The organism is Luteimonas colneyensis (assembly GCF_014836665.1).
Taxonomy (GTDB): domain Bacteria; phylum Pseudomonadota; class Gammaproteobacteria; order Xanthomonadales; family Xanthomonadaceae; genus Luteimonas; species Luteimonas colneyensis.
In genome coordinates, this window is record NZ_JACSQJ010000002.1 from 512030 (window position 1) to 567416 (window position 55387).

The window sequence follows — 55387 nt, forward strand, 5'->3', positions numbered from 1 at the left end:
ACTTCGTCGTCGCCGGGCGCCAGCGTCGCGGCCATGTCGCAGACCAGCTCGACGTGCACGCCGGTGTCGACCTCGGGGTGGTACTCCGCGCGCTGCGGCACGCCGTAGAGCGCATCGACTTCGGGCAGCACCGCGGCCAGCGCGCCGCAGTCATGCAGGGTGCGCAGGAAGGCCGAGGGCCGCGGCGAGCGCAGCGCACGCACCAGCTCCTGCCAGACGCGCTCGGGCACCAGTTCGGCGAGCTCGCCGCCCTCGACCATGCCGCGCATCAGCGCGCGGGTCTCGTCGGCGACGGTGAAGCCGAGCGGGGCGAAGCGCGCCATGAAGCGCGCCGCGCGCAGCACGCGCAGCGGATCCTCGGCGAAGGCCGGGCCGACGTGGCGCAGCACGCGCGCCTCGAGATCGCGTTCGCCGCCATGGGGGTCGACCAGGCTGCCGTCCTCGCGCTGCGCGATGGCGTTGATGGTGAAGTCGCGGCGGCCGAGGTCCTCTTCCAGCGTCACCGTGGGCGCGGCGTCGACCACGAAGCCGCGATGCCCGCGCGCCGACTTGCGCTCGGTGCGCGCCAGCGCGTGCTCCTCGCCGGTGTCGGGATGCAGGAACACCGGGAAGTCGCGGCCGACCGCGCGGAAGCCCGCGGCCAGCATCGCGTCGGGCGTCGAACCGACCACCACCCAGTCGCGATCCCCCGCCGGCAGCCCGAGCAGCCGGTCACGCACCGCGCCGCCAACGAGGTACACCTCACCCATCACCTCACGCTCCCCCTGTAGGAGCGGCTATAGCCGCGACCGGTGTTCGGCCAGCCCGGGTCGCAGCTGTAGCTGCTCCTACAGGGGCCGGACACGCGAACGTGGTGCGCACGGCCGCCGTGCGCCCCAGCATGCGATCGCTCACCGGTACCGGCCTGTCGCGCAGGCGCCAGTCGTAGATCACGCTGAAGGCCAGCACGCGCGCCACGTAGTCGCGGGTTTCCTTGTAGGTGATGGTCTCGATCCAGAAGTCGGCGTCCATGCCGGGGCGCTGCGACTGCCAGCGCGCGGTCGGCGTGGGGCCGGCGTTGTAGGCGGCGATGGCGACGTAGGGCAGGGTGTATTTCTCTTTCATCTCGCGCAGGTAGGCGGTGCCGATGCGGACGTTGGTGGCCGGGTCGAACAGCGCCTCGGCGCCGGACCACGGAATGCCCAGGCGCCGCGCCACGCCGGCGCCGGTTTCCGGCAGCACCTGCATCAGCCCGCGGGCGTTGGCAGGCGAGCGTGCGCGCGGATTGAACGTGCTCTCGGCGCGGATCTCCGCCGCCACCCAGGCGGCGTCGAGGCCGTTGCGGGCCGACTCCGCGCGGATCAGCTGCTCGTGGTGCAGCGGGAAGCGCAGGGTGTAGAGCCGCAACTCCTCGGGCTTGCGCTCGCCGCCGACGTTGACCAGGCCGAAGACGCCGCGGTCGAACCAGCCGTTGTCCTGCGCGATCTCCACCGCGATGTGGCGCTGGCGGTCGCTGAAGCGCGTGAGCGCGTCCTGCCACTCGCGCGTGGCCCAGCCGGCGCGGTTGATGCGGAACAGCGCCATCGCGCGCTGCATCGCCGGGTCTGCGGCCACCGCCGCCCTGTCCGCCGCGCTGCCACCGTGCTCCAGCGGGCACAGCGCATAGGGCTGGTCGATGCGATCGGCGGCGAGGAAGCCGTGGAAGTCGGCGTCGCGCGCGGCGGCGGCGTACAGCGGCCGGGCCGCCGCGCGGTCGCCGGTCAGCTCGCGCAGACGGGCCTCGAAATAGGTCCAGCGCGACTGCGACCGCTGCGCGCGGCCCATGCGCTCGATGCCGGCCAGCGCCGCGCGCCAGTCGGATCGCGCCATCGCCTCGCGCACGCGCCACTCGTGCAGGCGTTCGTCGTAGGCGGCCTCGGGCACGGCCGCGAGCCGGCGCGCGCCGCCGTCGTGGTAGGACGCCACGGTCCACAGCGCGACCTGGTACAGCACGCGGTTGCGATCGGCGTCGGTGAACTGCAGCGCCTGCGCCACCTGCGGCAGCAGCGACTCGGCGGCGTCGGGATTGGAGCGCGCCAGCGCCGCCAGCCCGTGTGACGCGGCCAGGCGGCTGCGCGCGGTCTTCGGCCAGGACACGGCGCTCGCGTCGGCCGCGGACAGGTAGGCGGCATAGGCCTCGGCCTGGCGCCGCTGGGCGTCGGGGAGCCCGCGCGCCGCACTGCGCACCACGCCCGCTTCGCCCTCGGCGATCGCGGCCTCGATCCGCGCCCAGCGCTCGGCCTCGCCGAGGCCGCCACGCTCGGCGAGTGCGGCGAACACCGGATCGCACGCGTCGGGCTGCGAGCGCCCCGCGCCGCGCCAGCGCTCCTGCACCTCGCTGGTCCACGCCGCATCCGCCGCGCCCGTGCGCAGCCGCGCCTCGAGTTCGTGGCAGGCCAGCGTCGCCGTGCCGGTGCCGGGCACCCACGCGGCGCGGAACGTCACCCAGTCCTTGCGCTTCGCCAACTCCGCCAGCCAGGCGGCGCGGAAGGTGGCGGCCACGGCCTGGCCACGGTGGCGGTCGAGGAAGTCCTGCGCCTGCGCCGGCGTGACGGTCCCGATGTCGCGGTTGAGTCGCGCGTGGCCGATCCAGCCCTGCAACGGGTGGTCGGCGCGCAGCGGCGGAATCGGCTGGCCGATCTCCGCGGCGGTGAGCGCGCGTCGCGCGAGATCGTCGTCGGGCCGGACCTGCGCGAGCGCGGCGGCGGAGGCGGACAGGTACAGCGCGAGCGCCGCGGACAGCAGGAAGCGGGGGGGCGGTAGCATGCAGGGACTATATCGAATGGGTCCTGCACCCATGCTGCAGGAGCACGCGTGATCGAAGGGTTCTGGATGTTTCCGCTGCTGGGCGTGGTGGCCGGGGTGCTGGCCGGCCTGCTCGGCATCGGCGGTGGCCTGGTGCTGGTGGCCGCGCTGGCCTGGCTGCTGCCGCTGCAGGGGGTGCCCGCCGACCTGGCGATGCACGCCGCGCTCGCGACCTCGATGGCGAGCATCGTGTTCACCGCGCTGTCGTCGGCGTGGTCGCACCACCGGCGCGGCAGCGTGCTGTGGCCGACGGTGCGCTGGATGCTGCCCGGGCTGCTGGCCGGCGGCTGGCTCGGCAGCCAGGTGGCGGTGGGGCTGGAGGGCATGGTGCTGCGCTGGATCGTCGCGGGCTACTGCCTGCTCGCAGGCGCGCAGATGGCCTTCGGCGGCGCGCGCACCGACAGCGGCCGCGACGTCGTGCCCACCGGCCTGCCGATGACCACCGCCGGCACCGGCATCGGCGCGCTGTCGGCCGTGGTCGGCATCGGCGGCGGCAGCATGACCGTGCCGCTGCTGGTCTGGCGCGGCGTGCGCCCGGTGCGCGCGGTCGGCACATCGTCGGCCTGCGGCGTGGCGATCGCGATCGGCAGCGCGCTGGGCTATGCGCTCAACGCCCCGCCTGGCGGATTGCCGGGCGGCGCGATCGGCTACGTCTACCTGCCGGCCGCGATCGGCGTCGCGGTGACCTCGGTGCTGGCCGCGCCATGGGGCACGCGGCTGGCGCACGCCATCAGTGGGCCGGCGCTGCGGCGGGTGTTCGCGCTGTTCCTGGTGGGCGTCGGGCTGAGCCTGGTGCTGCAGGGCTGAGCCGCCGCCAGGCCGAGGGGACTTGCCCGCGCTTTACCGTTTGTTTACAACTGGGCCGCCGACGGCACGGGGGCAACGGGCCGGCACCAGTTCACCAGGAGAGCCCCATGGCCTTGCCCCCGCCTTGCCTGCTTGCGGCCGCCGTCTGCGCGGCGCTGTCCCTGACCGCCCCCGCAATCGCGTCGGCGCAGTCCACCGATCCCACCACGCTGGACTCGGTCACCGTCACCGGCTCCCGCATCAAGCAGTCCGAGCTCGAGACCCACGTCCCCGTGCAGGTGCTCACGCGCGAGGACATCGACCGCACCGGCTTCAAGTCGGTGGCCGACATCGTGCAGAACCTCACCGCCAGCGGCGCCGGGCTCAACACCAAGTTCAACTCCAGCGGCAACTTCGGCTTCCCGCCCGACGGCGGCGGCGTGGGCGCGGGCGCGGCCACGGTCGACCTGCGCCACCTGGGCCCCAAGCGCGTGCTGGTGCTGGTGGACGGCATCCGCTGGGTCAACGAATCCTCGGGCTCGGGCGTCGGCTCGGCGGTCGACCTCAACACCATCCCGCTGGCGCTGGTCGACCGCATCGAAGTGCTGGAAGACGGCGCGTCGTCGATCTACGGCTCCGACGCCATCGCCGGCGTGGTCAACATCATCACCCGCAAGGACGTGCAGGGTGGCGACATCGAGCTGCACTACGGCACCTACGACGACCTCGGCGGCGACACCTGGGGCGCGGACATGGGCTACGGCGGCGGCAACGACCGTCTGCAGTGGTTCGTCGGCGCGTCGTACTTCAAGCAGGAGGAGGTGTCGTCGCTGGAATACGGTCCCGCCTCCGTGCCGGTGCCGGGCACCGGGCTGGCCAACGGCAGTTCGGCGACGCCGCAGGGCCGCTTCGTGTTCATGGACCCGAACACCGGGCTGGTGCACGACATCACGCCGAACACCGGCGCCAACGCGCCGGGCTTCACGCCGGGGCAGGGCTGCGCGCGCACCGACGATTTCCACTGCTTCGCCACCGCCGACCGCTTCAACTTCGCGCCCTACAACCTGCTGCTGACGCCGTCCGAGCGCAAGACCGTGTTCGGCCAGGTGCGCTTCGCGTTCAACGACAACCTGGGCGGTTACGTGCGCGCGCTGTACAACGACCGCGAGTCGGCCAACCAGGCCGCGCCGGAGCCGTTCTTCCTCGGCACCGACGCCGGTATCTACAACCCCTACGGTGAAAGCACGCTGGTGATCTCGGCGCTGAATCCGTACAACCCCTTCGGCTTCGACCTCACCACCGTCGGCCCCGACGCCAACCTGTTCCTGCTCGGCCGCCGGCCGGTGGAAGGCGGACCGCGCCGCTACCAGCAGGACGTCGAGACCTGGTACGTGGCCGCGGGCCTGGACGGCACCTTCAACGTCGGCGCCCGTCCCTGGGACTGGGACATCAACGTGGTGCGCAGCGAAAGCCAGGCCGAACAGACCAACACCGGCAGCTACAACCTGCGCCGCATCAACGAGGCCCTGGGCGATCCCGCGGCCTGCGCCGCGATCGCCGGCTGCGTGCCGCTGAACGTGTTCGGCGGCGCCGGCACCATCACCCCGGAGATGCTGGCCTTCATCCAGCCGGTGGTGCGCGACGAGAGCGAGAACTCGCTGACGCTGGCTTCGGCCAACCTCACCGGTACGCTGGCGCAGCTGCCAGCCGGCCCGCTCGGCTTCGCCGCCGGCTACGAGTACCGCAAGTACGAAGGCGCCTACCGGCCGGATCCGATCACCGTGGCCGGCGAGTACAACGGCGTCCCCTCGGGCCCGACCTCGGGCGAGTACGACGTCAACGAGGTGTACGCCGAGCTCGCCGTGCCGCTGTACGCAAACGCCGAGCGCGGCAGCGCGCTCGACATGAGCATCGCCGGTCGCTATTCGGACTACTCCACCTTCGGCGGCGAAAGCACCGGCAAGTTCGGCCTGCGCTGGCAGGTGGCGGAGGAACTGGTGCTGCGCGGCACCTGGGCGCAGGGCTTCCGCGCGCCTTCGATCGGCGAACTGTACGGCACGCTGTCGCGCTTCGACGCCACCCTGGTCGATCCCTGCTCCGGCCCCGCCAACGCCGTGCGCCCCGAGTGCGTGGCGCAGGGCGTGCCGGCGGACTACGTGCAGACCAACTCGCAGATCTCGGTGGTCACCTCGGGCAACGCCGACCTGCAGCCGGAGACCAGCCGCAGCCTGACGCTGGGCGCGGTCTTCAGTCCGTCATTCGCCAGCGATACCGCCTGGTCGCAGCGCCTGGACCTGGGGCTGACGTTCTACAAGCACACCATCGACGACGCCATCCAGGCGCCCGACGCCCAGGCCATCCTCGAACGCTGCGTGTTCGAGGCCGATCCGTTCTCCTGCGCCTCGTACGACCGGAGCGAACGCGGCCAGATCATCCGGTTCGACGACATCCTCGACAACCTCGGCACCATCCGCACCGCCGGCTGGGACGCGAGCCTGTCCTGGCTGCTGCCGATGCAGGACTGGGGCCAGCTGCGCTTCGACGCCAAGACCACCTTCGTATCGAGCTTCGAACTGGTCAACGAGTCCGGCCAGGCCGAGCCCCGTGGCCCGGGCGTGGAGGTCAACGACAGCGCGATCCCGGAGTGGACGTCCAGCCTGACCACGCAGTGGAGCCAGGGCCCGTGGTCGCTGGCCTGGAGCCTGCGCTACATCGGCGAACTGCGCGAATCCTGCGGCGGCGCCAACGGCTTCGACATCTGCGGCGACAGCGCCAACGACCTCAACGTGCTCGACGCCACCACGTTCCACGACCTGCAGGCCTCCTGGAACAGCGACGCCTGGATGCGCGGCCTGCGGGTGACGCTGGGCGTGAACAACGTCACCGGCGAGGACCCGCCGATCTGCCTGAGCTGCTCGCTCAACGGCTACGACGCGTCCACCTACGACCTGCCGGGGAGGTTCTTCTACGCGCGCGTGGGGCTGAAGTTCTGAGTCGACGGGTTTCGCCGTCGGGGCTCAATCCCGGCGGCGGAGCCACTCGTCGCGCAGGATCCCGTACCAGGCTTCGTCGATCGACTCGCCGCGCACCACGCGGTTGTGGCGCAGCACGCCTTCGCGCCGCAGACCGGCCTTCTCCATCACGCGCTGCGAGGCCAGGTTGCGCAGGTCGGCCATGGCGCGGACGCGGTCCAGCCACGGCAGGGCGGTGAAGGCGGCATCCAGCACGGCGCGCACGGACTCGGTCGCGATGCCGGATCCCCACGCCGGCCGCGCCACCGAGTAGCCCAGTTCGCCCAGCCGGTTGGCTGGGTCGATGCGGATGTTGATGCCGCCGACCAGGACGCCGTCTCGCGTGACCGCCCAGGACACGTGGCGCGCCGGGTCCAGTCCGCGCTGCACTGCGATGAAGGCCTCGGCATCGCCGCGTGCGTAGGGCATCGGCACGGGCAGGTAGCGCGACCACTCCGGATCGGCCGCGTGGGCGAAGACCGCTTCGACGTCGTCGTCGTGCCATGGACGCAGGTGCAGGCGTGGAGTCGAGAGCGTTCCGGAAAGCAGGGGATCTGCCATGGCCGTGGGTCAGTGCGCAGGAAGGGACTCGTGGGCCGACATGCACCGGTAGTGGCGCTCGTGCGCGATCGCGAGCAGCGCGTGGTCTTCGGCCGTGTCGCCATAGGCGTGAATGCGGTCGAACCCTGCGGACGGGTCAGAACGTGATCTGCACTGACGGTGCGCTGCGCCGGGCCTCGCCGTGGTAAACGGCCTCGATGTTGTTGCCGTCCGGATCGATCACGAAGGCCGCGTAGTAGCCCGGGTGGTAGGCGCGTTCGCCCGGCGCGCCGTTGTCGCGCCCGCCGCTGGCCAGCGCCGCGCGGTGGAAGGCCTCGACCATCGCCCGGTCGCGCGCCTGGAACGCGAGATGGTGGCGGCCGGTCAGCGCGCCCTGTGCGGCCTCGCTGTCGCGCGAGGAGACGAACAGCTCGTCGGCCCAGAACCAGTCGTCGCCACTGCCGCCCATCGGCACCTCCAGCGCGTCCAGCACCGCGGAGTAGAACGCCTTCGATGCGGCCAGGTCGGCCACCACCAGCTGCAGGTGGTCGATCAGGCGGCCGCGGTGCAGTTCCTGCGTTTCCATGGGTTTCTCCTCGGGTTTCAGCCCAGCACTGACGGATTCATCTGCCACAGCCGCAGGTTCAGCATCGCCGCGAAGCTGATCCACGCGAGGTACGGCACCAGCAGCAGCGCCGCCAGGCGATTGTGGCGCCAGAACGCGACCACCGTCGCCACCACCAGCATCCACATCAGCGCGATGTCCAGCAGTGCCGCCGCGCCCATCTGCCAGGCGAAGAACAGCCAGCTCCACAGCGCATTGACCACCAGCTGCACCAGATACAGCGAGAGCGCCGTGCGCGCGTGGGCGAAGCCGCCGTGGCGCCACACCAGCCACGCCGCCAGCGCCATCAGGATGTAGAGCACCGTCCACACCGGCCCGAACACCTCCGGCGGCGGCGCCCAGGACGGCTGCACCAGCTGCCCGTAGACCTCTTCCGACCGGCGCGAGGCCATGCTGCCGGCGAAGGCGGCGATGCCGGTGACCACCAGCCAGCCGACCAGGCCGATGAACTGCTGTTTCCCGGTGATCCTGTGCATTGCGGCGTCCTGTCGAAGGCGAAGCCGCCACGCTAAGCGGCCTTTGCGTGAACAGGGCGGCAAGGTGCACGCCGCCCGGCGCGCTCAGCCGTGGCGCTTCCGCACCTGCGCGATGGAATCGCGGACCAGCTGCTCCAGCAGCGTCGCGTCGCTGTCGAAGCCATGCTCGGTGACCAAGCGGAGGTACTCGCCCAGCCGGTAGCGGACCGAGAAGGTGATGGGGGCGGCGTTGTCCATGAGGCTGGTCAGCCGCCACCCGCGCCGCGCAGCGCGCCCGCGATGCCGCCGATCACCAGGGCCAGGATCGGCATCATCGACAGCGCGAAGCCCAGCCCGCGGCTGGCCGGCGCCGCCGTGTAGCTGCGCCAGTAGACCAGCCGGCCCACCAGGTACACCGCGCCGGCCACCGCCACCCAGGCGGGCGGCCAGTACTTCGCCGCGATGAACAACGCCGGCAGGAAGGCGACCATCAGCTCCAGCGTGTTCATCTGCACGCGGTAGGCGCGCTCGAAGCCCTCGTGGCCCGCGGTCGCCGGCGCCTTCACCCCGTACCGGCCCCGCGCCCGCCCCACCAGCACCCCGAAGAACACCAGCTGCGCCACCGCCAGCAGCGCGACCAGATCGACATGGTTCATGGCACATCCCCCTTTGCCGCGGCCTCGCCCCATACCGCCAGTTCGTTCCCGCCGGGCTCGAGGAAGTGGAAGCGCCGGCCGCCGGGGAAGTCGAAGATCGGCTTCACCACCTCGCCGCCCGCGGCCTCGACCTTGGACAGCGTGGCCTCGAGCGCATCGCTGTACAGCACGACCAGCGCGCTGCCGCGCTCCGTGCGGCCCGCCGCCTCCGCGCGGAAGAAGCCGCCGTCCAGGCCCTCGTCGGAGAACGCGGCGTAGTCCGGGCCGTAGTCCTCGAAGCTCCAGCCGAAGGCCGAAGCGAAGAAGCGCTTGCTGGCCGCGAGGTCCAGCGAGGCGAACTCGACGTAATTGATCTTCTCGTGGCGTGGCATGGGGGCTCCGTGCGCGTCGCGGCGAATGTCCGCATCGAAGATCATACGGAGCCGTTCCAGCTCCCGGTGCCCCAGTGCGGCGCGGACCAGCGCCCAGGATGCGCGGTGCTTTGCAGGCCATTCCGCGGCCGGCACCTCGGCCGCGTAGTGGAAATAATCCCAGGCGATGGCCGCCCAGCTGTTGCAGCGCAGGCGCATGCCCGCGAGCTCGCCTTCCGGCGCGTCCGGGCAGGCGTCCCCGGGCGCGCCGTCGATCACGTAGGCACGCCCGTTCCAGCGCGCCGGCTCGCAGTCCAGCAGGATGCCGTCCACGTCGAACAGGAATCCATAGTCCGTGTCCTGCCTGTCGCGCGCGCCGAGGCCGGACAGCAGCGCGAGGAATGCGGCCTCCCGTTCGGCGGGAAACGTCAGGTCGATGTCGTCGTGCTCGCGGCTGACGCAGCCCCGGCGCGCGTCGATCGCCCAGCCGCCGCCGAGCCAGATCGGCAAGCCCTGTCGGGCGGCCGCATCGAACAGGCGGCGCATGAGCTCCAGGTGTCGGCGGATCATGCGGTGCGGCTGTCAACGGGCCCGTTGCAGGGCGCGACGGACATGCCGGCGCGGCCTCGTGAATTCCCGAAAGTGGCCGAGCATTCCATCGCGTCGCGCGCCTCCCGCGTGTCACCCGCCCATCAAAGCGGCCAACCCCGTCGCCCGGCCTGCGCGGACCAGCCAGCCCAGCGCCACGAGGTTCAGCGCCACCGTCATCCAGAACACCGCCTGGAACGGCTGCTTCACCGTCTTGTGCCGGAACAGCTGCTGCGCCAGCAGCGCGCCCGGCCAGCCGCCCACCAGTCCGGCCATGTGCAGCGTCGCTTCCGGCGTACGCCGGCCCCCGCCCTGCGCCGCCGACTTGTCGATGCGGTACATCACCAGCGTCACCAGGCTTGCGGCCGCGTACCAGCCCACCACAGCCAACGGCAGCCAGCCCATTGCACCGGCCACCGCCGCCGCCAGAAGTGCCCCGCAACCCAGCGCCACGCGCGGCACCCGCGACGGCTGGCGCGGCACCGCGATCTTCTGCCCCGCGTGCCGGACCTCCTTCGCATTGGTGCGTCCGCGCCCGTCCACGTCCGGCAGGTAGGACACCAGGTCGCCACCCACCGGCCGGCGCGAGCCGCGCTGGAAGGCGTTGATATGCACGAAGGCCCGCGTACCGCCGCCAGTTGGCGTCACGAAGCCAAAGCCCTTGTCGTCGTTCCAGTCGTAAATACGGCCAGCCAGTCTCATCGCGATTCCCTTCGTCGTCCCCCCGCCCCGGGCGGCGTGTCCGGATGGTAGGGCCGCGGCCGCGCCATGCACAGCGCGCGGGCTTCATGCGCCCGACACGGCGGCTGTGCGATCCAGAGCGCCCATTCACGCAGGAATTCCCCATGTCCCGTCCCGGCAGCCTCGTCGCCATCCTTGCGCTGCTTGCAGCGCCGGGCGTCGCCCTCACCCAGCCCGAGGAGCCGCCCGCCGCGCGCAGCCAGGAGGTGCAGGCGGTCGCCAGCGTGGATCTCGAGCGCTATGCCGGCACCTGGTACGAGCAGGCGCACCTGCCGCTGTTCTTCCAGCGCAACTGCGTGGCCAATACCACGGCCGAGTACGCCCTGCGCGACGACGGCCGCATCGACGTGGTCAACCAGTGCGACACCGACGAGGGCGAGCGCATCGAATCGCGCGGCATCGCACGCAAGGTCGATGGGAGCACCTCGAAGCTGGAAGTGCGCTTCGCCCCGGCCTTCCTCTCGTTTCTTCCGGCGGTCTGGGGCGATTACTGGGTGATCGACCTCGATCCGGACTACCGGTGGGCGGTGGTGGGCACGCCGGACCGCAAGTACCTGTGGTTCCTGACCCGCGACAAGCGCGTGACGCCGGAGCAGTACGAAGCGCTGGTGGGCAAGGCGCGTGCGCAGGGGTACGACACGTCGGAACTGATCCGCACGGAACAGGGCGGGGGCTGACCAACGCCCGGAAACAGCATCGATGCCGCGCCTCCTCGCCGCGGGTTGCGGGGAACGGGCATTCTTGACGTCCCGATTCGAACCGGGATCGAGGCAACGACACCACTCTCACTCCGGCCTGCCGTCGACGCAGAGCGCGCGCTCTGCAAATCGATGAGCCGCCGCAACATGGCGAGTTCTCGAGACCCCCAGGGCAGAGGGCGCGGGAAGCGGAGGGTATTCCGTGGGACCGGGGCTGTCGCGCTCGGCGGTTGGATCCACCAGTACCTACCACCCCCAACCTGACATGCTGCAGGACTGCATGATCCAGCTGCGGAGCTCGGAAGACTCCAACTCTTCAACGCTCCGGATCTTTACGTAGCGCGTTTCATCGCCAAGCTCTGGCGGTGGATCAAGCTGGCTGCCGTTGAGAAAAACCACATTGACAGAAACATCGTAGGCAACGACTTCCATGCACCAGCCATGATCTTCTGCCCCGTAATACGCCTTCCCCCACTTCACGGCGTAACGCGGCCTGGCCAGTTGCCTGCGAATCAGCTGGTCCAGCTTCTTCACAATGGGAGTCAGTGCTGGCCTGGTATCCGACATCCAGTCAGCTATGGTCCGGTGGCTCTCGTCGGGCTCCGGCGGCTTCTTTGTGGAGAGAGGTTTCTGCTTTTTCATGCCACACCTACCTGTCGCTCCAACGCCCAGGTCAAGCCGCGCCGCACGCGGCGGCTTCAGTGATCAGTCAGATCCAGCCGGCGCAAGTCCGAAGCCGGGCACCGGCGAATTCTCGATGTAGTTGGGGTGATACAGGTCCATGTAAATGAGCGAAATCCGCTTGCCGCAGAGGACCTCGAATCCGTCCACATGAAAGCCATAGATCCCGTCCCGGCTACCAACGCGCCTGTATCCAGGACGCTCCCCGTTGGGGCAGGTCAGTTTCGCAAGATACCTCTTCTGACCAGTCGGGCCGTGGGTCCGAACCGGATTCTCCCAGCTTCCCAGAGGGTGCTTTGCTACGTCCTCCGCCGAGACGTCGGGTGGCTCCCAACTCGGGTCGAAGCGCTTCATCCTTGCAACGGGATCGAACTCGGGTGAGTCCGGATGGCTCTTGTCCACTGCCAAGACCTGCGGAGCCGTCAGGAACATTGCCACGGATAGTAGAGCGCCGGGAATATTCGTCATGGATCCAGCACCAGGGTTATGCCGCGCCGCGGAGCGGTGTTCGGCCTGAGTGACGCGCTAGGCATCATGCCTATGCTCTGCGGCAGACTGTCGAGCGAATGCGCGATTGCCTGCGACGATGCCAGCGGCAGTCCCAATTGCGATGCCCGGACCCATGCCGAGAGCCAGATTGCCGAAGACCACGCCGAGAGCCGCTCCTACGGCTACGCCGACGACCATACCGCTGCCGATGTACTTACGCCGCGTCTGCTCAGGTTTAGTGCGCATGTGCCTCCGTGTGACACCTAACACTCAAGTTAAGCCGAATTGCAGCGCGTAGCTGGCCATAGGGCAAGCTGTACCTGCCATATGGACGGCGTAGCGATGCAATTTCGGCTTGAACGCAATGTTAGACCCATCCCTTTGCTCGATTCGGGTGTGACTCGATCCGGTTAGCCAATTCCAACGCAAGTAGACGGTAACCATGTGAGAGATCCGAATCCGGAATCGCAAGCGGCAGATTGCGATCACAGCATTGGAGCGCATCAAGAACGTCATCCCAAGCCAAGTTGGCAAAACTGCTTAATGCGCGAGGTGTAGGCACCAAGGTGACGAGGACGTTGGGCGTATCCGTTAGCAGTGAGGCCATGGCTGCTTGCTGCTGCTTTAGTTGCGCCTCCAAATCCGATGCCTTGAACCTGGCAGTCTTGGCCTCGATCCAAATGTTTGGCCGTCCGGCCAATCCGAGTCCAATGTCAGATTTGCAGTTTCGTTTGCTCCCGGGAAGCTCAAGACTAGGGTATGGCGTGACTTTGACTCTACCCTCTCCGAGTTGGCGAACCGCAGCAGCCGCTTGACTGCTACTTGCCGCGATGCGATCCAAGAGTGGACGCAAGAACAGACGTTGGGGAAGAACATCCAGAGCACGCAGCAACTCCCAAGTAAGAACCTCTTCCTGTTTCCAAGACGCTTTGAGCCTATTCTGGCGATAGTGAAACCAGTGGAGAATCTCTACTACATACGACTTCTGGCGCGGATCAGCCTCCGCCCAAAGCTTGAACTCTGTGTCTGATGTCGGATTATTCATTGATGGGACTAACACCAGAGTTAAGCCGTGCCGCGAAGCGGCATCGGCTTGAACGACTCGTTAGGCCGCCGTTCCCTGGCACCTGCGCCCGACGTGCGACAGCCCAACCCCTGAGGCGAACAGTACAACAAGCGCCGTGTTTGGTGCTGCCGAAGCGCACCACGCGCGCGGCCAAGAACTCTCACCGCGCACTGACCGAAGCCGATTCGGAAGGTCGAATCTTGCGAAGGGTCGCGCCTGTCCGAAGCCGAGGTGCTGCAGGGCTGACTGCCGATGCCTGCACCGCGCGTGCAAGGTGCAAAAGCTGCGGGCAAGCGAGGCGTTACCGATTGCCTAGAACCAGGCAACAACAGTGCGGGAAACAAGGCCTGACACTTGAGTTAAGCCGAGCCGCGAAGCGGCTTCGGCTTGAACGAATTGTTATACCCCATGCGCGAGTATTAGTTGGGTTACTGCATATACAATCAAGCCAAGAACACAAAGCGGAATTAGTGCTGCGCATGCGTATCCGATATGTGGGTGGCGTTGAAGCAATGCACAGTGATTCAGGGCGGCGATTGTTCCTCTAGCGCAGTGCAGGACGGCCTTAGAAGCCACAATCACGTAGCTGATCGTTCCGAGCACGAACAACGTCCAGAAGGAAAAGCTATTCGGCGCCTTTACGGCAAGGAGATAGAGACCTGCGGTCAAACCCAACCACTCAATCCAAGAGAACCACGTGCTGGGGCCGGAGCCAGCAACAAACGTTTCAACAACGCCATCAATTTTGGTCATGGGGTATAACACCTGAATTAAGCCGCGCCGCGAAGCGGCGTCGGCTTGAATGAACTGTTAGGCGGCGCACCAGAGTGCAATGCCGCCGATGACGAACAGTACCAGCCACGACAAGTGCTTGCCCCTGGTGAGAAGCAACGGCAGGACCCCGGACACAACGAAGGTTAGCCCGATGATCTGGAGCATGCCGGACATCGTGAGGTCACCGCGACCCGCATGCACTAAGAGTGCAGCAAAGCCGAACCATGCGGCCGTGGTGATGTGCCAGGCAAAGCGCAACGTTCGCGTCGTGAACTCCGAGCTGCCGAATAGCTTGGGCAAATCATTGCGGCGAAACAGACGGCTGAGAATGTACCGTTCCCCGAGGAACGAATGGGCCGCGCCCAAAGCCACGGCGAGAACTGCTGCGAAGTAGAGAATTCCTTCCATAGCCGCCTAACGCCTAAGTTAAGCCGAGACGCGTAGTGGAGCAAAGCACATGGCAAGCTGTATCTGCCATGTGCTTTGCGGAACGAAGCGGCTTCGGCTTGAACGCATTGTTAGGCGCGCCCGCCGCCAACGTTGTAAGGCTTAAGCAAGAGCTTGCCGTCCGCTACGTCTTGAGCGAATTGCTCTGCAATCTGTTCCGCTCTGGCCTCCAGTTGAGCAGCCATCGCCGCTAAGTACTTGACATGCCCCTCGAGCTTCTTCAGCTCTTCACGAACGTTAGATACGGGCATGAGTCCGTACTGCATGTTCGCCTCATCGTTCTCCTCAAACTTCACTGCGTCCATCGGAATCTTTTGATTGCTTAGGCTCGCCGTGAAAAAAATCAAGGCGTCATGACCAAGAACCCGCCGGCCAGCCCAGTGCGCGAACATATGGCGGAGGTGGCGATGCTGCACGAGGATCTCTGCAGCCTTCCGGATCCCCTCCGCCAAATCAAGATTCCAAGTGCAGGTCTCAGCGCAGGCCATGAGGTGATCCAGCGCGTCTTTGTCATTAAGCTTTAGCGCGAACTCGGTCGGAACGCCCTTCCTGATGTGAGTGAGGTGGTTGATCACTCGCCGCGACTCAAGGTCGGCGAAGCAGTACGTCTGAACAAATCTCCCGATCAACTCGTACTCTTGAGCTGAGAGTGGGTGAGAGTCATTTATGACATGACCTAGAGACATTCTCGCTTTGAGCAAACCGTCTGTCTCAAGGTCAGCCCGAGTCAGCGCCATTGTGTCCGGTCCCATTTCAAGCTCGCCATGACAGTTTCCAGCGCCTAACACCTAAGTTAAGCCGACCCGCGCAGTGGAGTGGACCAGGTGGCAAGCTTTACCTGCCGCCTGGGCCGCGTAACGAAGCGGGTTCGGCTTGAACGCATTGTTAGGCCGCGACACCGAAAAAGGTACCGAGCAGTAGGAGGCCTTGTACGGCGAGGGCCCCCGTGACGAAGTGCCACACTGGTCTCCGCGGATAGACCCGGTGCACAAAGAATCTGAGCGCCTTGGAATAGATGAACGTGTAGAGGAAGAACGCTGCGGAGAGGATGACAAGTGTGGCGCCAGGAAACCACGAGGCCGCCATGAGTCCTACGAAAACTGCCCAGAGATAGAAAGGGATGCCCAGCACTAGCATGATATTCGTGCCGAGCTTGGGCATCTGCGTGTAGATGAGCATCGAAGCCTCCGAGCGGCCTAACACCAGAGTTAAGCCGAGCAGCGTAGTGAAGCGAAACACATGGCAAGCTTTACCTGCCATGTGTTTTGCGTAACGAAGCGGATTCGGCTTGAACGACTTGTTAGGCCGCCGCTGCCCGGCACTTATGCCCGACCCGCGACGGCCCAACCCATGAGCAGAACAGTACAACAAGTCTTGCTGGAGAGCTCGACCTGGCGCGTGGCGCGAGCGAAGCCTAGAAGATCAAGTCGCGCGGCCAAGAACCCTCACCGCGCACTGCCCGAAGCCGACGCGGCGGGTCGAATCTTGCCGAGAGTCGCGCCTGGCCGAAGCCGAGTTGTTGCAGGGCTGACTGCCGACGCCCGCACCGCGCGTGCGAGGTGCAAACGCTGCGGATCAGCGCGGCGCTACAGATCGCCTGGAACCTGGCAGCAACAGTGCGGGAAACAAGGCCTAACACCTAAGTTAAGCCGCGCCGCAGCGGGGCGTGAAGCACATGGCAAGCTTTCTTTGCCATGTGGTTTGCGCCCCGATGCGGTGTCGGCTTGAACGCATTGTTAGGCCGCGCTACCGCGACTGCCACAGCACGACCGGATCCATTGTCCCGCCAGGTAGCAGCAAAATGTCTTTGCCACCGTCCACTGTCCGAGGCTGAACAAGGAGAGTGACCTTATCGTCCCCACAGCCTGCAAGATGTATCCGCCCCCGGCCTCCGTCCAGAACGATGCCCATTGGCCGAAGATCCGAGAAGGCCGCTGATTGGTCAGCACCGTCGAGGAACTTCATATCCGGACTACCGAGTCCAAGGTCCTCCATGTCTTGGTAAACCTGCGTAAGTCTCTCTTGCGACAAACCCTTGGCAAGAGCTAACGCTTCCTCTTTGCACCCGCATGATCCACAGGCACTCAGTAGCAGAGCCAGAAGAGCAGTTGCAAATGTTCGAGAGCGCATGATGAGCGGCCTAACACTAAGTAAGCCTCAAAAATGAGGCGGTAAAAGAGATGTTGTCGGACAAAAGCCCGGAAATGAAGCGGTAACGCTTACCGCCCCGAAACTGCCGGTATGCACCTGGCACGCCAGCAGGCCCCGAATCCCGCAGCCCCTGGTCCCGCCGCTTACCGACGAATATCCAACAACTCCACCTCGAACACCAGCGAGGCCCCCGGCGGGATCACGCCGCCCGCGCCTTTTTTGCCATAGCCCAGATCCGCCGGGATCAGCAGTTCGCGCTTGCCGCCCACCCGCATCCCGGCCACGCCTTCGTCCCATCCCCGGATCACCCTGCCCGCGCCCAGCATGAAGACGAACGGCTGTCCGCGGTCCACGGAGCTGTCGAATTTAGCGCCGCGCCTGTCGGCGGCCTTCGCGTCGTACAGCCAGCCCGTGTAGTGCACGCTGACTTCATCGCCGGCTTTGGCGGGGTCACCGCGGCCTTCGACGACGTCGATGCGCTGGAATTCGCCGACGTCACCGCCGGTGTAGGGCGGCGGGGCCTTGCCGCAGGCAGCGAGTGCGAACAGGCAGGCAAGCGCCGCGGCGGCGCGGCTCAGGCGGTGGGTCATGCGGGGCGGCTCCTTCGGATCGAGCCGTGAGGGTAGCCCGGCTCAGGCGGCGATGCGTACGTCCGGCCGCACCGCCAGGCTGCCGCGGTCGCCCATCAGCTGTAGCTCGCCGTCCTGCACCAGCACGTTCAGGCGCATGCCGCGCTCGCCCAGGGCGGCCAGCTGCTCCGGCACGTCGGCCGGCAGCGCCAGCACGGTGAGGTTCTTCAGCCGCGACAGGGTTGCGGCGTTCTTCTCCCACCAGATGTCCGAGGCGCGGCCGCCATAGTTCAGCACCACCACCTGGCGGGCACGCGCGCTGGCCTTGCGGATGCGGGATTCATCGGGGTGCCCGAGCTCGATCCACAGTTCGACGTCGCCGGTGTAGTCGCGCTTCCACAGCGCCGGCTCGTCCTCGTCGCTCAGGCCGCGGCCGAACTCCAGGCGTTCGTCGGCGTACAGGGCGAAGGCCAGCAGCCGCACCATCAGGCGCTCGTCGGTTTCCGACGGGTGCTGGGCCAGCACCAGGTTGTGGGTGGCGTAGTAGTGCCGATCCATGTCGCTGATCTGCAGTTCGGCCTTGACGACGGTGGACTTGGGCATGGGCTCAGCGTTTGAGGGCGGCGGGCGGCACGTCGAGCTCCACCGACAGCGCCAGGTGGTCCGAGAACGCGGCCGGAAAGGCCTGCATGTCGCGGCAGCCGAGGCCGTCGCTCACCAGGATGTGGTCGATTGCCTTTTGCGGCTTCCAGCTCGGGAAGGTGTGCACCATGCACGCCGGCGGCTGCAGGCGGGTCTGGCGGAACAGGCTGGCCATCTCGGGGCGGTCGACGGTGCAGTTGAAGTCGCCCATCAGCACGGCGTGCGGGGTGTCGGCCAGCAGTTCGGCGATGAACGACAGCTGCGAAGCCCGCGACTGCGCGCCCAGCGACAGGTGGGCCACGGCGATGGTCAGGCCGTCGTCGCCCTCGCCGAACCTCGCCACCAGCACGCCGCGGCCGGAGATGCGGCCGGGCAGGGAGTGCACGGCGATGTCCAGCGGCTCGAACTTGCTCAGCAGGCCGTTGGCGCTGGAGGCGAACTGGCCCACGCGGCGGTTGGGCTGGTGGGTCCAGTAGTCGAAGCCGCCGCGTTCGGCCAGATAGTGGGTCTGGTTGGTGAAGCCGGAGCGCCAGCTGCCGGGATCGGCCTCCTGCAGGCCGACGATGTCGTGGCGGCCGGCCAGCTTGGCAATGGCGTCCAGCATGCCGCGCTTGTTGCCCATCGGCAGCACGTGCGACCAGCTGCGGGTGGCGTAGTCGCTGTAGCGGCGGGTGCTCGAGCCGGCCTGGATGTTGGCGCTGAGCAGCTTCAGCCGCTGCGCGACGCCGTCGGCGCCGGCAGCGGGGTCGGGCGCGGCCGCGTCGGCCCGCGCCCGGATGCCGGGGTCAGAGGCTGCCACCGGCCTGGGTCGCGGCGCGCTCGCGCACGATCAGCTGGTCGGTGATGCGCAGGATATCCTCGAGGGTGCGGCCGCGCACGCGGTACTTGCCGTTGACGATCACGGTCGGGGTGGCGTCGATGCCGCTGCGCGCCATGAACTGCCGGGTGCGCGCGATCTGGGCCTTCACCGCGAAGCTGTCGATGGTGCCCTTGAGCTGGGCGGCGTTGGCGCCGTGCTTGGCCATGACGGCGATGATCTCGTCGGCGCTGGCGTTCGGGCGCAGGCTGCGCTCGATGTGCATGGCGTTGAACAGGGGGGTGTGCACGCGGTCGATCACGCCGTTGGCCTCGGCGGCGAAGAAGGCCGGGCCGAAGTTGTCCTGGTCGCTGAAGGCGGCCGGCAGCATGGTGAAGCGGACGTCGGACGGCAGGCGCTTCTTCCAGGCGCCGACCAGCGGGTCGAACGCCGCGCAGTGGCCGCAGGAATAGGCGAACACCTCGACCACTTCCACCTGGCCGTTGAGCGGGGCGAAGGGCTGGCCGCCGGGGATCTCGACGTAGTCGGTGCCGGGCACCAGGGCCGGGCCCTGGGCGGCGGCCTGCGTGGCGGCGGCGATCGCGGCTTCGTCGGCGGCGGGGTCGGCCGCGGCCGGAGCCGGGGCGCCCTCGGTGGCTTCGGCGGCCGGGGCCTCGCTGCCGTCGACGGCGGGCGCGGCGGTGTCGGCGGGCTCGTCGGCCACCGGGGCGGTGGCTTCGGCGGGGGCCGCCGGGGCCGGCGCGGCGTCGGGCGTCGCGGGCGTTTCGCCGCCGCCGCAGGCGACGAGCATCAGGCTCAGGAGCAGGGGGGCGAGGAGGCGCTTGGTCATGGTGTGCACTCGTTGTGTTGCGGATGCGGGAATCAGCGGGTGCCGGCAGCGCGCTCGCGCGCGACCAGCAGGTCGGTAATGCGGAGCAGGTCGCCGTAGCTGCGGCCGATGACGCGGTAGCGGCCGTTCACGATCATCGTCGGCGTGGCCTCCACGCCCGACGCCATCATGAAGTCGCGCGCGGCTTCCATGCGTGCGTCGGTCTCCGGCGAACGCATCGCCGCGAGCACCTGCGCGCGGTCGAGGCCGAAGCCGGCGTACAGCGCGGCGTATTCGTCCACCGAGGCGCCGCGCGCCGGCAGCGACTGCTCGACGTGGATGGCGCGGAAGGTGGGTTCATGCGTCTTCGACAGCGCGCCCAGCGATTCCGCGGCGAAGTATGCGCGCGCGCCGACGTCGTTCTGCGTGAACGCGCCGGGCAGGTAGCGGAAGGCGACGTCGGCGGGCAGGTCGCGCTGCCAGCGGCCGACCATCGGCTGGAAGTCGTTGCAGGCGTGGCACCAGTAGGCGAACACCTCCACCACTTCGACCTTGCCGGGTTCGAACTTCAGCGGCTGTCCGCCGGGAATCACCACGTAGTCGTGGCCCTCGACCAGGCCGTCGCCGGCGCGCGCGGCCGCGGGCAGCCACGCCAGGGCGGCGAAGGCGAGGACGAGCAGGGCGGTGGACAGTCGCTGGATCATCGGCAGGGAGCCTCGACGGAAACAAAAGCGCCGGCAGGGGAGCCTGGCCGGCGCTGCGGATCACGCATTGTGCAGGGCGCCGGTGGACGGCCGCCGGACCTGGGTCACGGGGCCTGCTGGACGTCCGTCGCCGGGGCGGTGGCGTCTTCGGCCGGGGCCGGCGCGGCGCCCTCGGTGCCTTCGGTGCCTTCCACGGCGTCCGTCCCTTCGGCCGGCGCGGTGCCTTCGGCGGCGGCGTCGGCCGGCGCGGCCTCGGCGGCCGGCGCGGGGGCAGCCGCCGGCATCGCGGCGATCGCGGCCAGGGTGGCGGCGTCGGGACGCTGGTGCAGGCCCTGCATGTAGCTCGACAGGGCGCCGATCTCTTCGTCGGTCAGCTGGCTGGCGATCGAGGCCATGATGTCGAACATGCCGGTGTCGCGCTCGGTGGTGGTGCCGGCGCGGTACTCCTGCAGGCGCCGCGCGGTGTACCAGGACTGCTGGCCGCCGACGAGCGGGTAGGCCGGGCCCGGGTTGCCACCGCCGCTGGGGCCGTGGCAGGCCATGCAGGCCGGGATGCCGCGTTCGAAATCGCCCTGGCGGAACAGCTGCTGGCCGATCTCGTAGAACTTCATGCCTTCGTAGCGGCCTTCGGCGACCAGGGTGTCGTCGGCGATGCCGGCCGACTTCGCCTGGGTGGCGAAGTGGGCGCCGACGTCGCGCATGTCCTGCGCCGACAGCATCGAGGCGAAGGGCTGCATGATCGCGTTCGCGCGCTCGCCGCTCTTGAACAGCGCCAGCTGGCGGGCCAGGTAGGCCTCGCTCTGGCCGCCGATGTTCGGATAGATCTCGGGGATGGTGCTCTTGCCGTCCAGGCCGTGGCAGGCGGCGCAGGTGCCGGCCAGGGTGGCGCCGTTCTGGGCGTTGCCGGGCTTGGTCTTCGCCAGCTCGGCCAGCGCGTCGACGGACTCCAGCGGCAGGGTCTCGACCGGCTCGGCTTCCTCCAGCGGCGCGACCGTGGTCTGGGCGAAGGCGACGGCGCCGACCGCGAAGGCGGCGAAACCGGCGAGGAGGTAGCTGCGGGCGTGACGCATCTGGCTGGACTCCGGGGATCGGGATACCGGGCAGACCCGGTCGCAAGGCCCGTCATTATCCGGCCCGGGCCTCGGGACGGTCAAACCCGCCTGCGGGAGCTTCCGTGCGATCCTGTGCGTCATGGCCAATCCCCTTGCCCGCGCCCAGTACATGCTGGCGGCGCACACTCCCCGCCAGCTGCCGCCCGACGGCGGCTTCGAAGTCGCGTTCGCGGGTCGCTCCAACGCCGGAAAATCCAGCGCGCTCAACGCCCTGTGCCAGCAGAACGCCCTGGCGCGGGTGTCGAAGACGCCCGGCCGGACCCAGCAGCTGGTGTACTTCGAGCTGCCGCAGCACGAGAACCGGTTCCTGGTCGACCTGCCCGGCTACGGCTACGCCAAGGTGCCGCTGGACCTCAAGGCGCACTGGCAGGCCTTCCTCGACAAGTACTTCCAGAACCGACAGGCCCTGCGCGGGCTGGTGGTGGTGATGGACATCCGCCATCCGCTGAAGGACTACGACCGCCACATGCTGGGCTATGCGGTGACGCGCGGCCTGCCGGCGCACGCGCTGCTGACCAAGGCCGACAAGCTGTCGCGCGGCGCCACCGCCGCTGCGGTGCAGGCGGTGAAGCGCGACCTGGCCAAGGACTATGGCGACACCGTGAGCGTGCAGGCGTTCTCGGGCGAGTCGAAGCTGGGCGTCGACCAGGCGCGCGGCGTGATCTGCAGCTGGCTGGAGATCGCGCCGGACTGAGTCCGCCGCGCCGCGCTCAGGCGGCGATGTCGAACATGCGGCCGATCAGGCCCGAGGCGAGCATGGCCGCCGCGCCCCAGAACACCACGCGCATCGCGCCGCGCCAGACCGGTGCACCGCCCAGGCGCGCCGCGGTGGCACCGGTGAGCGACAGTCCCACCAGCGTCGCCACCGTGGTCACCGCCACCACCTGCGCGTGCGGCGCCACCACCGCGCTGACGATCGGCAGCGCGGCCCCGGCCATGAACGCCAGCGCCGAGGCCCACGCCGCCTGCAGCGGTCGCGGCCGGCCGGCCTCGTGGAAGCCGAGTTCGTCGCGCGCGTGCGCGGCCAGCGCGTCGTGGGCGGTGAGCTGGCGGGCGACCTCCATCGCGAGCGCGGCGTCCAGCCCGCGCGCCTGGTAGATGCCGGCCAGCTCGGCGAGCTCCTCGGCGGGCTGCTCGGCCAGGGCCTTGCGTTCCTGGGCGAGGTCGGCGCGCTCGGTGTCGGCCTGCGATTGCACCGACACGTATTCGCCGGCGGCCATCGAGAACGCCCCGGCCACGGTGCCGGCCACGCCGCTGGCCAGGATCACGGTCGCGGAGGCGCCGGAGGCGGCCACGCCGACCACGAGGCCGGCGATCGAGACCACGCCGTCGTTGGCACCCAGCACGGCCGCGCGCAGCCAGCCGGTGCGCGCGCTGCGATGGTGTTCGGGATGCTGCATGGCGTGCTCCCCTGGGCGTCGGCCGGGCCATTGTATGGAAAGCCGCGACGCTGCAACCCGGCGGCGTCGCCGGCCGCGGAGGACGCGCGGGATATAGTGGCGGCCTGCAGCGCCGGGACGCGACCGGTCGCCTTGCCCACACGCGTCGACGAGGCCCACGTGTCCAGCCCCAGTACCAGTCCCGCCACCCCGATCCGCTCGCGCGACGAACTCGTCGCCCACATCGCGTCCGGCGCCAAGCCGCGCGCCGACTGGCGCATCGGCACCGAGCACGAGAAGTTCGGCTTCCGGCTCGACGACCTGCGTCCGCCGGAGTACGACGGCGAGCGCGGCATCGGCGTGCTGCTCGAAGGGCTCACCCGCTACGGCTGGGAGCCGGTGTCCGAGCATGGCCGCGTGGTCGCGCTCACCAAGGACGGGGCCTCGGTCACGCTCGAGCCGGCCGGCCAGCTCGAACTCTCCGGCGCGCCGCTGGAGACCATCCACGACACCTGCCGCGAAGTCGGCAGCCACCTGTTCGAGCTCAAGACCATCGCCGACGACCTGCGCCTGGGCTTCCTGGGCATGGGCTTCCAGCCGAAGTGGGCGCGCGTGGACATGCCGTGGATGCCGAAGGACCGCTACCGGATCATGCGCGCCTACATGCCGAAGGTCGGCGGTCTCGGCCTCGACATGATGACCCGCACCTGCACGGTGCAGGTCAACCTGGACTACGCCGACGAAGCCGACATGGCGAAGAAGTTCCGCGTGTCGCTGGCGCTGCAGCCGATCGCGACCGCGCTGTTCGCTGACTCGCCGTTCACCGAAGGCCGGCCCAACGGCTACCTCAGCTACCGCTCGCACATCTGGACCGACACCGATCGCGACCGCACCGGCATGCTCGACTTCGTGTTCGAGGATGGCTTCGGCTACGAGCGCTACGTCGACTACCTGCTCGACGTGCCGATGTACTTCAGCTACCGCGACGGCGTGTACCACGACGCCAGCGGCCAGAGCTTCCGCGACTTCATGGACGGCCGCCTGCCGGCGCTGCCCGGCGCGCTGCCCACCATGACGGACTGGGCCGACCACATGACCACCGCCTTCCCCGAAGTGCGGATGAAGAAGTTCCTCGAGATGCGCGGCGCCGACGGCGGGCCCTGGAACCGCATCTGCGCGCTGCCGGCGTTCTGGGTCGGCCTGCTGTACGACGACGCCTCGCTGGATGCCGCCTGGGACCTGGTGAAGGACTTCACGCTCGCCGAGCGCCACGCGCTGCGCGACGGCGTGCCGAAGCAGGCGCTGAAGCTGCCCTTCCGCGGAGGCACAGTGCGCGACCTGGCGCTGCGCGCACTGGAGATCTCGGCCGCGGGCCTCGCCCGCCGCGACCGCCGCAACGAGCAGGACCAGGACGAGCGCCACTTCCTCGACCCGCTGATCGAGTTCGCGCAGTCCAACGAAACTCCCGCGGAGCGCAAGCTCGCGCTGTACCACGGCGAGTGGGGCGGGGACATCGACCGGGTGTTCCGCGAGTTCGCGTACTGATACCGGGCGCGGGACACCTGCGGGCGCGCGTAGGCTGAACAGCAGGACGCCCCCGTCCAGGGGGCGCCGCGGTGGGGGCGGATCGATCCGTCAGCGGCGATCGTCGCGCGGGTTCCTGTCCTGGCGATGGCCTTCCTGGTCCTGCCGCTGCTGACCCTGCTGGCCTTGCTGGCCTTGCTGGCGACCCTGCTGGTCCTGCTGGCCGGGCGCCTGCTTGCCCTGCTGCTGCTTGTCGTTCTGCTGGTTGGTGGGCATGTCGCTGTCTCCACGTGTGTGCCGGGATCCGGCGCGCCCATCAGGCGCCTTCGGCCCGAAGCCAACCGTGAATTTTTCGGCAGGATTTTGCGCAGCCTTGCGCGGTTATTTCGGTGAATGCACGTTGTAGGCTGTCGCCATGACGACCATCGACGCCGACACCACTCCGCTGCGCGAACAACTCGACTTCGCCGATACCGATGCGCTGCTGCGCGACGACGTGCGCCGCCTCGGTGCGATGGTGGGCGACATGCTCGCCGAACAGGTGTCGCCGGCCCTGCTGCAGCAGGTGGAAGCGGTGCGACGCGCCGCGATCGCGCGGCGGGAGAACGCGGAACCGGTCGATGCGCTTGCGGCGGAGCTGGCCACGGTCACGCCGGAGAACGCCGACGCGCTGGTGCGCGCGTTCTCGGCCTGGTTCGGCGCGATCAACCTGGCCGAACGCGTGCACCGCATCCGCCGCCGCCGCGACCACCAGCGCAGCGACGAAGGTCCGCAGCCCGGTGGGCTCGAGGCGGTGCTCGCCGCGCTGCATGCCGATGGCGTATCGCTCGACGAGCTGCAGGCGCTGCTGCCGCGGCTGTGGGTGGAGCCGGTGTTCACCGCGCATCCGACCGAGGCCGTGCGCCGCGCGCTGCTGGCCAAGGAGCGCGTGATCGTCGAACGCCTGGTGGCCGACATCGACCGCACGCGCACGCCCGACGAGCGCCTCAGCGACGAGTCGCGCATCCGCCAGGCGCTGGCCACCACCTGGCAGACCTCGGAAGCGCCGCCGCTCAAGCCCACCGTCACCGACGAGGTCGACCACATCGGCCACTACCTGGGCGTGCTGTTCCGCGTGCTGCCGGCCTTCTACGAAGTGTTCGCCGATGCGGTCGAGCAGGCCTGGGGCGAGCGCATCGCGCTGCCCGACGTGCTGCGTTTCGGCACCTGGGTCGGCGGCGACATGGACGGCAATCCCAACGTCGGCGCGGCCACCATCGAAGCGGCGCTGGCCGCGCAGCGCGCGCAGGTGCTCGGGCAGTACCGCGACGAGCTGCGCGCGCTGGGCCAGGTGCTGACGCAGACGCGCGACCGCGCCGGCATCGACGCCGACGTGGAGGCGCGCCTGGCGCACTACCGCGACGCGATGCCCGGGGTCGCGGCACGGCTGCGCGCGCGCCAGGCGGACATGCCCTACCGGCAGCTGCTGGAGCTGATGTCGGCGCGCCTGGAGGCGACGGCGGCGGATCGGCGGCGGCCGGGCGCCGGCGACGGGTCCGGCAGCGCCACCGCCACCGCGGAAGCCTACGCCGGCGTGGAGGACTTCCTCGCCGACCTCGACCTCATCGACGCCAGCCTCGCGGCCCACCGCGGCGAGCACGCCGGCCGCTTCGCGCTGCGCCGGCTGCGGCGGCGGGTGACGAGCTTCGGCTTCCATCTCGCCGCGCTCGACCTGCGCCAGGACTCGGCCGCGCACGACGCCGCCCTGGGCGCGCTGCAGGGCGTGGACGACTGGGCCGCGCAGCCGCTGGCGCAGCGGCTCGACGTGCTGCATGCCCTGATCGCCGATCCGGCGCCCATGGACCCCGATGCACGGGCCGCGGCATCCGTGCTCGACGTGTTCCGCAAGGTCGCCTCGGCGCGCTTGCGCTACGGCGCCGCCGCCTTCGGTCCCTACATCGTCAGCATGAGCCGCAGCGCCGCCGATGCGCTGGCGGTGCTGGCGCTGGCGCGCATCGCCGGCTGCGTGGAGGGCGGTGCGGACGACGCGACGGGCGAGGTCCCGCTCGACGTCGCCCCGCTGTTCGAGACCGTCGACGACCTCGACGCGGCCGCCGGCGTGATGCGCGCGCTGTTCGACGACCCGGTCTACCGCCGCCACGTGGCGGCGCGCGGCGACCGCCAGATCGTCATGCTCGGCTACTCCGACAGCGCCAAGGACAGCGGGCTCATGGCCTCGCGCTGGGCGCTGCAGCGTGCGCAGGTCGACCTGATGCGGCTGGCGCGCGAGGCCGGCGTGCGCCTGGTGTTCTTCCACGGTCGCGGCGGCTCGGTCAGCCGCGGCGGCGGCAAGACCGGACGCGCGATCATCGCCGCGCCGCGCGGCAGCGTCGACGGGCGCATGCGCGTGACCGAGCAGGGCGAGGTGATCCACCGGAAGTACGGCATCCGCGCGCTGGCGCTGCGCAACCTCGAGCAGATGACCGGTGCGGTGCTGCGCGCCAGCCTGCGGCCGCGCCCTGCCGAGCCCCGGGTGCGCGCATGGCGCGCGATCGCCGACGGCCTGGCCGCGGAGTCGCGCGCCTGCTACCGCGCGCTGGTGCACGACGATCCCGGCTTCGACGCCTACTTCCGCGCCGCCACGCCGGTCGACGTGATCGAACGCCTGCAGATCGGTTCGCGGCCCTCGCGCCGGCGCGACGGCGGCATCGCCAACCTGCGCGCGATCCCGTGGGTGTTCTCGTGGTCGCAAAACCGCTCCGGCCTGACCGGCTGGTACGGCGTCGGGCACGCGCTGGAGCGCGGCATCCAGGCGCATGGCCTCGACGCCATGGCGGAGATGGCGCGCGACTGGCCCTTCTTCGCGGCGATGCTCGACGACGTCGAGATGCTGCTGGCCAAGTCCGACCTCGCCATCTTCGAGCGCTACTCGCAGCTGGCCGGCGACGCGCACGCCGCGTTCTTCCCGCGCATCGCCGCCGAGTTCGCGCGCACGCGCGACGCCATCCTCGCGATCAAGGGCGAGGACGGGCTGCTGGCCAATGACTACCGCCTGCGCCTGTCGATCCGGCTGCGCAACCCCTACGTCGACCCGATCAGCCTGCTGCAGGTGGAGTTGCTGCGGCGCTGGCGCGAGGGCGGGCGCGAGGACGAGGGCCTGCTGCGGGCGCTGTTCGCCACGGTCAACGGGATCGCCGCGGGGATCCAGAACACCGGCTGAGGCGGGCGGCGTGGCGGGTGCGTGCCGGGCGGGGGCGAACGGCCCCGGCTATCGCGCGACGCCGGCGCGCGGGAGTACCGTGTCGGTCCCACACCACGCCGGGATGCCCGCCATGGCCGACAGCGAACTCGTCTTCCACACCAACCCGATGTCGCGCGGCCGTATCGTGCGCTGGATGCTCGAGGAGCTCGGCGTCCCGTACCGAACGGTGGTCCAGGGCTACGGCGCGTCGATGAAGTCCGCCGACTACCTGGCGGTCAACCCGATGGGCAAGGTGCCGGCCCTGCAGCATCGCGGCGTGGTCGTGACCGAGACGGCCGCCATCTGCGCCTACCTCGCCGACGCGTTCCCGGAGGCCGGCCTGGCGCCGGCGCTCGACGATCCGCTGCGCGGGCCCTACCTGCGCTGGATGTTCTTCGCCGCCGGTCCGGTCGAGGCGGCGGTGACCGCCAAGGCCCTGGGCCAGCTGCCGCCTCCGGAAAAGGCCGGCTTCGTCGGCTACGGCAGCTACGAGCAGGCGATGGACACGCTGGAGCAGGCGGCGGCCTCGGCCTCGCCCTGGCTGCTGGGCGAGCGTTTCAGCGCCGCCGACGTCTACGTCGGCAGCCAGGTCGATTTCGGCCTGGCGTTCAAGTCGATCCCCGAGCGGCCGGCGTTCACCGCCTGGGCTGGGCGCCTGCGTGGACGCGAGGCCTACCGGCGCGCCCGCGAACTCGACGACGCGCTGCTGCCGCAGGCCTCGGGCCAGGGCTGAACCGGAGGACTTGCGCGCCCGCCTCCGGCCCATCGGCGCCGCGGCCACGCTGTGCGTCAGGCCCCGCGCGGCAGCACCGTCTGCACGCGCGCGATGAACTCGTGGAACTCCTTCATGTAGCCGGTGAGGAATTTCGCGGTGCCGGCGTCGGCGATCTCGCCGGCGTCGTTGATCATCCCGTCCTTGAACTGGATGTAGGCCTCGGGCGAGTTCATCTGCGGCGAGTTGAGGAAGCCGAGGATGCTGCGCAGGTGCTGCTGGCCCACCGCGGTGCCGATGGCGCCGGGCGAGGTGCCGATCACGCCCGACGGGATGTGCGCGAACGAGTTCTTGCCCCAGGGCCGGCTGGCCCAGTCCAGCGCGTTCTTCAGCGCGCCCGGGATCGAACGGTTGTACTCGGGCGTCACGATCAGGATCGCGTCCGAGGCTTCGATCGCCTGCTTGAAGTCGCGTCCGACCTGCGGGAAGTCGGCGTCGTAGTCGTAGCTGTAGAGCGGCAGGTCCGCGAACGGGATCTCCTTGAACTTCAGCTGCTCCGGCGCGAGCTTGAACAGCGCGTTGGCGAGCTTGCGGTTGATCGACTCCCTGGCGAGGCTGCCGATCAGATAGCCGACGTTGTAGGTCTTCATGGCGTGCTCCTGCTGGTGTGCTGGGCGGGTGGCCGGACGATGCCGGGTGCGCGACGACCGAGTATGGAACCGGGTTTGTTACGGCCGTGGCAGCGTGCGTGCCGCGCCTCGCGGGGTTCAGCGCAGCCTGCGATGGAGGCTCCGCGCCTCGGCATCCACCGCCTCAGCCGCCTGCGCCTGGATCCTGCGGTAGCGCTCGATGACCTCCTCGCCCATGGCGGTGAGCTTCGCGCCTCCGCCGCCCGCGCCGCCCTTGGAGGTTTCGACCACCGGCGTGGCGAAGTGCCGGTTCATGGCGTCGATCAGGTCCCAGGCCCGCTTGTAGCTCATCTTCATCCGGCGCCCGGCGGCCGAGATCGAGCCGGTGTCGCGCACGTGCTCGAGCAGGTCCACCTTGCCCGGCCCGACCACCAGGCCGGAGTCGAAGGCGATGCGGATCTGCAGGCGGGCGACCGGTTTTCTCGCGGGCATGGAACGATCCGGGGCGAAGACGGCCACGATGATAGCCGGCCACCGAATGGGCGATGCCCGCCGGCGGCGCAGTGCGCGCCCGCGCCTAGGGCCGGGGCGTGATGTCGTCCCGGAACAGCCACAGCATGGCGCGGCGGTAGGCCTCGCCGATGCTGGCGGCGTGCGTGCCTTCCGGCAGCACCGCCAGCTCGACGTCCCACGGCGCATCGGGCCGCTGCTGCCAGGTCGCCGACCATTCGGCGGCGTGCCGGACGCGCGCCTCGGTGTCGCGCGCGCCGCTGGCGACGACGAGTTGCAGGTCGTCGCGCCGGTGCGTGGCAGGCGCGCCGAACAGCTGTTCGCGCGCGGGTCCGTGCGAGGGGTTGCTGGCGATCCGCCCCCAGAACAGGTCGGGGTCGTGGACCGCGGACCAGAGCACGAAGTAGCCGGCGCGCGACTGGCCGACGAGGACGCGACGCGCGGGATCGGCGCGGTAGCGGCGCTCCACTTCCGGCAGCAGCTGTTCGCGCAGGAAGCGGTGGTGGGCTTCGGCGCCGCCCTGGTCGGGTGCGCTGTCCGCGCCGGCGGCGGTGAAGTCGAGGTTGCGCCTGTTGATGGCGGGATCGAAGCCGCCGTAGGCCAGGCCGACGATGATCGCCTCGGGCAGGCCTTCGTCGTAGCCCAGGAACAGGTGGGTCGGCGCGAGCAGCGGGAACAGGCTGTCGCCGTCGAGCAGGTAGACCACGGGATACGTCCGCCCGGAAGAGGCGTCGTAGCCTTCCGGCAGGCGCACGTAGACGTGGTGGGTGCGGCCGTCGGCCCGTGATGCCAGCGGGAAGTAGTCGCCAGCCAGCGCCGGCAGGTGGTCCAGCGGCACCGGATCGGCTGGGCCCGGCTGGCCGCGTGGCGTCGGGGCGGCCGCGGGCAGGCCTGCGCTCGCGGATGCGGACGGTGGGGCCTGCACGCTCGCGCAGCCGTGCAGGCAGGCCGTGAGCAGCAGGGTCGCGGACAGGATCCGGGCGGGCGTCATGGTCGGAGTCTAGCGCCGGGCCGCGCTGGAGTCGCACGCGCGGCGGATGTCCCATATACTATCCCCCACTATAGTTCCCGGTCACCGCCATGCCGCACTCGCCGGAGGAAAAGAAGAAGGTCCTCGCCCGCGTCCGCCGCATCCGCGGCCAGTGCGATGCGCTCGACCGCGCGCTGGAATCCGGCGCCGACTGCGCGCCGGTGCTGCAGCAGATCGCCGCCATCCGCGGTGCGGTCAACGGGCTGATGAGCGAGGTGCTGGAAGCGCACCTGCGCGAGCAGTTCGGGCAGGCCGCGCACAGCGACGCGGAGCGCGCGGAGCGCGTCGCCGAAATGACCGGACTGATCCGTTCCTATCTCAAGTGATTCATCGCATTCCAGGAGTCGTGACCATGAAGACCCGTGCCGCCGTCGCCTTCGAAGCCGGCAAGCCGCTGCAGATCGTCGAGCTCGACCTCGAGGGCCCGAAGAAGGGCGAGGTGCTGGTGAAGATCACCCACACCGCGCTGTGCCACACCGACGCGTTCACCCTCTCGGGCGAGGATCCGGAGGGCGTGTTCCCGGCCGTGCTCGGCCACGAGGGCGCGGGCATCGTGGTGGAAGTGGGCGAGGGCGTGACCAGCGTGAAGCCGGGTGACCACGTGATCCCGCTCTACACCGCCGAATGCGGCGAGTGCCTGTTCTGCAAGAGCGGCAAGACCAACCTGTGCGTGGCCGTGCGCGCCACCCAGGGCAAGGGCGTGATGCCCGACGGCACCACGCGCTTCAGCTACAACGGCCAGCCGGTCTACCACTACATGGGCTGCTCGACCTTCGCCGAGCACACCGTGGTCGCCGAGGTCTCGCTGGCCAAGGTCAACCCCGAGGCCAACCCGGAGCACACCTGCCTGCTCGGCTGCGGCGTGACCACCGGCATCGGCGCGGTGCACAACACCGCCAAGGTCCAGGAAGGCGACAGCGTGGCCGTGTTCGGCCTCGGCGCGATCGGCCTGGCGGTGATCCAGGGCGCGAAGCAGGCGAAGGCGGGCCGCATCATCGCCATCGACACCAACCCGTCGAAGTTCGAGCTCGCGCAGCAGATGGGCGCGACCGAGTGCGTGAACCCGAAGGACCATGACAGGCCCATCCAGCAGGTGATCGTGGAGATGACCGGCTGGGGCGTCGACCACAGCTTCGAGTGCATCGGCAACGTCGAGGTGATGCGCGCCGCGCTGGAGTGCGCGCACCGTGGCTGGGGCCAGAGCGTGATCATCGGCGTGGCCGGCGCGGGCAAGGAGATCTCGACGCGCCCGTTCCAGCTGGTCACCGGCCGCAAGTGGCTGGGCACCGCGTTCGGCGGGGTGAAGGGCCGCAGCGAGCTGCCGGGCATGGTGGAGGACGCGATGAAGGGCGACATCCAGCTCGCGCCGTTCGTGACCCACACCCTGCCGCTGGAGCGCATCAACGAAGCCTTCGACCTGATGCACGAAGGCAAGTCGATCCGGACGGTGATCCATTACTGAGCCTGCGGCCGTGCGCACCGGCGACGACAACGACGGCCAGGCCCCGCGCGGCCGCCACGTCGCCGTGGCCGGCGCCAGCGGCCTGGTCGGTCGCGCGCTGGTCGCGCGCCTGTGCGCGGATCCCGGCGTTGCGCGGGTGCACGCGCTGGTGCGCCGTCCGCTCGCGATGGAGGCGCGCGGCCTGCAGCTGCACGTGGTCGACTTCGAACGGCTGCCGGACCTGCCGCCGCTGGACGAGGCCTACCTCGCGCTCGGCACGACCATCGGGGTCGCGGGCAGCCGCGCGGCGTTCCGCGCGGTGGACTTCGATGCCAGCCTGGCCGTGGCGCGTGCAGCGGTGGCCGCCGGCGCACGACGCATCGGGCTGGTCAGCGCCACCGGCGCGGACGCGCGCTCGCACCTGTTCTACAACCGGGTGAAGGGCGAGCTGGAGAACGCGCTGCTGGCGCTGCCGATCGATGCGCTGGTGATCGCGCGCCCCTCGCTGCTGCTGGGCGACCGCGCCGCGCTCGGGCAGCCCGCGCGCCGCGTCGAGCGCCTGGCCGCGGCCGCGGACCGCTGGCTGCGCCCGCTGGTGCCCGCGCGCGTCCGCGCGATCGCCGCGGACGACGTGGCCGCGGCGCTGGTGGCCGTCGTCCCGCATGCGCGTGGACGGCAGCTGCTCGAATCCGAACGCATGCAGGGCGGCCGCGTCGCCGCACCCGCATGCGCGCCTTCCCCCCCGAACCACTGATCGTCCGGAGAATTCGCCATGGAACGCCTTGAACACCGCGCCTGCTTCGGCGGCTGGCAGGATGTCTACCGCCACCGCTCCGAGATCCTCGACTGCGACATGACCGTCGGCGTGTACTTCCCGCCGCAGGCGGAGCAGGGACCGTGCCCGGTGCTGTACTGGCTCTCGGGCCTGACCTGCACCGAGCAGAATTTCATCACCAAGGCCGGCGCGCAGCGCTACGCCGCCGAGCACGGCATCATCATCGTTTCGCCCGACACCAGCCCGCGCGGCGACGACGTCGCCGACGCGCCGGGCTACGACCTGGGCAAGGGCGCCGGCTTCTACGTCAACGCCACGCAGGATCCCTGGGCGGCGCACTACCGCATGTACGACTACATCGTCGACGAACTGCCGGCCTGGGTCGAAGCCGATCCCTCCGCCAGCGACCGCCGCGCGATCAGCGGCCACTCCATGGGCGGCCACGGCGCGCTGGTCGTCGCGCTGAACAATCCCGGCCGCTACCGCAGCGTGTCGGCGTTCTCGCCGATCGTGGCGCCGAGCCAGGTGCCCTGGGGCGAGAAGGCGCTGGGCGCCTACCTGGGCGATGACCGCGACGCCTGGTCGCGGTACGACGCCGTCGAACTGGTGAAGTCGGCGAAGGAAAGGCTGCCGCTGCTGGTCGACCAGGGCGACGCCGACGAGTTCCTCGAGACCCAGCTCCGTCCGGAGCTGCTGCAGGCCGCCTGCGAAGCGGCCGGGCATCCGCTGACCCTGCGCCTGCAGCCCGGCTACGACCACAGCTACTACTTCATCGCCAGCTTCATCGGCGAGCACATCGCGCACCATGCGGCGGCGCTGAAGGACTGAGCGATTCCTGCCACGGATTCCCGGCGTGGCTCAGCCCGCCAGCCGGAAATCCGTATACGCGAAGCGGCCGTCCCGCAGCAGCGTATCGCCACGTTCGAGCCTGAGCGGCGCGGCGAACATCGGCCCGTCGGCCACGCAGGTGTGGAACTCGCCGCGCTCGCCGCAGGGATCGACGCCCTCGGGTAGCGACGCGAGCAGGCCGGCGTCGAAGTCGCGGCCGGCAAAGGCCGCGTCGAGCTGGCGCGTATCCACGCAGCACAGCGAGGCCCGCAGTCCCCCGGCGAGCATGTCCCGGGCCAGCGCCGCGGTGTCCGCGCCGAACAGCGGGAACAGGGCGGTCCAGCCCAGCCGCGCGCACAGCGCTTCGCGCCAGGCGCGGATGTCGGCCAGCAGCAGGTCGCCGAAGGCGATGCGGTCGATGCCGGGCCAGCGCGCGCGGGCCTCGCGCAGCGTGGCGGCGAACGCGGCCTCGTAGCGCGCGTTGTCGCAGTCCTGCGGGATCCGGGATTCGAGCAGCGGCAGTCCGGCGGCCGCCGCCTGCGCGCGCAGCACCTCGACGCGGAGGCCCTGCATCGAGGCGCGCTCGTGTCCTTCGGTGATCGTGGTCAACAGCCCGGCGACATCGACGTCGCTGCGCAGGCGCAGTCCATGCAGTGCCCAGGCCGCGTCCTTGCCACCGCTCCAGGCCAGCAGCGCGCGCGGTCGCGCGCCGCCGGGCTCAGGCGGCACGGACGTCGCGGAGTTCCCAGGCGTTCCCGGCAAGCAGGCGCATGCGGTGCTTGAAGACGTCGCCGCGCAGGGTGGTGGTGGCGACCAGCTCGATGCGCTGCTCGCGCTGGGTCGCGTCCACCTCCGCCGAGGGATCGGTGGCGCCCAGCAGCGGATCGACCTCGTCCGGCTCGTCCTGGGTGGCGCGCCAGCGCTCGAACAGCTGGTCGCCGCGCAGGGCCTCCTGCAGCTCCTGCGCGAAGGCGTCGGCGCCGTGCGCCCTGAACGCGAAGTCGCCTGCGCCGCGGGCCGCGGCAGGATCGGGGATGGCGATGAAGTAGCGCGTCGGCATGCGGTAGTCCGGGGTTTGGCGTCGATCCAAGCTTAGCGGGGGGCCGTTAAACACGCGTTGCGGGCTCAGTCGAAGCGGTGTTCGGGCGCGGCGAAGCCCACCACCACGGCACCGCGGCCGACGTTGACCATGCCGGTGGTGCTCATCACGCTCTCGAACACTTCGACGTTCTGCTCGGTGCACGCGTCGAGCAGGCGCGTGTAGCCGGGCAGGGCACGCATCCCGTCGAGATGGCCGCCGTAGCAGAGCGTGACCGTCGGCGTCAGCAGCCCGGCCCGGACGCGGCGCGCGGCGAAGTCGAACATCTTCTCCACCGCCGGCTCGAAGCCCTTGATCTTGGCCACCGGGCCGGTGTCGCCGCGATGGCCGCGCAGCACCGGCTTGATGTCCAGCGCGGTGCCGAGCGCGGCGCTGAACAGGCTGACGCTGCGGTCGCCCTTGGCGCGTGCGCGGTTGCGGATGTAGTACAGGTCGCGCGGCACCAGGTAGCCGTAGGTGTGGTTGGCCAGCTCTTCCAGCCGGGTGCGGATGCGCAGCGCCGGCTCGCCCGCCGCGCGCAGCCGCGCGGCCTCCACGGGCAGGATCCCCTGGGCGCAGAACAGGTTCTGGGTGTCGATCACGCGCAGCGCGAACGGCGTGGTGTTGCCGGCGGCGGCGCGCGGCTGCTTGTAGTCGTTGAGGATCATGTAGCTCGCCTTCTGCGCGTTGGCGAAGATCGGGCTGCGCGATCCGGTGATGGTCATGCAGAAGACGTAGTCGTACTCGACCACCAGGCGCTCGAGGAACAGGTCGCGGATCTGCTCGGGCGTGTAGGGGATGGTCTCGGCGTTGGCGCCGCGCTCGGCGATGTGCGACTCGAGGAAGGCCAGCGTCTGCGCTTCGTCGCGGTGGTCGACCTGGACCGCATCGCCGATGCGCACGGTGATCGGCAGCACCTCGACCTGCTCGCGCTCGAGGAAATCCCGCGGCAGGTCGCAGGCCGAATCGACGACGAGACCGATACGCATCGCATGTCCTCCTGGCAGTCCAGGGCCTGATCCTCGCATGCGACGTGTCCGGGGTCACGCTGGTGGCGTGACCTGGCGCCCGTTCCCGGGCGCGGGGACGTGCGGGGGGGGGGAGCCGACCGGACGGCTCAGCGCTTCGGCGCGCGCTCCGCTGCGGCCCGTTCCACGCGCTCGCGATAGCGGATGAAAAGGGGGACGCCGATGCCGATGCCGACCATGATCAGGGTGCCCCCGATCAACAGCCAGCCGACGGGGCGTGCGAACAGCTCGACGAAGACGGGATGCATGGCGGGATCTCCCCAGGTGACCTGGGGACATCATTGGCCGACGCCCGCCGCCCGGTATTGACCGGGATCAATGGCGGGAAAGGCCAGGCCCGCGGCCGGGGCCGCGGGCGCATCGCCGAGGCTCAGCGCGCGCCGGCGGCCGGATAGGCCCGCGGCAGCTCGCCGCGGGCGCCATCGGGCTCGGCGCGCAGGTAGCGGTCGCGCAGCTCGGTCTGGCGCGAGCGCATCCCGATCGCGCGGCCGTCGAACCACACCTGGCTGGCGAGGCTGGCGACGTCGAGCGGGTCGCCGTCCCACAGCACCAGGTCGGCGCGCAGGCCCGGGGCGATCGCGCCGGTTTCGCCGTCGACGCCGAAGGCCTGCGCGGGGACCCGCGTCAGGCCGGCCAGGGCGGCGTCCCAGGGCAGGCCGTGGGCGACCGCGTTGCCGGCCAGCTGGCGCAGCTTGCGGGCGTTGTGCGAGGCGTCGCCGGCCTGGGTGAAGCCGACCTCCACCCCGGCCGCGCGCAGCAGGGCGGCATTGCGCTCGCTGGCGTGGACGCGGTCGAAGTTCGCCGGCAGGTTGTCCAGCGGATCGACGAACACCGGCACCCGGGCCTCGGCCAGCTCGCGCGCCACGCGCCAGGCCTCGCCGCCGCCGCGGATCGCGACGCGAACGCCGTGCTTCTTCGACCAGCGCAGGAGCTGGCGGATGTCGGCGGCGCGATCCACGCCGACCACCAGCGGGCGCTCGCCGCCGAGGTGGCGCTGCAGGGTCGCGCGGCCCGCCGGCGTCAGCAGGGCCGACGGCGAGTCCGGCGCGATGCGGCCGCGGGCCTCGTCGACCAGCTGGTCGAGCAGCATCCACTGCGCCGCGCGCGAGCCGCCGGTGAGGTTGGCGGCGCGGCCGCCGAGGTCGATGAAGAGCAGCCTCGGCCCCGCCGGCTCGTCGCTGCCGTCCAGGCGCATGACCGCGCCCTGGCCGCCGATGATCGAGCCGCCGCTGCCGGTGCCGGCCGCGAGCAGGGTGAAGCCGATGCCCTCGACGCGCGCCACCGGGACCAGCAGCGAGTCCGGGTTGTAGGCCAGGGTGACGTCGAACTCGGGGCGCACGCGCATGTCGTGGGCGTTCTCGCCCAGCGCGAGGCGGCCGTCGGTGGTCGCGGATTCGCCCGACACCTCCTCGATGCCGATGCCGGTGATGCCGCCGAACAGGGTCGGCGTGAGCGGTTTCCCCGCGGCATCGACCACCGTCGCGCCGCCGCCATCCAAGCCACTGCCGACGGCGGCGATGCGCCCGTTGCGCACCAGCACGTCGGTGTCCTGCAGCGTGCCGCGTGCGGTGGCGGTGTGCACGGTGGCGTTGCGGATCAGGAGGTCCTGGGCGAAGGCACCGCCGGCCGCGAGCAGCGCCGCGGCCAGCACGGCAGCCTGCCGAAGCGGGAGCCGGCGCTTCATCGGGCACCTCCGGCGACGTCGCGGCCAAGCATGAAGTCCGAGCGCGGTTGCCGCGCCGGATCGTGGCGGTCGTACAGCTTCGCGCCGTCGATCCACACCTGTTCGGCGAGCGCGTACGAGCTGAAGGGATTGCCGTTCCATAGCACTACGTCGGCCATCTTGCCCACCTCCAGCGTGCCGGTGCGCGCGGCGATGCCCATGGCCTTCGCCGGGTTGGCGGTCAGCCAGGTGATGGCGTGTTCGGGCGCGATGTCGATGCCCACCCGGCGGGCGTTGGCCATCACCTTCGCGGCCTCCTGGTTGAGGCGCTGGATGCCTTCGTCGGAATCGGAATGCACGATGGCGCAGCCGCCGGGCGCGCGGTCGACGATGGCGATGTTCTCCTGGATGCCGTCGAAGGCCTCCATCTTGAAGCCCCACCAGTCGGCCCACAGCGCGCCGCAGACGCCGTCGCGGCCGAGGCGGTCGGCGATCTTGTAGGCCTCCACGGCGTGGTGGAAGGCGGCCACCCTGAAGCCGAACTCGTCGGCCAGGTCGAGCATGGTCACCATCTCGTCGGCGCGGTAGCAGTGGATGTGGACGAGGATCTCGCCGTCCATCGCACCGGCCAGGGTCTCGAGCTTGAGGTCGCGCTTGCCGCCGCCTTCGCCGCCCTGGCGCTTGTCGCGGTATTCGGCGGCCTCGATGAAGGCCGCGCGGTAGCCGGCGACGTTGCCCATGCGCGTCGCCGGGCCGCCCTTCTGGCCGTAGACGCGCTTGGGGTTCTCGCCGCAGGCCATCTTCAGGCCGTGCGGGGCGGCCGGGAACTTCATGCCCTGGTAGCTCGTGGCCGGCACGTTCTTCAGGGTCACGCCGCGGCCGCCGACCAGGTTGGCCGAGCCGGGCAGGATCTGCAGGCTGGTGACGCCGCCGGCGAGCGCGGCGTGGAAGCCTGGGTCCTGCGGCCAGACCGAATGTTCGGCCCAGACCGCGGCGGTGACCGGCGAAGTCATCTCGTTGCCGTCGCTGTGCGAGGACGTCCCCGGGCTGGGATACACGCCGAGGTGCGAATGGATGTCGATGATGCCGGGAGTGACCCACTTGCCGCGGCCGTCCACGCGCACCGCGTCGGCGGGGGCGTCCAGGCCGGTGCCCACGGCGGCGACCACGCCGTCGCGCATCAGCACGTCGGCGCCCTCCAGGCGCCTGCCGGTGCCGTCGAGCACGGTGGCGCCGGTGACCAGCACCGGGGCGCTGGCGATGCGCCGGTAGGTGCTGGGGTAGGCGTCGCCGGGCGAGCCGCTGGCCGTGGTCGAAGCGTCGCGCGGGCCGTCGTCGCGCGAGGCCGCGCTGGTGGACGCGCAGCCGGCGGCCAGCGCAAGGGTGAGCGCCGCGGCGAGCGCGGCCGGTGTCTTCAGGTGCATCGGTGGTCCCCGTGGTTGCCGCCACACCCTAGCCGCCGTTCCGACCGGCCGGCAATGGCCGGAAAGTCGTGGTTGGCCGCACGGGGCTCCCCCTCCGGTCCCGCCGACCCGGTGCAGGAGCGGCGATGGCCGCGGCCCGCCGTGCCAGAATCCCCCGGCAAACACGGAGGAACGAATGAAGGAAAAAGACCAGATCGTCGAAAACTGGCTGCCGCGCTACACCGGCGTGCCGCTGGACGGCTTCGGCCAGCACATCCTGCTCACCAACTTCGGCGGCTATCTCGGCCACTTCGCGCGCCTGACCGGCGCGGAGATCGTCGGCACCGACCGCCCGATGCCCAGCGCCACCGCCGACGGCATCACCATGATCAACTTCGGCATGGGCAGCCCGAACGCGGCCACGCTCATGGATCTGCTGTCGGCGATCAGCCCGAAGGCGGTGCTGTTCCTCGGCAAGTGCGGCGGGCTGAAGAAGAAGAACCAGCTCGGCGACCTGGTGCTGCCGATCGCGGCCATCCGCGGCGAGGGCACCAGCGACGACTACCTGCCGCCGCAGGTGCCCGCGCTGCCGGCGTTCGCGCTGCAGCGCGCGGTGTCGACCTCGATCCGTGACGCCGGCCTCGACTACTGGACCGGCACCGTCTACACCACCAACCGCCGCGTCTGGGAGCACGACGCCGCGTTCAAGGAGCGTCTGCGCGCGATGCGCTGCATGGCCATCGACATGGAGACCGCGACCGTCTTCGCCGCCGGCTTCGCCAACCGCATCCCGTCGGGCGCGCTGCTGCTGGTGAGCGACCAGCCGATGATCCCGGAAGGGGTCAAGACCGAGGCCTCCGACGCGCAGGTCAGCACGCGCTTCGTCGAGGGCCACATCCAGACCGGCATCGAGGCCCTGCGCCTGATCCGCCGCCACGGCAAGTCCGTGCGCCACCTGAGGTTCGACGAATGAACGGAGCGAATGCACTGCCGACGCCCCGCGAGGTCGTGGACTTCTGGCGCGACGCCGGTGCACCGAAGTGGTTCAACGGCGGCGACGCCTTCGATGCCGAGGTGCGCGAGCGCCTCGAGGCGGCGCACTTCGCCGCCGCGCGGCGCGAGCTCGAAGGCTGGATGGACGCCGCCGACGGCGCGCTGGCGCTGCTGCTGCTGCTCGACCAGGTGCCGCGCAACATCTTCCGTGGCAGCGCGCATTCCTACGCCACCGATCCGCTGGCCCTGCACTACGCCATGCGCATGCTGGAGGCAGGGCAGGACCGCGAGGTCGACCCGGACCTGCGGGTGTTCTGCTACATGCCCTTCGAGCATTCGGAGGACCTGCTGGAGCAGGAGCGCGCCGTGGCCCTGATGGCCGACCTCGGCGGCACCTACGCCGACTATGCCGTGCAGCATCACGACGTGATCGAACGCTTCGGCCGCTTCCCGCACCGCAACCACGCCCTGGGCCGCACCAACACCGCCGACGAACAGGCCTGGCTCGACGCGGGCGGCGGCTTCTGACCTGGCGCCGGGCTCCGGGCGAGGCTTTCTTTTTTGCCACGGATGACGCGGATGGACGCGGATTTACGCGGATCAAGCCAAAGCAGCTCTTGCAGGAGCAGGTGAAGCTGCGACCGACCGGAGCAGGCAGGGGCAATCACGCGCGCCTGTATTCGGCAGGATCGAAGCGCGCAGCCTCGCGCCAAGGTGCGATGGCGCGATGTCGGGATGTCGGGATGTCGGGATGTCGGATCGCAGCTATAGCTGCTCTTACAGGAAAGAGAACGCTTTTGCTCTATCCGTGTAAATCCGCGTCCATCCGCGTCATCCGTGGCAAGCGCTCTTTCCCAAGCCCCGCCCGAAGCGCGAAACCTCAGTACCGCGGAATCGTCCCGTTCGCCAACTCCGCCCAGGCATCGATACCACCCTCGACGCTGTAGACCTCGCGGAAGCCCAGCTGGCGGAAGTGCTCCGCCGCCTGCTGGCTGCGGCCGCCGTGATGGCAGAGGAACGCCAGAGGCGTGTGCTTCGGCAGGGCTTCGAGCGCGGCCGGGCCGTCATCGAGGGTGGAGTGCGGCACCGGGGCTTCGGCCAGCGCGCGCTCCTCGGGCGGGCGCACGTCGACCAGGCGCACCTGGCCGGCGGCGGCGCGCGACTGCGCGTCGGTCGGAGACAGCGCGCGCACGGGCGGCGGCGCGTTCGGATTCTCCACCACCAGGCCCTTGCCGCGGGCGTCGTCGGCGAAGTCGATCACCAGGCCGTCGGCGCGGCGCGCGGCGGCGACCGCCACCTGCACCGGGATGCCGTCGCAGTCGACCGTGATCGCGTTGCCGTCGCGCGTGGCGAGCGCCAGGCGGGTGCGGAAGTTCGGGTCGATGTCGATCTGCACGGCGAGGTCGCCGCCGGCATCGTCGATCGCCTTGCGCAGCGTCGGCCGGGCGGCCGCGGTGATGGTGATCGCCGGCGGCGTGCGGTCCGGCGGCGCCACGCCGAGCGCGGCGTGCAGTTCGCCGGAGCTGGCCATCTGCTCGATGATGTCGCTGCCGCCGACCAGTTCGCCCTCGATGTAGAGCTGCGGGATGGTGGGCCAGTTGCCGTAGGCCTTGATGCCCTCGCGGATCTCGCCGTCGGCCAGCACGTTGACGTGCGCGTAGGGCAGCTCCAGCGTCGACAGCGCCGCCACCGCCTTGGCCGAGAAGCCGCACTGCGGCGCCCGCGGCTCGCCCTTCATGAACAGCACGATGCGGTTGGCCTGCAGCAGCTCGTCGATGCGCTGGCGGAGTTCGGGGGTGAGGGACATGGCGGGCACCGCGGTGACTGTGTGGGCCGCATAGGGTACTCCCCACGCCCGCGCGCGGCCTTGACCCGCGTCATCGACAGGCGGGAGCGGCGACCGCCACGACCGATACGACACCACTCACTGTAGGAGCAGCTAAAGCTGCGACCCGGTGTGCCACCATCCCCCCGATGCCTGCGCAACCTTCCCTCCACACCATCCCCCGCAATCCCCACGCCTGGGCCTGGATTACCCTGGCCCTGCACCTGGCCGTCGCGCTCGCCTGGTGGCAGCTTGGCTGGCGCTGGGGCCTGCCGCTGTTGCTGGTGCTGCACCTGGCCTTCGTCTGGGGCACGCTGCGGCCGGGTTCGCGGCTGTTCGGGCCGGTGCGCTGCCGTGTCCCGACCGCCGCCCGCGAGGTCTGGCTGACCATCGACGACGGCCCCTCCGACGACACCGCGGCCATCCTCGACCTGCTCGATGCGCACGGCGCGAAGGCCACGTTCTTCCTTGTCGGCGAACGCGCCCTGGCGCGGCCGGGGCTGGTGCGCGACATCGCCGCACGCGGCCACGGCATCGGCAACCACAGCCACACGCACCCGCAGGCGCGCTTCTGGGCGCTGGGCCCGCGCGCGATGCGCCGCGAGATCCTCGACTGCCAGCGCGCGCTCACCGGCATCACCGGCGTGGAGCCGCGCTGGTTCCGCGCCGTGGTCGGCCACGCCAATCCCTTCGTGCACGCCCCGCTGCGCGACGCCGGCCTCGCGCGCCTGGCCTGGAGCGCCCGCGGCTACGACGCCGTCGAACCCGACGCCTCGCGGGTCAGCGCCCGCATCGCCCGCGACCTCGCGCCCGGCGCCATCGTGCTGCTGCATGAAGGCGCGCCGCATGGGCGTAGCGTCGAGGCCATCGCCGCGGTGCTGGGGGAGCTGGAGCGCCTCGGCTATCGGGCGGTCGTGCCGCGGGGTTGAAGGGCTTTTTTGCCACGGATTACGCGGATGGACGCGGATTTACACGGATAGAGCAAAAGCCCTCTCTGGTTTGTAGGAGCAGCTATAGCTGCGACCCGGCGCTCCCGTGCACGCGACACTCCGCTGCATCCGACGCTCCGCTGCGGATCTACGCTCCAGTGCACCGCTGTGTCCGACCCGCCCAACGCCTCGGACAGTGGGGACTTGCTGGTGCCTCGGTCAGGCCGGGACTGCCGGTCGCAGCTATAGCTGCTCCTACAAAGAAGTTTTTGCTTTATCCGTGTAAATCCGCGTCCATCCGCGTAATCCGTGGCAAAGGCTTTTCCCGGCCGCCCCAACAGACCCTCAGTCCCGCGTCCCGACGATCAGCCAGTTGTTGAACGGGGTGTTGCCATACAGCGGCCGGAAGTCGAGGGACAGGCCGGCGGCGCCCAGGCGGGACTCGAGTTCCGCGCGGGTGGGGTAGCGCTTGGGCACTTCCTGCATCCAGCCCGCCAGGTGGGCGAGGCGGTCGGTGATGCGGGTGGTGCGGCCGCGGCGGGTGTCGTCGCCCAGGCCGCTGCGGATCACCAGCTTCGCGCCGGGCACCAGCATGGCCGCGGTGTCGTCCAGCAGGCGGCCCTGGGCCTCGGCATCCAGGTACTGCAGCACGTCGAGGATGGCGACGCTGCCGCGGTGCGGCGGCCAGCCCTCGGCCAGGTCCACGACCTCGAAGCGGGCGCCGGCGGCCAGCCCGGTGCGCTCGGCGATCGCGCGTCCGCGGCGGATCTTGTCGGCGTCGATGTCCACGCCGTGCCAGGGCATCGACTGCCCGTCCAGGCGCAGCGCGTGCAGCAGCAGGCCCAGGCCGCAGCCGAGGTCGAGGACCGGCGCGGTGGTGCCACGCAGCGCCTCGAGCACGCCCGGGTACAGCGGGTCGGTGCGCAGCTTGGTGAGCGTGTAGTAGTAGTCGTAGCGGTTGCCGTAGAAGCGCGGCGGCAGGAAGGCGCGCGCGATGCTGCGCGCCTCGTGGGGCGGGAAGGGGGCGTCGGCGGCGCGGCTGGTCATGGGGTCGTCCGTGGCGGCTGCAGCAGGCGGCGTGCGACCGGCAGGGCCAGGCGCGTCCACTCGGCATACATGGTGGCGGAAGGATGCAGGCCATCGTCGGCCAGCATCCCGGGTTCGGCACCGCGCGCGCGACTGGCGGCGGTGATGTCGACGAAGGCGACGCCGGGCGTTTCGCAGATCCGCCGCGCGGCGTCGTTGTACGCGTCAAGTTCGTCGGCGATGGCTGCGGCGTCGCGACCCGACGCGGCCGCGAACGGAGTCACGCCCCAGTCCGGGATCGACAGCACCAGCACGCGGTCGGCGCGGCCGCCGGCAAAGCCGGTCGCGCGCGCCAGCAGGTCCGCGAACTGCCCGGCGTAGTCGGCGACGCTGCGCCCGCGGTACTGGTTGTTCACGCCGATCAGCAGGCTCACCAGGTCGAACGGGCCGGCCGGTGCGGCGGCGTCGATCGCGGCGTCGAGTTCGTCGGTGGTCCAGCCGGTCTGGGCGATGGTCCGGGGGGCGTCGAGTGCGATGCCTTCGGCGCGCAGCGCGCAGGCGAGCTGGTGCGTCCAGCGGCCCGCGGCCTCGACGCCTTCGCCGATGGTGTAGGAATCGCCGAGGGCGAGGAAGGACAGCGACATCGCGTCAGGACGTGGATGCGGCAGCGATGGGGGTTGGAGCGGAGCGGCCTGGATCCGTGCCGGCCGCGGCAGCGCGGCGGGCCAGCACGCGGTCGATGCGGCGGAAGACTTCGCGCAGCTGCTCCGGCTCCGGCAGCAGGGTGACGCGGAAGTGGTTGCGGAAGGGTACGTTGAAGCTCGAGCCCGGCACCACCAGCACGTGCTCGGTTTCCATCAGCTCCAGCGCGAAGCCGTGGTCGTCGAAGCCGCGGGCGGCGTCGCCGACCACGCCCGGGAAGGCGTACAGCGCGCCGTTGGGCACGCGGAGCTCGAGGTGCGGGCTGGCGGCGCAGGCCTCGGCCACCACGCGCCGCGCCTCGTGCAGGCGGCCGCCCGGCGCGACCAGCGGGCCGATGGTGTCCAGGCCCGACAGCGCCGCCGGCACCGCGAACTGGCCGGGCACGTTCGCGCACAGGCGCAGCGCGCCCAGCAGGTCGATGGCGTGGCGGTAGTCGCGGGTGGCGGCGGCATCGCCCGACAGCACCGCCCAGCCCACGCGCCAGCCGCAGGCGCGGTGCACCTTGCTCAGGCCGCCGAAGGACAGGCAGGGCACGTCGCCGGCGATCGGGGCCAGCGGCTCGAAGCGCGCGCCGTCGTAGGTGATGCCGTCGTAGATCTCGTCCGACATCAGCAGCAGGCCGTGGCGCGCGGCGACCGCGACGATGCGCTCCAGCAGCGCGCGCGGATAGCTGGCGCCGGTCGGGTTGTTCGGATTGATCAGCACGATCGCGCGTGTGCGCGGCGACACCAGCGCCTCGATCTCGTCGGGGTCGGGCAGGAAGCCGCCTTCCGCGCGGCAGCGGTAGTACACCGGGCGGCCGTCGTTGAGGATGGTGGCCGCCGACCACAGCGGGTAGTCCGGCGAGGGCAGCAGCACCTCGTCGCCCGGGTCGAGCAGGGCGCGCAGGCTGATGTCGATCAGCTCGCTGACGCCGTTGCCGATGAAGACGTCGTCGGCCGACATGCCGTGCATGCCGCGCGCGGCGTGGTGCGCGGCGATCGCCTCGCGCGCCGCCGGCAGGCCCTGCTGGTGCGCGTAGGGATCGGTGTCGTGGATGTGGTCGGCGATCGCGCGCTGCATGTGTTCCGGCGCGCGGAAGCCGAAGGCGCCGGGATTGCCGATGTTGAGCTTGATCAGCGCATGTCCCTGCGCCTCGAGTTCGCGGGCGCGCCGGGCGAGTTCGCCGCGGATCTCGTAGCGCACCTCGGACAGGCGTTCCCGGGTGGCGACGTGGGGCGTGGGCATGCGGGTGGTTCGTTGGAGGGGGACGGCAGAGACTAGCGGAATTCCCGGCCGGAAGCCCCGCCGGCGCGGCGCTCCGCGAGGCTCAGCCGGCGTCGAAGCGCGGGCAGGCCGGGGCCGCCGAAGGCGGCGCCGCGGCGGGCAGCAGGTCCATCAGGCTGCGCGCGGCGTGGCGGGCCACGGATTCCAGCTCGGCGGCGGGCGTGGTGTCGCCCACCTCGTAGGTCACCGCGGGCGCGCCGAGACGGCAGAACGCCCAGTTCTTGAACACGGGCGTGCGCGCGGCCGAGGGCTTTTCCTCGATGTCGAAGCCGGCCTGCATCGCCGCCATCCACGCGTGCAGCACGCCGTCCGGCGCCCGCGAGGGGTCTTCGGCCACCGTGTAGAAGACGTCGCGGAAGGTGGAGTGGAAGTCGATCGCGAAGGCGACGCGGCCGGCGCCGACCCCGCGCGCCTCCAGCAGGTCGCGCAAGGCACGCGTCTCCGGCTGCGCGAACGGGCCCCAGTCGCGGTTGATGTCGACGCCGCGGGCGTTGCCGCGCCAGTGGCCCTCGACCACGCCGTCGGGATTGAGCAGCGGCACCACCAGCACGTGGACCCGCGCGCGGAACTCACGCGCCTGCGGCGTATCGGCGGCGAGCGCCTCAACGAAGCCCATCAGCGCCTGGGTGCCGGTGTCCTCGGGCGGATGCTGGCGCCCGAGCACCAGCAGCACCGGCGCATCCGCGCCGGCGCCGAACTCGAACATCCGCAGCGGCCGGCCCTGCACCGAGCTGCCGAACGTGGCCGGCTCGACGCCCAGGCCTGCGGCGACACGCGTCGACCAGGCCTCGAAATCGTCGGGCAGCAGCGGCGGCTGCGCGAACACCCGGAGCTCGCCGGCCGCGAGCTGCAGGCGCAGGCGCGCGGTGCCGTCGGCATCGACCCGGAACTCGTCCGGGCCGGCCTCGCGCCACACGCGGCCGTCGACGCTGAGCTTGGGCACGTAGCGGTGGCGATGGCCGTGGGCATAGGCGAAGCGCAGCTCCAGCGTGCGCGGCGCATCGGCGTGGATGCGGAAGCCGTACCAGGCGCTGGGATTCACCGGCTCGGTCTCGGGCGCGATGTCGACGCGGTAGCGGCCCTCGCCCAGGCGTTCGACCCCGGACAGGCGCGAGGCCGGCAGCAGGTTGTCGAAGCGCAGGCCGTCGTCGTCGAAGCGCCAGGTGGTGCGGACCTGCAACGCGACGCGCACCGGCTCCGCCGTCGCAGGCGTCGGCGCTGGAGGCGCGACCGTGGCGGCGGCCGGTGCGTCCACGGGCTGGCGGGACGCGCAGCCGGCAAACAGCAGCGCCAGCGCCGCGGGGAGCCAGAGGTGGGCGCGCACGGCGGAAGGCCCACGGCGATGCGTGCGTTCGGCGGGATGCGGCATCGCGACTCCGTGCGGACAGGCCGTGCGATGGTCGCAGCCGCCTGCACGACTGCCAAGCCGGAGCGCACCGGCCGGCGCTAGAATCGCGGCCATGGATCCCCGCCGCGCCCACGCTTGAGTTCCGCGCCCACCGACCTGCAGGCGATCGGCTGGCGGGCCGGCATCGATCCGCGCTGGCGCGAGGCGATGGCCGCCCACCCGCAGGCGCGCCCCGCGCGCGTGGTCGAGCAGCACCGCTCGGGCTACGTGGTGGCGACCGGCCCCGACGACGGCGTCGCGGTGGAATCGCTGCCCGAATGGCAGCGCCCGGTCGGCTACCGCAAGGGCACGGTCGCGCCGGAGGACCGCCCCGCGGTCGGCGACTGGGTGCTGGTCGAGGACGGCAAGCGCATCGTCGCGCTGCTGCCGCGGCGCAGCGCGATCAAGCGCGCGGCCGCCGGCGAGCACTACCGCCAGCAGCTGATCGCCGCCAACGTCGACGTCGCCTTCGTGGTCTGCGGGCTGGACGGCGACTTCAATCCGCGTCGTATCGAGCGCTACCTGCTGCTGGTGCAGGGCAGCGGCGCGCAGCCGGTGGTGGTGCTGACCAAGGCCGACCTGCCCGGCGCCGACCCGGCGGCCGCGCGCGCTGCGCTGGCCGCCATCGCGGAACTCGGCGTGCCGGCGGTGGCGGTGAACGCCCGGGATCCCGCCGCGGTGCAGGCGCTGGCGCCGTGGCTGCACCCGGGCGACACCGCCGTGCTGGTGGGAAGCTCCGGCGCGGGCAAGTCCACGCTGACCAACACCCTGCTCGGCGTCGACCGGATGAAGACCGCCGCGGTGCGCGAGCACGACGCCCGCGGCCGCCACACCACCACCCACCGCGCGCTGCTGCCGCTGGCGTCGGGCGCCTGCCTGATCGACACGCCGGGCATGCGCGAGCTCAAGCCCACCGGCGAGGAGGAGATCGCCGACGGTGGCTTCGCCGACATCGAGGCGCTCGCGGCGGAGTGCAGGTTCCGCGACTGCGCGCACGGCCGCGAGCCGGGCTGCGCGTTGCGCGCGGCGATCGCACGCGGCGAACTCGATGAAGGCCGGTTCCTCAACTACCTCAAGCTGGGCGGCGAAGTGGCCGCGGCCTCGGGCCGCCTCGCGTCGCGCCTGGCCGATCGTCAGGGTGCGAAGCCGCCGCCGCGCGCGCCGTCGAAACGGCCGGGCGACAGGACCGGCAAGCGCTGAAGCATGGACGCCGGGGCCCCCGACCTCGCACGCCACGCGGCGCTCGACGCGCGCATGGTCGCGGCGGCCCGCGGGATCCGGGTGCTGACGCTGACGAGCTGGCAGGCGTCGGTGCAGCAGGGCTTCCTGGCCGAGGCCGCGACGGGCCGGCCGCGGCTGCCGCGGGTGGACTATCCCCGCCACGACTTCAGCGACGCCCGCCGCGAGCTGCAGGCCGTCGCCGATGCCGCCGATCCCGCGCATCCGCTGGGACGCTACCTCGTCGATTCGGCGCGGCAGTGGGACGTGGCCGCGCGCATGCTCGAAGCGCTGGGCACGCCGGCCGCCGGCGCGCTGTCGGTGGCGCTGTACGGACGGCCGGATGACCCGTTGCCCGGCGGTGGACCGACCACGCGCGACGCCGCGCGGCATTTCGTCGACATCGCCAACGAGCTCGACCACGAGCTGCTGGCGCCGGAAGAGCAGGTCACGATATCCGCCACCGCGCTGCAGCTGCAGTTGCAGAATGCGCTCGACGCCTTCTTCGGCGGGCGCGTGGTCGCGGTGGAGCTGGATCCGGACATGATCGCCAAGGCCGCCGCGGGCGCGTACCGCATCCGCCTGCGCACCGGCGCGGCCTACTCCGACTACGACCGCCGCCAGCTGCTGCACCACGAGGCGCTGGTGCATTCGCTGACCGCGCTCAACGGCCGCGCGCAGCCGCTGCTGCCGAGCCTGGCGATGTCCTCGCCGCGCATCACCGCCACCCAGGAGGGCCTGGCGGTGCTGGCCGAGCAGATCACCGGCAGCATCGACATCGAGCGCATGAAGCGCATCAGCCTGCGCACCGAGGCCATCGCGATGGCGATGGAGGGCGCGGACTTCCTGCAGGTGTTCGGCTACTTCCGCGACGCCGGCCAGGACGCCGCCGAGAGCTTCTCGTCCGCCCAGCGCGTGTTCCGCGGCGTGCCGGTGACCGGCGGCGCCGCCTTCGCCAAGGACACGGTGTACCTGCGCGGGCTGGTCGAGGTGCACACCTTCTTCCGCCACGCGCTGCGCGACGGGCGCCTGCGCCAGTGCCGGCGCCTGTTCGCCGGCAAGATGACGCTCGACGACGTGCAGGCCTTCGAGCCGCTGTTCGAGTCCGGCGCGCTGCTGCCGCCGCGCTGGCTGCCCGACTGGGTGGCGCGTGCGAACGGCCTGGCGGGGCTGCTGGCGTTCTCGCTGTTCGCCAACCGCATCCGGCTGGACCGGCTGTCCGGGCCGCCGGTCCCGGAGCCGGCGACGTGACGATCACCTAGTCGCCGGCGCTGCCCGCGCGCGCGTCGCGCAGGGTCCTGGCGAACACGGTGAGGAAGCGGCGCGCGGCTTCCGACGGCGGACGGTCCTCGAGGTGCACGTACTGCACCTTGAAGCGTAGCGGCGGCGAGAACGGGCGGTGCGTCAGGCCGGGCCCGTTGGCCGCGCGCGCGGTGAACTCGTCCACCACCGCCATGCCCACGCCGTGCCGCGCCAGCTCGGCGGCGATGTAGAAGGTCTGGTTCGAGACCACCTCGTTCGCGGCGATGTCCTGGCGCTGCAGCTCGCGGTTGAGCAGATCGCCCACCGGGCCACCCGTGGTCAGCCCCACCAGGTTCCGCCCGTCGAGGATCCGCAGCGGGACGTGTTCGCCCGCGTCCGGCAGCACGTCGCTGCGGAACAGCAGCATCAGCTCGCCGGTGTCGATGTCGCGGCGCTTCATCCGCGGGTGCGTCGGCGGGTCGTACGCGATGGCGACGTCGCAGCTGCGTTCGTACAGCGCCTGGAACAGCGCGTCGTGGTGCAGCGTCTGCACGTCGAAGCTGACGTCCGGGTGGCGAGCGCGGAAGCGGGCGATGGCCAACGGCGCGACGTGCAGCCCGAGCGAGGGCACGACCGCCAGGCGCACGCGGCCGCCGGCGAGGCTGCGCAGGTTGCCGACCGTCTTCTGCAACGAGGTCAACCGGCTGAAGACCTCGGACACCTCGACGAACAGCTCGTGCGCCTGGTCGGTGGCGACCAGCCGGCCGCGCACCAGGCGGAACAGCTCCAGGCCCAGCTGCTGCTGGGTGTGGTGCAGCACCTTGCTGACCGAGGGCTGCGACACGTGCAGCGCGCGCGCCGCGGCGCTGATGCTGCCGGTGGTGTAGACCGCGTGGAAGACCTCGATCTGGCGGAAGCGCATGGGGGTCCGGCACTCCTGGGTGAGAGCGGACATGATCGGCGCCACGCCGCCCGCCCGTCGCGTGACTAAGGTCGTGAGGCGACGCCCTCGCGCCGGGGATCGGCGGCGCCGTGCAGCGCGTGGCCCTCTCTGGCCACGCCGTGCAGGCCTGAATCCTCGCCGGCGCCCGTCACCACGTCCACGCCGAGCGCGGACAGCGCCGCCCGCAGCTCCGGCGCGAAGGCGTCGGCCTCGCCGTTGAAGCGCTCGCCGCGCGCGACCAGGTTGGGCAGCGCGACCGCCTCCTGCAGCGGCAGGTCCCAGTACAGCCAGCCGACCAGGGCCTTGGCGATGTAGGCCGGAATCGCGTTGCCGCCCGGCGATCCGATCGCGCCGACGAAGCCGCCGTCGCGGTCGAGCACGATCACCGGCGACATCGACGAGCGCGGGCGCTTGCCCGGCGCGATCGCGTTGGCCGCGGTCGCACCAGGGCCCCATGAGAAATCGGTGAGCTGGTTGTTGAGCAGCATGCCGCCGACCACGCGACCGGAGCCGAAATAGGATTCGATGGTCGTGGTCATCGACACCGCGTTGCCGGCGGCATCGACGACCACGAAGTGGCTGGTACCGGCGGGCTCGTCGGTGGCGTCGCCGTCGCGCGCGGGCGCGCTTGGCGGTCGGCCGTGCGCGGGCGCGCCGGCGGCGGCCCGCGGGCCGATCAGCGCGCGGCGATCGGCGAGGTAGTCCGGATCGAGCAGGCCCCGCACCGGCACGTCGACGAAGCGCGGATCGCCGACGTACTGGTCGCGGTCGGCGTACATCAGGCGGCTGGCCTCGGCGAACAGGTACCAGGCCTGCGGGTCGTCGGGGCCGCGCGCGGCGATGTCGGTGCCGTCGAGCAGCAGCATCAGCTGCAGCAGGCCGACGCCGCTGGCCGGGGGCGGCGCGACGCAGAGCACATGGGCGCGCAGCGGGCGGCAGATCGGATCGCCGTGCTCGGCGACCTCGGCCTGCAGGTCCGCCGGCGTCATGCGCGCAGCGTGCGGCGGCGCGGCCACGCGCGCGGCCAGCTGGTCGGCCAGCGGGCCGCCGCGCAGCGCGTCGGCGCCGCGCGCGGCGATCGTGCGCAGGCTGGCGGCGTAGGCGGGATTGCGGAAGGTGTCGCCGATGCGCAGCGGCGTGCCGTCGGGTCCCGCGAACAGCGCCACCACGTCGGGGGCGGAGGCCTGCGGGAAGCGGCCGGCGATGTGGCGGTGCAGGCGCGGCGTGACCGCGAAGCCGAGCTCGGCGCGCCGCGCGGTGGACTCGAACAGGCTGCTCCACTGCAGCCTGCCATGCGCGGCATGTGCGAGTGCAAGCGCCGGCAGCGCGCCGGGAACGCCGGTGGCGCGGCCGCTGAGCATCGCCTCGGCGCGCGACAGCGGGCGTCCGTCGGCGTCGCTGAACATGTCGGGTCCGGCGCTGGCCGGCGCGCGCTCGCGGCCGATCCAGCTGTCGACGCGCCCGGACGCGGCGTCGTAGTGCAGCACGATCGCGCCGCCCAGGAGGCCCGAGCTCTGCGGTTCGACCAGCCCCAGCATCGCCTGCACCGCGACCGCGGCGTCGATCGCGCTGCCGCCGCGGCGCAGCACCTCCAGTCCGGCGCCGGTGGCGAGCGGATGCGCGCTGCTGACCATGCCGGCGTCCCGCGCCTGCGCGTGTCCACCGGCCGCGGCCGGCAACCGGGCGGGCGCGGCGTCGCGCGGAGCGGTGCCGCAGGCGGCCAGGCCGAGCAGGGCCAGCGCGGTCAGCGCGCGGACGCGGCGTGAGAGGGATGCATGCGACGACGACGAGGCCAAGGGCGGCTCCTGCGTGGCGCGGCGACGCGCGGGTCGCCGCCATGGAAAGGTCCGGCGAGGCTATCGCGATCGCAGGCCGCGCGTCCCTCGCTTTGCCGTCGTGTTCCATAGCCCCGCTGCATACCCGACCGCAGGAAAGCTGCGCGACACGGCCGATCGCCTGCGGCAGTGTCGGGCTGAAACCGGAGAACCGACATGCGCAGGCCGTCCACCCTGTCCGCCGCGGCGCTGCTCGCCGCCTGCCTCGCCATCGCCGCGCCACCGGCCCCGGCGCAGACGCGGCAGCTGCTCAACTACGAAGAGATCCACAAGCCCGTCGTCGCCGACGGCGGCATGGTGGTCAGCCAGAGCGACCACGCCAGCCGCATCGGCGCGGAGGTGCTGCGCGAGGGCGGCAACGCGGTCGATGCCAGCGTGGCGATGGCCTTCGCGATGGCGGTGACCCTGCCGCGCGCGGGCAACATCGGCGGCGACGGCTACATGCTGGTCCAGCTCGCGGACGGCGGACGCGCGGTCGCGATCGACTTCCGCTCGATGGCCCCCGCGCTGGCCACGCTCGACGCCTACATTGGCGAGGACGGAACGCTGCAGGGCCATGCCGCGGGCATCCGCGCCGCGGGCGTTCCGGGTACGGTGGCGGGCCTGGCGCTGGCGCACGGGAAATACGGGCGGCTGCCGTGGAAGCGGCTGCTGCAGCCGGCGATCCGGCTGGCCGCCGACGGCATGGTGCTCAGCCGCGACGAAGCCTTCGCGCTCGACTGGGGCCGCGAACGCCTTGCGCGCAGCGCCGCGGGCGCGAAAGTCTTCCTGCATCCGGACGGATCCGCGCTGCGGGCCGGCGAGCGCCTGGTGCAGGCGGATCTCGCCTGGTCGCTGCGCCAGATCGCCGAGCACGGTGCCGATGCCTTCTATCGCGGCGAGATCGCCGAGCGCCTCGACGCCGGGATGCGCGCCCACGGCGGCCTGCTGCGCAAGACCGACCTCGCCGCCTACCGCGCCATCGAACGCGAGCCGCTGCACAGCCGCTATCGCGGGCACGTGCTGCTGACCATGCCGCCGTCCAGCGGCGGCGGGCCGGGCATCGCGATGACGCTCAACATCCTCGAACAGTTCGACCTCGCGGCGATGGGCGCCGGCTCGGCCGACAGCCTGCACCTGCTGGCCGAGGCGACCAAGCTGGCCTGGCGCGACCGCCGTGCCCACGCCAACGACCCCGCCGCCGCGCCGGTGCCGCTGCAGGGCTTCGTGTCCAAGGCCTACGGCGCGTCGCGCGCGGCCACGATCGCAATGGACCGCGCCACCCCGGCCGCCCACGTGGCCGCTGGCGACATCTGGGCGCACGAGGGCCGCGAGACCACGCACTTCTCGGTCGTCGACGACGAGGGCAACGCGGTCAGCACTACCTACACGATCGGCGCAGACTTCGGCTCCGGCGTGATGATCGAGGGCACCGGCTTCCTGCTCGGCAACCTGATCGGCAACTTCTCGCTGCAGGCGCAGCTGGACGCCGTGCGCGAGGGCCGGGAGCCGCCGGCGAACGCGCTGCGACCGGGCAGCCGCCCGGTGTCGAGCATGGCGCCAACGATGCTGCTGCGCGACGGCCGGCCGTGGCTGGTCACCGGCAGTCCGGGCGGCAACACCATTCCGGGCACGATCGTGCAGATGATCGTCAACGTGGTCGACTTCGGCATGAACATCGCCGAGGCCACGGCGTTTCCGCGCATGCACCAGCAGGTCACCACGCGCGGCGAACTCGACGTCGAGCGCGGCTTCAGCCCGGACACGCTGCGCATCCTGCGCGAGCGCGGCCACCTTCCGGAGCAGGGCGAGACCATCGGCAGCACGCAAACCCTGCTGCTGGAGCCCGGGCGCGTGGAGGGCGCGGCCGATCCGCGGCGCCCCGGCGCGTCGGCCGTCGCGCGCTAGGGCAACGGCGCGCGGGCATAACCTGCCGCTATGGGGTGGGCCCAAAAAGCGAGGCTTCGCAAGGTCGCAAGCTCGCTAGAGTCCGGGCAGGGGAGCGCGGCGACGCGCACGTTTCGTGCCTTCGGAGGGAATCACCACATGCATCATCGCCTGATCAAGCCGACGCTGCTCAGCGTCATCCTCGCCTCCACGCTGCAGGGCATGGCCTTCGCGCAGCAGCCGCCGGCGGAACCCGCGCAGCCTGCGGCCGGAGGCGAAGCCGAAGCCGCGCAGGCCCCCACCGCCAAGGATCTGGACGCCGTGACGGTGGTGGGCAGTCGCCTGGCCAGCAACCGCGTCGAAGGGCCGTCGCCGGTGCTGGTGATGGACGAGGAGAAGATCGAGGCCACCGGCGCGATCTCCGGCGACGAGCTGCTGCAGTCGATCCCGCAGGTCGGCGACATGATGTTCAACAACGCCGACACCTCGGCCAACCTCAACGCCGCGCGCGGCGACGTCGGCTCGATCAACCTGCGCAACCTCGGCACCGGCAACACCCTGCTGATGGTGAACGGGCGTCGCATGGTCCCGCATCCGGGCACGCAGACCGAGGCGCTGGTGCCGCGGCAGACCGCCAACATGAACGCGATCCCGCTGTTCGGCACCCGCCGGGTGGAGACGCTGCTCGGCGGCGCGTCCGCGCTGTACGGATCCGATGCGGTGGCCGGCGTGGTCAACGTGGTGCTCGACACCCACTACCAGGGCTTCCAGGTGCAGGGCCAGTACGGCGGCTCCGAAGACGTGGACTTCCGCCAGGGCAATATCAACTTCAAGGCCGGCAAGTGGTTCAACGATGGCCGCACGCGGGCCACGGTGGTCGGCGGCTGGACGCACCGCACCGACCTCCCGGCCACCGAGCGCGACTACAGCGCCAACATGGACCGCCGCGCGCAGATGGACGGCACCGATTTCGAGGGCGTCACCGCCTTCGACGACCGCATCACCGGCACGGCCTGGGGCGTGTTCCAGACCATCGACGGCGTGCGCGTGCGCGATGCCGACAACGGTTCGATCACCAGCGCCAGCGGCTATTTCCACATCGACCCGGTCGGCCACCACGGCTGTACCGCGCAGGTCACCGGTGACGTCTGCATCAACTCGGGCTCCCAGAGCACCGACGCCGACCGGCCGCTGCGCTTCAGCCCGAACCACCAGCGCAACATCCTGGGCGAGGTCGACCGCATGAACGTGTTCGGCACGCTCGAGCACGACCTCGACGACAACTTCGTCGCCTTCGCGGAGTTGGCGTACTACGAGTCCCGCTACAAGGGCATGCGCGAGCAGGCGGCGGCGCTGGGCGCGGCGCCGATCATCGTGCCGAAGACCAATTACTGGAACCCGT

At 70.8% G+C, this 55387-nt stretch carries 56 protein-coding genes and 2 pseudogenes (2 of these 58 cut by a window edge); 18 read left to right on the forward strand and 40 right to left on the reverse strand.

The annotated features are described in order from the left end of the window. Positions 1 to 749 carry the 5' portion of a multifunctional CCA addition/repair protein gene (locus H9645_RS06520; RefSeq protein ID WP_191728889.1) on the reverse strand. 493 nt of this gene lie to the left of the window's left edge, so only the first 749 of its 1242 coding nucleotides appear in the window; it begins with the start codon at positions 747 to 749; the stop codon falls past the left edge of the window. 4 nt (positions 750 to 753) lie between these two features. Beyond that, the gene (locus H9645_RS06525; RefSeq protein WP_191728890.1) at positions 754 to 2784 is read right to left on the reverse strand and encodes a lytic transglycosylase domain-containing protein; all 2031 of its coding nucleotides are present in this window, start codon (positions 2782 to 2784) and stop codon (positions 754 to 756) included. Between the two features lie 48 nt (positions 2785 to 2832). Between H9645_RS06525 and H9645_RS06530 the strand changes: the two genes are divergently transcribed. Then, positions 2833 to 3630 (forward strand): sulfite exporter TauE/SafE family protein, encoded by a 798-nt coding sequence (locus tag H9645_RS06530; RefSeq protein WP_318240504.1) that lies wholly within the window; start codon positions 2833 to 2835, stop codon positions 3628 to 3630. Positions 3631 to 3737: 107 nt separating this feature from the next. Further along, entirely contained in the window at positions 3738 to 6602 is a 2865-nt protein-coding gene (locus H9645_RS06535) for a TonB-dependent receptor plug domain-containing protein (RefSeq protein ID WP_191728891.1), read from the forward strand. Between the two features lie 24 nt (positions 6603 to 6626). Here the strand turns inward: H9645_RS06535 and H9645_RS06540 are convergent, their stop codons facing one another. The 8 genes and pseudogenes from H9645_RS06540 to H9645_RS06575 all read right to left on the reverse strand — a co-directional run bounded on the left by H9645_RS06540 (position 6627) and on the right by H9645_RS06575 (position 10536). Next, positions 6627 to 7181, reverse strand: coding sequence for a GNAT family N-acetyltransferase (locus tag H9645_RS06540; protein WP_191728892.1), 555 nt, complete (start codon positions 7179 to 7181; stop codon positions 6627 to 6629). 136 nt (positions 7182 to 7317) lie between these two features. Continuing rightward, on the reverse strand, positions 7318 to 7746 hold the full coding sequence (locus H9645_RS06545; RefSeq protein ID WP_191728893.1) for a VOC family protein: 429 nt from the start codon (positions 7744 to 7746) through the stop codon (positions 7318 to 7320). 17 nt (positions 7747 to 7763) lie between these two features. Continuing rightward, positions 7764 to 8261, reverse strand: a complete 498-nt coding sequence (locus H9645_RS06550; protein WP_191728894.1) for a TspO/MBR family protein — start codon at positions 8259 to 8261, stop codon at positions 7764 to 7766. A gap of 84 nt (positions 8262 to 8345) precedes the next feature. Further along, positions 8346 to 8498 (reverse strand): hypothetical protein, encoded by a 153-nt coding sequence (locus tag H9645_RS06555; protein WP_191728895.1) that lies wholly within the window; start codon positions 8496 to 8498, stop codon positions 8346 to 8348. An 8-nt stretch (positions 8499 to 8506) separates the two neighbouring features. Beyond that, on the reverse strand, positions 8507 to 8896 hold the full coding sequence (locus H9645_RS06560) for an MAPEG family protein (protein WP_191728896.1): 390 nt from the start codon (positions 8894 to 8896) through the stop codon (positions 8507 to 8509). Beyond that, on the reverse strand, positions 8893 to 9267 hold the full coding sequence (locus H9645_RS06565; protein ID WP_191728988.1) for a VOC family protein: 375 nt from the start codon (positions 9265 to 9267) through the stop codon (positions 8893 to 8895). Before H9645_RS06565 ends, H9645_RS06560 begins: the two co-directional genes overlap by 4 nt. A 36-nt stretch (positions 9268 to 9303) precedes the next feature. Continuing rightward, positions 9304 to 9816 (reverse strand): annotated as a pseudogene (locus tag H9645_RS06570) (nucleotidyltransferase domain-containing protein); the annotation flags it as partial. Between the two features lie 111 nt (positions 9817 to 9927). Then, positions 9928 to 10536 carry a DUF1294 domain-containing protein gene (locus H9645_RS06575; protein WP_191728897.1) on the reverse strand — a complete coding sequence of 203 codons (609 nt, stop codon included), beginning with the start codon at positions 10534 to 10536 and terminating at the stop codon, positions 9928 to 9930. A gap of 143 nt (positions 10537 to 10679) precedes the next feature. Here H9645_RS06575 and H9645_RS06580 point away from each other — a divergent pair, with 143 nt between their 5' ends. Continuing rightward, the gene (locus H9645_RS06580; protein ID WP_191728898.1) at positions 10680 to 11252 is read left to right on the forward strand and encodes a lipocalin family protein; all 573 of its coding nucleotides are present in this window, start codon (positions 10680 to 10682) and stop codon (positions 11250 to 11252) included. A gap of 267 nt (positions 11253 to 11519) precedes the next feature. Here H9645_RS06580 and H9645_RS06585 read toward each other — a convergent pair whose 3' ends face one another. From H9645_RS06585 to H9645_RS06635, 12 genes and pseudogenes are all read right to left on the reverse strand, one after another. Beyond that, on the reverse strand, positions 11520 to 11915 hold the full coding sequence (locus H9645_RS06585) for a DUF1801 domain-containing protein (RefSeq protein ID WP_191728899.1): 396 nt from the start codon (positions 11913 to 11915) through the stop codon (positions 11520 to 11522). A gap of 63 nt (positions 11916 to 11978) precedes the next feature. Beyond that, the gene (locus H9645_RS06590) at positions 11979 to 12422 is read right to left on the reverse strand and encodes a hypothetical protein (RefSeq protein WP_191728900.1); all 444 of its coding nucleotides are present in this window, start codon (positions 12420 to 12422) and stop codon (positions 11979 to 11981) included. Between the two features lie 57 nt (positions 12423 to 12479). After that, complete coding sequence (locus tag H9645_RS14440) at positions 12480 to 12689, reverse strand: glycine zipper domain-containing protein (RefSeq protein WP_484497234.1); 210 nt, start codon at positions 12687 to 12689, stop codon at positions 12480 to 12482. A gap of 1630 nt (positions 12690 to 14319) precedes the next feature. Next, entirely contained in the window at positions 14320 to 14691 is a 372-nt protein-coding gene (locus tag H9645_RS06595; protein ID WP_191728901.1) for a hypothetical protein, read from the reverse strand. Positions 14692 to 14801: 110 nt separating this feature from the next. Next, positions 14802 to 15305, reverse strand: a complete 504-nt coding sequence (locus tag H9645_RS06600; protein ID WP_191728902.1) for a hypothetical protein — start codon at positions 15303 to 15305, stop codon at positions 14802 to 14804. 310 nt (positions 15306 to 15615) lie between these two features. After that, positions 15616 to 15909 (reverse strand): hypothetical protein, encoded by a 294-nt coding sequence (locus H9645_RS06605; RefSeq protein ID WP_191728903.1) that lies wholly within the window; start codon positions 15907 to 15909, stop codon positions 15616 to 15618. Between the two features lie 1115 nt (positions 15910 to 17024). Next, a complete protein-coding gene (locus tag H9645_RS06610; protein ID WP_191728904.1) occupies positions 17025 to 17471 on the reverse strand; it encodes an FKBP-type peptidyl-prolyl cis-trans isomerase in 447 nt (148 codons plus the stop codon). 42 nt (positions 17472 to 17513) lie between these two features. Further along, the gene (locus H9645_RS06615) at positions 17514 to 18053 is read right to left on the reverse strand and encodes a YaeQ family protein (RefSeq protein WP_191728905.1); all 540 of its coding nucleotides are present in this window, start codon (positions 18051 to 18053) and stop codon (positions 17514 to 17516) included. Positions 18054 to 18057: 4 nt separating this feature from the next. Beyond that, positions 18058 to 18798 carry an endonuclease/exonuclease/phosphatase family protein gene (locus tag H9645_RS06620; RefSeq protein WP_191728989.1) on the reverse strand — a complete coding sequence of 247 codons (741 nt, stop codon included), beginning with the start codon at positions 18796 to 18798 and terminating at the stop codon, positions 18058 to 18060. 79 nt (positions 18799 to 18877) lie between these two features. Then, a complete protein-coding gene (locus H9645_RS06625) occupies positions 18878 to 19738 on the reverse strand; it encodes a thiol:disulfide interchange protein DsbA/DsbL (RefSeq protein WP_191728906.1) in 861 nt (286 codons plus the stop codon). 32 nt (positions 19739 to 19770) lie between these two features. After that, positions 19771 to 20421, reverse strand: a complete 651-nt coding sequence (locus tag H9645_RS06630) for a thiol:disulfide interchange protein DsbA/DsbL (protein WP_191728907.1) — start codon at positions 20419 to 20421, stop codon at positions 19771 to 19773. A gap of 263 nt (positions 20422 to 20684) precedes the next feature. After that, positions 20685 to 21491 (reverse strand): annotated as a pseudogene (locus H9645_RS06635) (c-type cytochrome); the annotation flags it as partial. A 121-nt stretch (positions 21492 to 21612) separates the two neighbouring features. On the opposite strand from H9645_RS06635, the gene yihA reads away from it, so the two are divergent. Further along, positions 21613 to 22227 carry a ribosome biogenesis GTP-binding protein YihA/YsxC gene (yihA, locus tag H9645_RS06640; RefSeq protein ID WP_191728909.1) on the forward strand — a complete coding sequence of 205 codons (615 nt, stop codon included), beginning with the start codon at positions 21613 to 21615 and terminating at the stop codon, positions 22225 to 22227. Between the two features lie 16 nt (positions 22228 to 22243). On the opposite strand, the gene H9645_RS06645 is transcribed toward yihA, so the two are convergent. Further along, on the reverse strand, positions 22244 to 22933 hold the full coding sequence (locus H9645_RS06645; protein ID WP_191728910.1) for a VIT1/CCC1 transporter family protein: 690 nt from the start codon (positions 22931 to 22933) through the stop codon (positions 22244 to 22246). 159 nt (positions 22934 to 23092) lie between these two features. Here H9645_RS06645 and H9645_RS06650 point away from each other — a divergent pair, with 159 nt between their 5' ends. Next, the gene (locus H9645_RS06650; protein WP_191728911.1) at positions 23093 to 24457 is read left to right on the forward strand and encodes a glutamate--cysteine ligase; all 1365 of its coding nucleotides are present in this window, start codon (positions 23093 to 23095) and stop codon (positions 24455 to 24457) included. A 90-nt stretch (positions 24458 to 24547) separates the two neighbouring features. Here H9645_RS06650 and H9645_RS06655 read toward each other — a convergent pair whose 3' ends face one another. Further along, positions 24548 to 24712, reverse strand: a complete 165-nt coding sequence (locus H9645_RS06655) for a hypothetical protein (protein WP_191728912.1) — start codon at positions 24710 to 24712, stop codon at positions 24548 to 24550. 139 nt (positions 24713 to 24851) lie between these two features. On the opposite strand from H9645_RS06655, the gene ppc reads away from it, so the two are divergent. Together ppc and H9645_RS06665 are read left to right on the forward strand one after the other, a co-directional pair. Beyond that, entirely contained in the window at positions 24852 to 27635 is a 2784-nt protein-coding gene (gene ppc / locus H9645_RS06660) for a phosphoenolpyruvate carboxylase (RefSeq protein WP_191728913.1), read from the forward strand. A gap of 112 nt (positions 27636 to 27747) precedes the next feature. After that, positions 27748 to 28389, forward strand: a complete 642-nt coding sequence (locus H9645_RS06665) for a glutathione S-transferase family protein (RefSeq protein ID WP_191728914.1) — start codon at positions 27748 to 27750, stop codon at positions 28387 to 28389. A 56-nt stretch (positions 28390 to 28445) separates the two neighbouring features. Here the strand turns inward: H9645_RS06665 and H9645_RS06670 are convergent, their stop codons facing one another. The 3 genes from H9645_RS06670 to H9645_RS06680 form a co-directional block, all read right to left on the reverse strand. Next, complete coding sequence (locus H9645_RS06670; RefSeq protein WP_191728915.1) at positions 28446 to 29018, reverse strand: NADPH-dependent FMN reductase; 573 nt, start codon at positions 29016 to 29018, stop codon at positions 28446 to 28448. Positions 29019 to 29135: 117 nt separating this feature from the next. Further along, positions 29136 to 29489 carry a winged helix-turn-helix domain-containing protein gene (locus H9645_RS06675; RefSeq protein ID WP_191728916.1) on the reverse strand — a complete coding sequence of 118 codons (354 nt, stop codon included), beginning with the start codon at positions 29487 to 29489 and terminating at the stop codon, positions 29136 to 29138. Between the two features lie 85 nt (positions 29490 to 29574). Beyond that, positions 29575 to 30498 (reverse strand): alpha/beta hydrolase, encoded by a 924-nt coding sequence (locus H9645_RS06680; protein WP_191728917.1) that lies wholly within the window; start codon positions 30496 to 30498, stop codon positions 29575 to 29577. Positions 30499 to 30587: 89 nt separating this feature from the next. Between H9645_RS06680 and frmR the strand changes: the two genes are divergently transcribed. Genes frmR through fghA form a run of 4 tightly spaced genes read left to right on the forward strand, consistent with a single transcriptional unit; the run spans position 30588 to position 33581 of the window. Further along, complete coding sequence (frmR, locus tag H9645_RS06685; protein ID WP_191728918.1) at positions 30588 to 30863, forward strand: formaldehyde-responsive transcriptional repressor FrmR; 276 nt, start codon at positions 30588 to 30590, stop codon at positions 30861 to 30863. A 26-nt stretch (positions 30864 to 30889) separates the two neighbouring features. Continuing rightward, positions 30890 to 31999, forward strand: a complete 1110-nt coding sequence (locus H9645_RS06690; RefSeq protein ID WP_191728919.1) for an S-(hydroxymethyl)glutathione dehydrogenase/class III alcohol dehydrogenase — start codon at positions 30890 to 30892, stop codon at positions 31997 to 31999. A gap of 10 nt (positions 32000 to 32009) precedes the next feature. After that, positions 32010 to 32732, forward strand: a complete 723-nt coding sequence (locus H9645_RS06695; RefSeq protein ID WP_191728920.1) for an NAD(P)H-binding protein — start codon at positions 32010 to 32012, stop codon at positions 32730 to 32732. A gap of 18 nt (positions 32733 to 32750) precedes the next feature. Further along, on the forward strand, positions 32751 to 33581 hold the full coding sequence (fghA, locus tag H9645_RS06700; RefSeq protein ID WP_191728921.1) for an S-formylglutathione hydrolase: 831 nt from the start codon (positions 32751 to 32753) through the stop codon (positions 33579 to 33581). A gap of 30 nt (positions 33582 to 33611) precedes the next feature. Here the strand turns inward: fghA and H9645_RS06705 are convergent, their stop codons facing one another. From H9645_RS06705 to H9645_RS06730, 6 genes are all read right to left on the reverse strand, one after another. After that, on the reverse strand, positions 33612 to 34310 hold the full coding sequence (locus H9645_RS06705) for an adenine nucleotide alpha hydrolase (protein ID WP_191728922.1): 699 nt from the start codon (positions 34308 to 34310) through the stop codon (positions 33612 to 33614). Further along, a complete protein-coding gene (locus H9645_RS06710) occupies positions 34300 to 34641 on the reverse strand; it encodes a hypothetical protein (RefSeq protein WP_191728923.1) in 342 nt (113 codons plus the stop codon). The genes H9645_RS06705 and H9645_RS06710 overlap by 11 nt, the downstream gene beginning before the upstream one ends. Before the next feature lie 65 nt (positions 34642 to 34706). After that, positions 34707 to 35648 (reverse strand): DegV family protein, encoded by a 942-nt coding sequence (locus H9645_RS06715; protein ID WP_191728924.1) that lies wholly within the window; start codon positions 35646 to 35648, stop codon positions 34707 to 34709. Between the two features lie 128 nt (positions 35649 to 35776). Beyond that, positions 35777 to 35935: a hypothetical protein gene (locus H9645_RS06720; protein WP_191728925.1), complete on the reverse strand. Its 159-nt coding sequence runs from the start codon at positions 35933 to 35935 to the stop codon at positions 35777 to 35779. 122 nt (positions 35936 to 36057) lie between these two features. Further along, on the reverse strand, positions 36058 to 37371 hold the full coding sequence (locus tag H9645_RS06725; RefSeq protein ID WP_191728926.1) for an amidohydrolase family protein: 1314 nt from the start codon (positions 37369 to 37371) through the stop codon (positions 36058 to 36060). Continuing rightward, positions 37368 to 38774 carry an amidohydrolase gene (locus H9645_RS06730; RefSeq protein WP_191728927.1) on the reverse strand — a complete coding sequence of 469 codons (1407 nt, stop codon included), beginning with the start codon at positions 38772 to 38774 and terminating at the stop codon, positions 37368 to 37370. The genes H9645_RS06725 and H9645_RS06730 overlap by 4 nt, the downstream gene beginning before the upstream one ends. Before the next feature lie 175 nt (positions 38775 to 38949). On the opposite strand from H9645_RS06730, the gene H9645_RS06735 reads away from it, so the two are divergent. Together H9645_RS06735 and H9645_RS06740 are read left to right on the forward strand one after the other, a co-directional pair. Further along, on the forward strand, positions 38950 to 39726 hold the full coding sequence (locus tag H9645_RS06735) for an AMP nucleosidase (RefSeq protein WP_191728928.1): 777 nt from the start codon (positions 38950 to 38952) through the stop codon (positions 39724 to 39726). Beyond that, positions 39723 to 40274 (forward strand): DUF924 family protein, encoded by a 552-nt coding sequence (locus H9645_RS06740; protein ID WP_191728929.1) that lies wholly within the window; start codon positions 39723 to 39725, stop codon positions 40272 to 40274. Before H9645_RS06735 ends, H9645_RS06740 begins: the two co-directional genes overlap by 4 nt. A gap of 352 nt (positions 40275 to 40626) precedes the next feature. On the opposite strand, the gene grxD is transcribed toward H9645_RS06740, so the two are convergent. Next, positions 40627 to 41553, reverse strand: a complete 927-nt coding sequence (grxD, locus tag H9645_RS06745; RefSeq protein ID WP_191728930.1) for a Grx4 family monothiol glutaredoxin — start codon at positions 41551 to 41553, stop codon at positions 40627 to 40629. A gap of 167 nt (positions 41554 to 41720) precedes the next feature. Between grxD and H9645_RS06750 the strand changes: the two genes are divergently transcribed. Continuing rightward, entirely contained in the window at positions 41721 to 42500 is a 780-nt protein-coding gene (locus H9645_RS06750; RefSeq protein ID WP_191728931.1) for a polysaccharide deacetylase family protein, read from the forward strand. 345 nt (positions 42501 to 42845) lie between these two features. Here H9645_RS06750 and H9645_RS06755 read toward each other — a convergent pair whose 3' ends face one another. The 4 genes from H9645_RS06755 to H9645_RS06770 all read right to left on the reverse strand — a co-directional run bounded on the left by H9645_RS06755 (position 42846) and on the right by H9645_RS06770 (position 46863). Further along, complete coding sequence (locus tag H9645_RS06755; protein WP_191728932.1) at positions 42846 to 43547, reverse strand: methyltransferase domain-containing protein; 702 nt, start codon at positions 43545 to 43547, stop codon at positions 42846 to 42848. Then, complete coding sequence (locus tag H9645_RS06760) at positions 43544 to 44170, reverse strand: SGNH/GDSL hydrolase family protein (protein ID WP_191728933.1); 627 nt, start codon at positions 44168 to 44170, stop codon at positions 43544 to 43546. Before H9645_RS06760 ends, H9645_RS06755 begins: the two co-directional genes overlap by 4 nt. Before the next feature lie 4 nt (positions 44171 to 44174). After that, positions 44175 to 45455: an aminotransferase class I/II-fold pyridoxal phosphate-dependent enzyme gene (locus tag H9645_RS06765; RefSeq protein WP_191728934.1), complete on the reverse strand. Its 1281-nt coding sequence runs from the start codon at positions 45453 to 45455 to the stop codon at positions 44175 to 44177. Positions 45456 to 45537: 82 nt separating this feature from the next. Further along, the gene (locus tag H9645_RS06770; protein WP_191728935.1) at positions 45538 to 46863 is read right to left on the reverse strand and encodes a M14 family metallopeptidase; all 1326 of its coding nucleotides are present in this window, start codon (positions 46861 to 46863) and stop codon (positions 45538 to 45540) included. Between the two features lie 114 nt (positions 46864 to 46977). Between H9645_RS06770 and rsgA the strand changes: the two genes are divergently transcribed. Further along, positions 46978 to 48081: a ribosome small subunit-dependent GTPase A gene (rsgA, locus tag H9645_RS06775; RefSeq protein ID WP_225218038.1), complete on the forward strand. Its 1104-nt coding sequence runs from the start codon at positions 46978 to 46980 to the stop codon at positions 48079 to 48081. Positions 48082 to 48084: 3 nt separating this feature from the next. Further along, entirely contained in the window at positions 48085 to 49350 is a 1266-nt protein-coding gene (locus H9645_RS06780) for a flavohemoglobin expression-modulating QEGLA motif protein (protein WP_191728936.1), read from the forward strand. A 7-nt stretch (positions 49351 to 49357) separates the two neighbouring features. Here H9645_RS06780 and H9645_RS06785 read toward each other — a convergent pair whose 3' ends face one another. Further along, on the reverse strand, positions 49358 to 50263 hold the full coding sequence (locus H9645_RS06785; protein ID WP_191728937.1) for a LysR family transcriptional regulator: 906 nt from the start codon (positions 50261 to 50263) through the stop codon (positions 49358 to 49360). 65 nt (positions 50264 to 50328) lie between these two features. After that, on the reverse strand, positions 50329 to 52080 hold the full coding sequence (locus tag H9645_RS06790; protein WP_225218039.1) for a gamma-glutamyltransferase family protein: 1752 nt from the start codon (positions 52078 to 52080) through the stop codon (positions 50329 to 50331). 195 nt (positions 52081 to 52275) lie between these two features. Here H9645_RS06790 and ggt point away from each other — a divergent pair, with 195 nt between their 5' ends. Both ggt and H9645_RS06800 read left to right on the forward strand, forming a co-directional pair. After that, positions 52276 to 54006 (forward strand): gamma-glutamyltransferase, encoded by a 1731-nt coding sequence (ggt, locus tag H9645_RS06795; RefSeq protein WP_191728938.1) that lies wholly within the window; start codon positions 52276 to 52278, stop codon positions 54004 to 54006. A 138-nt stretch (positions 54007 to 54144) separates the two neighbouring features. Further along, positions 54145 to 55387, forward strand: partial view of a TonB-dependent receptor domain-containing protein gene (locus H9645_RS06800; protein WP_191728939.1) — the start only. 1859 nt of this gene lie beyond the right edge of the window; 1243 of the gene's 3102 nt are visible here — the first part of the coding sequence; it begins with the start codon at positions 54145 to 54147; the stop codon falls past the right edge of the window.

Coding starts and splice junctions, on each gene's coding strand:
- H9645_RS06525 (WP_191728890.1), bottom strand. CDS start 2,784: ATGCTACCGCCCCCCCGCTTCCTGCTGTCCGCGGCGCTCGCGCTGTAC.
- H9645_RS06535 (WP_191728891.1), top strand. CDS start 3,738: ATGGCCTTGCCCCCGCCTTGCCTGCTTGCGGCCGCCGTCTGCGCGGCG.
- H9645_RS06540 (WP_191728892.1), bottom strand. CDS start 7,181: ATGGCAGATCCCCTGCTTTCCGGAACGCTCTCGACTCCACGCCTGCAC.
- H9645_RS06545 (WP_191728893.1), bottom strand. CDS start 7,746: ATGGAAACGCAGGAACTGCACCGCGGCCGCCTGATCGACCACCTGCAG.
- H9645_RS06550 (WP_191728894.1), bottom strand. CDS start 8,261: ATGCACAGGATCACCGGGAAACAGCAGTTCATCGGCCTGGTCGGCTGG.
- H9645_RS06555 (WP_191728895.1), bottom strand. CDS start 8,498: ATGGACAACGCCGCCCCCATCACCTTCTCGGTCCGCTACCGGCTGGGC.
- H9645_RS06560 (WP_191728896.1), bottom strand. CDS start 8,896: ATGAACCATGTCGATCTGGTCGCGCTGCTGGCGGTGGCGCAGCTGGTG.
- H9645_RS06565 (WP_191728988.1), bottom strand. CDS start 9,267: ATGCCACGCCACGAGAAGATCAATTACGTCGAGTTCGCCTCGCTGGAC.
- H9645_RS06575 (WP_191728897.1), bottom strand. CDS start 10,536: ATGAGACTGGCTGGCCGTATTTACGACTGGAACGACGACAAGGGCTTT.
- H9645_RS06580 (WP_191728898.1), top strand. CDS start 10,680: ATGTCCCGTCCCGGCAGCCTCGTCGCCATCCTTGCGCTGCTTGCAGCG.
- H9645_RS06585 (WP_191728899.1), bottom strand. CDS start 11,915: ATGAAAAAGCAGAAACCTCTCTCCACAAAGAAGCCGCCGGAGCCCGAC.
- H9645_RS06590 (WP_191728900.1), bottom strand. CDS start 12,422: ATGACGAATATTCCCGGCGCTCTACTATCCGTGGCAATGTTCCTGACG.
- H9645_RS14440 (WP_484497234.1), bottom strand. CDS start 12,689: ATGCGCACTAAACCTGAGCAGACGCGGCGTAAGTACATCGGCAGCGGT.
- H9645_RS06595 (WP_191728901.1), bottom strand. CDS start 14,691: ATGGAAGGAATTCTCTACTTCGCAGCAGTTCTCGCCGTGGCTTTGGGC.
- H9645_RS06605 (WP_191728903.1), bottom strand. CDS start 15,909: ATGCTCATCTACACGCAGATGCCCAAGCTCGGCACGAATATCATGCTA.
- H9645_RS06610 (WP_191728904.1), bottom strand. CDS start 17,471: ATGACCCACCGCCTGAGCCGCGCCGCCGCGGCGCTTGCCTGCCTGTTC.
- H9645_RS06615 (WP_191728905.1), bottom strand. CDS start 18,053: ATGCCCAAGTCCACCGTCGTCAAGGCCGAACTGCAGATCAGCGACATG.
- H9645_RS06625 (WP_191728906.1), bottom strand. CDS start 19,738: ATGACCAAGCGCCTCCTCGCCCCCCTGCTCCTGAGCCTGATGCTCGTC.
- H9645_RS06630 (WP_191728907.1), bottom strand. CDS start 20,421: ATGATCCAGCGACTGTCCACCGCCCTGCTCGTCCTCGCCTTCGCCGCC.
- yihA (WP_191728909.1), top strand. CDS start 21,613: ATGGCCAATCCCCTTGCCCGCGCCCAGTACATGCTGGCGGCGCACACT.
- H9645_RS06645 (WP_191728910.1), bottom strand. CDS start 22,933: ATGCAGCATCCCGAACACCATCGCAGCGCGCGCACCGGCTGGCTGCGC.
- H9645_RS06655 (WP_191728912.1), bottom strand. CDS start 24,712: ATGCCCACCAACCAGCAGAACGACAAGCAGCAGCAGGGCAAGCAGGCG.
- ppc (WP_191728913.1), top strand. CDS start 24,852: ATGACGACCATCGACGCCGACACCACTCCGCTGCGCGAACAACTCGAC.
- H9645_RS06665 (WP_191728914.1), top strand. CDS start 27,748: ATGGCCGACAGCGAACTCGTCTTCCACACCAACCCGATGTCGCGCGGC.
- H9645_RS06670 (WP_191728915.1), bottom strand. CDS start 29,018: ATGAAGACCTACAACGTCGGCTATCTGATCGGCAGCCTCGCCAGGGAG.
- H9645_RS06675 (WP_191728916.1), bottom strand. CDS start 29,489: ATGCCCGCGAGAAAACCGGTCGCCCGCCTGCAGATCCGCATCGCCTTC.
- H9645_RS06680 (WP_191728917.1), bottom strand. CDS start 30,498: ATGACGCCCGCCCGGATCCTGTCCGCGACCCTGCTGCTCACGGCCTGC.
- frmR (WP_191728918.1), top strand. CDS start 30,588: ATGCCGCACTCGCCGGAGGAAAAGAAGAAGGTCCTCGCCCGCGTCCGC.
- H9645_RS06690 (WP_191728919.1), top strand. CDS start 30,890: ATGAAGACCCGTGCCGCCGTCGCCTTCGAAGCCGGCAAGCCGCTGCAG.
- fghA (WP_191728921.1), top strand. CDS start 32,751: ATGGAACGCCTTGAACACCGCGCCTGCTTCGGCGGCTGGCAGGATGTC.
- H9645_RS06710 (WP_191728923.1), bottom strand. CDS start 34,641: ATGCCGACGCGCTACTTCATCGCCATCCCCGATCCTGCCGCGGCCCGC.
- H9645_RS06715 (WP_191728924.1), bottom strand. CDS start 35,648: ATGCGTATCGGTCTCGTCGTCGATTCGGCCTGCGACCTGCCGCGGGAT.
- H9645_RS06720 (WP_191728925.1), bottom strand. CDS start 35,935: ATGCATCCCGTCTTCGTCGAGCTGTTCGCACGCCCCGTCGGCTGGCTG.
- H9645_RS06725 (WP_191728926.1), bottom strand. CDS start 37,371: ATGAAGCGCCGGCTCCCGCTTCGGCAGGCTGCCGTGCTGGCCGCGGCG.
- H9645_RS06730 (WP_191728927.1), bottom strand. CDS start 38,774: ATGCACCTGAAGACACCGGCCGCGCTCGCCGCGGCGCTCACCCTTGCG.
- H9645_RS06735 (WP_191728928.1), top strand. CDS start 38,950: ATGAAGGAAAAAGACCAGATCGTCGAAAACTGGCTGCCGCGCTACACC.
- H9645_RS06740 (WP_191728929.1), top strand. CDS start 39,723: ATGAACGGAGCGAATGCACTGCCGACGCCCCGCGAGGTCGTGGACTTC.
- grxD (WP_191728930.1), bottom strand. CDS start 41,553: ATGTCCCTCACCCCCGAACTCCGCCAGCGCATCGACGAGCTGCTGCAG.
- H9645_RS06750 (WP_191728931.1), top strand. CDS start 41,721: ATGCCTGCGCAACCTTCCCTCCACACCATCCCCCGCAATCCCCACGCC.
- H9645_RS06755 (WP_191728932.1), bottom strand. CDS start 43,547: ATGACCAGCCGCGCCGCCGACGCCCCCTTCCCGCCCCACGAGGCGCGC.
- H9645_RS06760 (WP_191728933.1), bottom strand. CDS start 44,170: ATGTCGCTGTCCTTCCTCGCCCTCGGCGATTCCTACACCATCGGCGAA.
- H9645_RS06765 (WP_191728934.1), bottom strand. CDS start 45,455: ATGCCCACGCCCCACGTCGCCACCCGGGAACGCCTGTCCGAGGTGCGC.
- H9645_RS06770 (WP_191728935.1), bottom strand. CDS start 46,863: ATGCCGCATCCCGCCGAACGCACGCATCGCCGTGGGCCTTCCGCCGTG.
- H9645_RS06780 (WP_191728936.1), top strand. CDS start 48,085: ATGGACGCCGGGGCCCCCGACCTCGCACGCCACGCGGCGCTCGACGCG.
- H9645_RS06785 (WP_191728937.1), bottom strand. CDS start 50,263: ATGCGCTTCCGCCAGATCGAGGTCTTCCACGCGGTCTACACCACCGGC.
- ggt (WP_191728938.1), top strand. CDS start 52,276: ATGCGCAGGCCGTCCACCCTGTCCGCCGCGGCGCTGCTCGCCGCCTGC.